Source organism: Cupriavidus sp. HE11 (assembly GCF_056097175.1).
This window is the reverse complement of sequence record NZ_CP184464.1, coordinates 3,638,004-3,695,548: the sequence shown is the minus strand read 5'-3', so window position 1 is coordinate 3,695,548 and position 57,545 is coordinate 3,638,004. Positions and strand designations below refer to the sequence as shown.

The following is a 57,545-nucleotide window of genomic DNA, read 5'->3' as shown; positions in this document are numbered from 1 at the left end:
GCGCAGCCGTGATCCGCGAGGTAACCGAGCACCTGCGATCGCAAGGGATGATCGAAAGCCGCCAGGGCCTGGGCAGCACCGTTCGATCCCGCGTCAGCGACAGCGGATTCCGGCTGGCCGGCAGTGCCGACGCCACCGACCTGGCCGCGATTTTCGAACTGCGGATCGACCTGGAAAGCGCGGCGGCCGCCATGGCGGCCCGGCATCGCACCGAAGCCGACGTGACACGCATGTCCGCCCTGCTCGATGCCATAGCCGCCCGGATCGACGATCCCGACCACGGCGTGGAGCCCGACATCCAGTTCCACATCGCCATTGCCACGGCCACGCACAACCCGTATTACCTGCAGTTGCTTCAGTACATGAACCTGCAATTGCACCAGGCCGTGCGCACTGCACGGGTCAATTCCAGCCGCCAGCCTGGGCTGCCCGCGCGCGTGCATGCCGAACACGTGGCGATCTTCGATGCCATCCGTGCGCGCAATGCCGAACTGGCCCGCCTGCGTGCCACCGAACACCTGCGCAACGCCGCTGGCCGCCTGGGCCTGCCGCTGCGCCAGTCGTAAATCCGCCAAATCCTCTGAATTCCTCCATTTCCGAAGCCGATCATGTCCGATACCGCATTCGCCCAACGCCTGACCGAAGCCCTTGGCCCCGAGGTGGTTGCCACCGCGCCCGATGACGTGGCGCCCTGGCTGTCCGACTGGCGCGGGCTGTACAAGGGCCACGCGCAGGCCGTAGTGCGGCCGCGCACCACCGCCCAGGTGGCGCAGGCGCTGGCGCTGTGCCAGCAATCCGGCGTGCCCGTGGTGCCGCGCGGCGGCAATACCGGCCTGTGCGGCGGTGCCGCGCCGGGCAACAGCCCGGCCAACGTGGTGATCAGCCTCGACCGCATGGACAAGATCCGCTCGATCGACACCATCGCCAACACGATGGTGGCCGAAGCGGGTTGCATCCTGGGCAACCTGCGCCGGGCCGCCGAGGAAAACGACCGCCTGTTCCCGCTGTCGCTGGCGGCCGAGGATTCGTGCCAGATCGGGGGCAACCTGGCCACCAACGCCGGCGGCGTGAACGTGGTGCGCTACGGCATGACGCGCGAACTGGTGCTGGGCGTGGAAGCGGTGCTGCCCAACGGCGAGGTCTTTCATGGCCTGCGCACGCTGCGCAAGGACAACACCGGCTACGACCTCAAGCAACTGCTGATCGGATCGGAAGGTACGCTTGGCATCATCACGGCCGCCGCGCTGCGCCTGTCGCCGCGCGCCGACTCGCGCGCGGTGGTGCTGGCCGCCGTGGAATCGTCCGCGCAGGCGCTGGAGCTGTATTCGCTGCTGTTCGCCCGTTGCGGCGCCCGGCTGCAGGCCTACGAGTTCTTTACCGGCGCCTGCCTGGACCTGGTGCTGACCCATGCCGAAAACGTCCAGGCACCATTCGCCGAGCGCCATCCGGCCTATGTCCTGCTGGAAATTGCCGATACGGCGTCCGAGGATGTGCTGAACGCATTGCTGGAATCGGTCATCGGCGAAGCGCTGGAACGGGGCCTGTGTCTCGACGCCGCCGTATCGGCATCGCTGGCGCAACTGCAGGGCCTGTGGCGCCTGCGCGAAGAAATCTCCGAGGCGCAGCGTGCCGACGGCCTGCACCTGAAGCACGACGTGTCGCTGCCGATCGAGAGCATCCCGGCGTTCATGGCGTCGATGGAGGCTCGTCTGGTCTCCCGCCACCCGGGCATCCGGCCGTTCATCTTCGGCCATTTCGGCGACGGCAACCTGCACTACAACCTGTCGCGCCCGCTTGGCGCCGACCCGAAATGGGCGCTCGGCGACGGCAAGGCCGTCAGCGACGAGGTGATGGAGGAAGTGGCGCGCTACAACGGCAGCATCAGCGCCGAGCACGGCATCGGCCAGCTCAAGCGCGACGCGTTCCTGGCCCTGAAAGATCCGCTGGAACTGCGGCTGATGCGCGCCATCAAGCAGGTGTTCGACCCCAGCGGCATCATGAACCCGGGCAAGCTGCTGTAACGGCTTTCGGTGGACGTTCTTTCAGGCGCTTTGCTGCCTTGCACAGTCGCTATACTGGGAGCCTTTTTCTGCATACCGCAACGAAACGGTTCCCAAATTGGCTGATCAAGACCTGAGCAAGCTGAAAATCGACCGCAGTGCCATGGCGCCCGCGCCACGCCGGCGCCGCCGCTGGGTGCGTTACGCGATCATCGCGGCGATCCTGCTGGTGGTCATCGGCGTGGGGGCCCGGCTGGCAGGCCCGCAGCCCGTGGAAACCACCACGATCACGGCGGCCTACCCGTCCCAGAACTACACGCTGCTGAACGCCACCGGCTACGTGGTGCCGCAGCGCAAGGCCGCGGTGGCCTCGAAGGCCCAGGGCCGGCTGGAATGGCTGGGCGTGCTGGAAGGCTCGCGCGTGAAGAAAGACGAGATCATCGCCCGCGTGGAAAGCCGCGACGTGGAGGCTTCGGCCGCCCAGGCCCGCGCGCAGGTGCAGGTGGCAGAGGCCAACCTGCAGTTGCAGCAGGCCGAACTGCGCGATGCCGAGGTCAACCTGAAGCGCTCGGAGATGCTGCTGGAACCGAAGGCCATCTCCAGGCAGCAGTACGACGCCGACCTGGCGCGCTACAACAAGGCGCGTGCCTCGATCAACAATTCGCAGGCGTCGATCACGTCGGCCAAGGCCAACGCCCGGGCGGCCGAGGTGGCGGTCGAGCAGACCGTGATCCGCGCCCCGTTCGACGGCGTGGTACTGATCAAGCACGCCAACGTCGGCGACAACATCACGCCGTTTTCGGCAGCCGCCGACACCAAGGGCGCCATCGTGACGATTGCCGACATGGATACGCTCGAAGTGGAAGCGGACGTCGCCGAATCGAATATCGCCAGGATCACGGTGGAACAACCGTGCGAGATCCTGCTCGATGCGCTGCCGAACCTGCGCATGGCCGGGCGCGTGTCGCGCATCGTGCCCACCGTGGACCGGTCCAAGGCCACGGTGCTGGTCAAGATCCGCTTTGTCGACCGCGACCAGCGCGTGCTGCCCGACATGAGCGCCAAGATCGCCTTCCTGTCCAAGCCGGTGCCGCCCGAGGACAACAAGCCGCTGACGGCCGTGCAGCCGTCGGCGGTGGTGGACCGCGACGGCAAGCCCGTGGTGTTCGTGGTGGCCGATGGCAAGGTCAGGCAGGTACCTGTCACCCGGGGCGCGAAAGTTGGCGAACTGCTGGCCGTGCAGGGCGTGAAGCCGGGCGAGACCGTGGTGCTGGCCCCGGCCGACAAGCTGTCGGACGGCGCTCGCGTCACTGTCACAAAGAAGTAAGACATGGCCGCCCCGCTCGACCCTTCCATGCCTTCCGCCTCGGCCGCGCCGCCGGCCCCGCTGGTCTCGATCCGCCACCTGGCCAAGTCGTACCAGCGGGGCGCGCAGATCGTGCCGGTGCTGTCCGATATCTCGCTCGACATCGCGGCGGGCGACTTTATCGCGCTGATGGGGCCGTCCGGTTCCGGCAAGAGCACGCTGCTGAACCTGATTGCCGGCATCGACCGGCCCGACAGCGGCGAACTGCTGGTGGGCGGGGTCGATATCTCGGAACTGCCCGAGGCCTCGCTGGCTGACTGGCGCGCCGCGCACGTTGGCTTTATCTTCCAGTTCTACAACCTCATGCCGGTGCTGACCGCCTACGAGAACGTGGAACTGCCATTGATGCTGACGCGGCTGAGCCGCGCCGAGCGGCGCGAGCGCGTGGAGATGGTGCTGGGCATGGTTGGCCTGGCCGATCGCATGGACCACTATCCCACCGAGCTGTCCGGCGGGCAGCAGCAGCGCGTGGCGATTGCCCGCGCGTTGATTACCGATCCGACGCTGATCGTGGCCGACGAACCGACCGGCGACCTGGATCGTAGTTCGGCCACGGACATCCTGGCGATGCTGCAACGGCTCAATACCGACCTGGGCAAGACCATCATCATGGTCACGCACGACGCCCATGCCGCCGAAGCCGCCAAGTCGCTGGTTCATCTGGAAAAAGGCGAACTGCTCCAGGGCGAGCAGCGCGGCCGGGAAGCGTAGCCCATGTTCCTGCCCAAGCTGATCGCCCGCAACGCCATGCGCCACAAGCTGCGCACCGCGCTGACGGTGCTTGGCCTGGTGATTGCGGTGCTGGCCTACGGCCTGTTGCAGACCGTGGTCGATGCCTGGTACGCGGGCGCGTCGGCGGCTTCCAACGCACGGCTGGTCACCCGCAACGCCATCTCGCTGACCTTTGCGCTGCCGCTGAACTACGAATACCGGATCAAGGGCGTCGATGGCGTGACGCAGGTGGCACGCTCGAACTGGTTCGGCGGCGTCTACCGCGACCCCAAGAACTTCTTCGCCCAGTTTGCCGTCTCGGACAATTACCTCGACCTGTATCCCGAGTTCATCGTCCCGCCCGAGCAGCGGGCCGACTACCAGCGCGACCGCCGCGGTGCGCTGGTGGGCCGGCAACTGGCCGATCTGTACGGCTTCAAGGTCGGCGACGTCATCCCGATCAAGGGCACGATCTACGCCGGCACCTGGGATTTCGTGGTGCGGGGCATCATGGACGGCCGCGACGAAAGCACGATCACGCGCCAGATGGTGTTCCACTGGGACTACCTGAACGAAACGGTGCGCAAGAAGAATCCCAGGCAGGCCGACCAGGTGGGCGTGTTCATTCTGGGGGTGGATAACCCGGACAATGCCGCCGCGATCTCGCGCGCGGTGGACAACGTGTTCAAGAATTCCCTGGCCGAAACCCTGACCGAGACCGAACAGGCCTTCCAGCTTGGCTTTGTGGCGATGTCGAACCAGATCATCGCGGCGATCCGCGTGGTGTCGTATGTGGTGATCGTCATCGTGATGGCCGTGATGGCCAACGCCATGGCAATGAGCGCGCGCGAGCGCATCACCGAATACGCCACGCTGAAGGCGCTGGGCTTCGGCCCGGGCTTCCTGTCATTGCTCGTTTTTGGCGAATCGATGATCATCAGCGCATTTGGCGGCGCGCTGGGCATGTTACTGACACCGCCGGCGGCCCGCTTCTTCAAGCAGGCCGTGGGCGGGGTGTTCCCGGTATTCACCGTGTCGCACGAGACCATGGCGATGCAGGCCGGCTGCGCGCTGGTGGTTGGCGTGGCCGCCGCCATCGTGCCGGCGGTCCAGGCCGCCAGGGTGCGGATCGTCGAAGGCCTGCGGGCCATTGGCTGACGGGAACGCACGCAGATGGTCATTCCGCTCCACTACATCGCCCGCAACGTCTGGGCCCGGCGCCTGACCACGGCGCTGACGGCCGGCGGCCTGGCGCTGGTGGTCTTCGTGTTCGCGACGATGCTGATGCTCGATGCCGGCCTGAAGCAGACGCTGGTGACCACGGGCGAGCGCGACAACGTGGTGGTGATCCGCAAGGGTGCCGAGACCGAGATCCAGAGCGCCATCTCGCGCGACCAGGCGGCCGCTCTGGAGATGTATCCGTCCATCGCCATGACGCCCGAAGGCCGCCCGATGGCCTCGCGCGAAGCGGTGGTGCTGATCTCGCTGACCAAGACTGGCTACACCACGCCGTCGAACGTGGTGATCCGGGGCGTATCGCCGCTGGGCGTGTCGCTGCGGCCGCAGGTGCGGCTGACCGAGGGGCGCGTGTTCAAGCCGGGATCATCGGAAATCATCGTCGGCAGCAGCATTGCCAAGGGGTACGGCAACGTGCGCATTGGCGATCATCTGCGCTTTGCGCAGCGCGACTGGACCGTGGTGGGCCATTTCGATGCCGGCGGCAGCGGTTTCGATTCCGAGATCTGGGGCGACGTGGACCAGCTCATGCAGTCGTTCCGCCGCACCAGCTATTCGTCGATGGTGCTGCGGCTGGCGAATACCGACGTCTTCGACAAATTCCGTACCGATATCGACGTCGACCCGCGCCTGGCGAACGAGGCCAAGCGCGAGCAGCAGTTCTACAGCGACCAGTCCAAGGCGCTGTCGGCCTTTATCAATATCCTGGGGCTCACGCTGACGACCATCTTCTCGGTGGCGGCCATGATTGGCGCCATGATCACGATGTACGCGTCGGTCGCCAACCGCGTGGGCGAGATCGGCACGCTGCGCGCGCTGGGCTTCCAGCGCACCAACGTGCTGATGGCCTTCCTGATCGAAGCCGTGCTGCTGGGGCTGGTGGGCGGCATTGCCGGCCTGCTCTGCGCGTCGCTGATGCAGTTCGCATCGTTCTCCACCACGAACTTCCAGACCTTTGCCGACCTGTCGTTCCGCTTCCTGCTGACGCCGGCCATTATCGTCAAGACGCTGCTGTTCTCGATGGCGATGGGCCTGATCGGCGGATTCCTGCCGGCGCTGCGCGCGTCACGGCTCAATATCGTGGATGCGCTGCGGGCACGCTAGCCCGCCTGCAGGGCCGCCCTACCCCATCACTTCTTCGCACACGTCCAGCCACGCACGGGCCGCGTGCGACAGGTAGCGTCCCGGCGACCAGATGTGGGCCAGGGCCCAGTCCATGGTCGGTTCGGTCAGGCGGGCCACGGCGAGCTTGTCGCGGGTTTCCAGGCGCTTGAGCAGCGGTTCGGGCAGGAACGTCGTGCCCAGTCCGGCGGCGGCCATCGACGCCAGGAAATCCCAGTGGCCGCTTTGCGCCACCACGTGCGGCTCGATGCGCGCTTCCAGAAAGGCCTGCCGCAGCTTGCGCGTCAGCGAGAACTCGTCGGTCAGCATGACCAGCGGTTCGTCGCGCAGCGCCTCCAGCGTCACCGTGCGGCCGCTGGCCCAGGCAGCGCGATGCGGCCCGACCGCCCAGATTGGATATTTTGCGAACTGCCGCGTTTCCAGCGCCAGGCCGGTATCGCCGGGCAGCACCGTGGCGCCCACTTCAAGTTCGCCATTCGCCACCTGTTGCTCGACCACCTGCCCGCCGTGCTCGGACAACGTCAGTTGCAGGTTGGGATAGCGCTTGCGAAAGGCGCTGACGGCAGGCGAGAAGAACAGGTTGACCATTGGCGGGATGCCCACGGTCAGCTGGCCGCGCCCCAGCGATGACAGATCCGCCACTTCCAGCGTCAGCCGGTGCACCACGCCCAGCGCCTCCTGGCCCCGGTCGTACACCACCCTGCCCACGTCGGTCAGCCGCACCGACTTGCCTTCGCGGATCAGCAGCGGCTGGCCGATCTCGTCTTCCAGCTGCTTGACCATCTTGCTGATGGTCGATTGCGTGACGTAGAGCGACGATGCCGCCTGAGTGAAGCTTTTCAGGCGCGCGGTCTCCACGAAGTAGCGCAACGCCCGGATGTCTATCGGCATGACTGGCCTCTCATGAATATTTCGACTGACGACGCGAATTTTAAATCATGTATGGAATCTTTGCCGGGCGACTACACTGCCCGTCCTACGCCCCCAATTGCCGGACCCCCGGCGCATCACAATCATGGCTAGCTGGCCGCATGCCCGACAGTGGCTGTTTTCGCTGAAGGCATTCGCTGCCGCGATGCTGGCGCTCTATATCGCACTGTCGTTCGGCCTGCCGCGCCCGTACTGGGCCATGGCCACGGTCTATTTCGTCTCGAACCCGCTCACGGGCGCCACGCGCTCGAAGGCCGCCTATCGCGTGGCCGGCACCATACTTGGCGCGATGGCGGCCGTGATTACCGTGCCGCAACTGGTGAACATGCCGATCGTGCTGATGGGCGCCATCGCGCTGTGGATCATGGCGCTGGTCTACCTGTCGATGCTGCAGCGCACGCCACGCAGCTATGTGTTCCTGCTGGCGGCCTATACCTTGCCGATCGTCGCGCTGCCGGCCGTCATGCAGCCGGCCGACATCTTCGATATCGCCGTGGCCCGCATCGAGGAAATCGTGATCGGCATTGTCTGCGCGAGCCTGGTCGGTGCCATCGTGTTTCCGGCCAAGGTGGCGCCTGCGCTGCGCGAACGGGCGCGCATCTGGCTGGACGATGCGGCAGCCTGGGCCAGCGATATCGTCGCCGCCAACCCCCGCGCGGCCGTCAGCAGGCATCGCCTGGCGGCCGACATGCTGGCCCTGGACCAGCTGATCGTGCACCTGTCGTTCGATATCGAGAGCCAGCAGGCCGTGGACCACGCACGCGCACTGCGCGGCCGCATGTCGCGACTGATGCCGGTACTGTCCGGCCTGGAAAGCGTGCTGCAGGCGCTGCGCGATACCCGGGCGCCCCGACTGCCGCGTCCGGCGCTGGAGCAGGCGGCCGCCTTGCTGGGCACCCGGCACGCCATCCTGATGCGTGCGTGCGCCGACTTGCGGCAGCGCATTGTCGACCGCCCGGACGCGCCGCAGGGCAAGCCGTCGATGAGCGAGCCCCCCGGCAGCGCAACCGGGCACGAGCACGAACCCGAAGGAGACACCCTGCATCACGACCACGCCATGCTGGTGTTTGGCGCGGTATCGGCTGGCCTGGCCGTGTTCTGCACAGGCCTGTTGTGGATCTTCTCGGGCTGGGAGGACGGTGGCGGCCCGGTGGCCGTATCGGCCATCGCCTGCTGCTTCTTCGCCACCATCGACGAGCCGCGCCCCGTGGCGCGATCATTCGTCCGCTGGGCCGCGATCTGCCTGCTGATCTCGTCGTTCTACCTGTTCATGGTGGTGCCGCACGCGCAGACGTTCGAAACACTGGCCGGCATGCTGTCGGTGCCCTACCTGGGCATCGGCCTGCTGATCCAGCGGCCCGGCTTCAACCTGATCGCCATGCTGCTATCGGTCAATACCGCGTCATTTGCCAATGTGCAGACGGTCTACGACGCCAATTTCGTCGGCCTGTTCAACACGAACCTGGCAAATGCCGCCGCGATGTTGTTCGCGCCGCTCTGGGCCATGCTCGCGCGACCGTTTGGCGCACACGTGGCCGCGCAGCGGCTGATCCGCGCCAGCTGGCAGGATCTGGCGCGAGCCGCCACCTGGCGTGCCGCCGATGCCCATACCCGTGTCGGCGCTGGCATGCTGGATCGCCTGGGGCAACTGATGCCACGGCTCGGCGCCGGCGGTGGCCGCCTGGCGTCGGACGGCTTCACCGAGCTGCAGATTGGCTATTGCACGCTGACCCTGCAACGCGCGCTGCCATCGCTGCCCGTGTCAGCCCGCAAGCCAGTGCGTAGGGTGCTGGGTATCGTGGCCCGCCATTTCCGCGCGCGCATCAAGGCCGGACACACCGTTGAGGCACCGGATGCCTTGCATGCGTGGATCGAGACGTCGCTGGCACAACTTGCCGCGCTGCAGGATCGGGCCCTGGCAGCCGACGTTCAATGCGCGCTCGTGGTGCTTGGCCTCACGTTGCAGACACATGAAAAAACCGACTGATAGATGATTTTTTAAATCATCACAGGAATGCATGAGGCAGCCTACACTTCGTCTCGTGCCGCACCACTCCGATGCGACATCGCCCACAAGGCGTCCCGGACGGCGCGTCCTCCCCCCCCACCCCCGCCAGACGCGCCGTCCACCCAATCTGTTGAAGACCAGAAATGCACAACTACACGATCAAATCCCTGCTTGCCACCACGATGCTCTGCGCCTGCACGCTGGCCGCCGCGCAATCCGGCCACGGCATGCAAGACCGCGGCGTCGATGCCGACCGCTATGGCTACAGCATGCACAACGGCCCCCGCGACGTCTTTACCGAAGGCGCCAACGTGCTGGAAAAGCGCGATGTCTACAGCCAGGGTGCCTATGGCACGCGCAAGCCCGATCCGTACACCGACGGGGCCCGCACCATCGCCGGCCTTGACCGCACCGGTGTCTCGGCACCGCCGGCCCACAGCGCCTGATCTGCCTGCTCCTGCTTCTTTTCTGCTTTGTTCTCAGTGAGATGAGACTTGTACCGCGTCCCTCGGGACGCGGTTTTTTTATGCTCAGCGGAACCTGAACAGGCCTTCCCAGAACGATTCGAAGGCGGGTTTTTCCGCGCGAGCGGTGCCGGCATCCGACTGGGCGGTGTTCTCCGGGGTCTCGGGGGTCTTGGGCATGTCGGCCATCTTGCGCGACTCATGCAAAGCCCAGACACTGTCGGCGATGCGGCCGGCAAGCTCCGGCTCGCAGTCCCGGCCCAGCAGCACGCCAAACAGCACGTCGCGGCCGTGCCCGTCGTCGGCAAAGCGCATGGCGATGGCAACCATCTTCTCGTAGTGCTCCTGCGCGACACGCCGGGCCGCTTCCTGGACCTCTCGCTCCTGCGCCTCTTCGGCCTCCATCTCGGCGGCGTGCTCCGATTCCCAGCGACGCATTTCCCGCTCGAAAACGTCGTCGTACACCTGGCGCTGCTCGGCGTCGGACAGGATCGAATAGGCGTCCCGAATCTGCTGGAAAGCCGCGTGGGCATCGGCTTCACGACCCCGATTGCGATCCGGATGCCACTTCATGGCGGCGCGGCGGTAGGCGAGCTTGATCTCGTCCAGGGTGGCATCGGACTGGACGCCAAGCGTCGCGTAAAGCGTAGTCATGGGATAGGTGCGATAGGGGTGCGGCGGAAGAACGCGCTCATGCTAGCACGGCGTTCCAGCGCGGTTTCCGGCCCGATTTCTCCTGCCACGGCTGGTCCACTTTCGGCCCGGCGCGAAGCGCGTGGACGCCCATCCGTATGGCGGCGGCATCATGTTTTCGATACGGACCGCCCCATTCTGGTGCTAAGCTTCGTGCCTGCTCCAGACATCCAGCCACAAGCATCAATGTCCGGACATTGACGGCATCTGCCCGCTCCCGTGCTTCCGCCCGGGTTGCCCACCCGCATTGCATGCCACGGCGCCCATCCGACGCGCCAATCCAGGACGGCCCGGCCGCCAGCCTCTGCGGCAGGCGCAGGCGCCACAACAGTACCCAAGACAATACCGAGACATCGTGACTTTCCACTCCCTCGATTCCTTCCTGGCCGGCGTTGCCCGGCGTGACCCCGACCAGCCCGAATTCTTCCAGGCTGTGAAGGAGGTCATGATGACCTTGTGGCCGTTCGTCGAGCGCAACACGCGCTACCGCGAACAGGCGCTGCTGGAACGGCTGGTGGAACCCGAGCGCGTGATCCAGTTCCGTGTAGCCTGGACCGACGACCGCGGCCAGGTGCAGGTCAATCGCGCCTTCCGTGTGCAGCACAGTTCGGCCATCGGCCCGTACAAGGGTGGCATGCGCTTTCACCCGACCGTGAACCTGTCGGTGCTGAAGTTCCTGGGTTTCGAGCAGACCTTCAAGAACGCGCTGACTACGCTGCCGATGGGCGGCGGCAAGGGCGGATCGGATTTCGATCCCAAGGGCAAGTCGGACGCCGAAGTGATGCGCTTCTGCCAGGCGCTGATCGCCGAACTGCATCGTCACCTGGGGCCCGATACCGACGTGCCGGCCGGTGACATCGGCGTGGGCGCACGCGAGGTGGGCTTCATGGCCGGCATGATGAAGAAGCTGACAAACCAGTCGGCCTGCGTGTTTACGGGCAAGGGGCTGGCGTTTGGCGGCAGCCTGATGCGCCCCGAGGCCACCGGCTACGGCACGGTGTACTTCGCGCAGGAGATGCTGCACCGACGCGGCCGCGAATTCAATGGCCTGCGCGTGCTGCTATCGGGCTCGGGCAACGTGGCGCAGTACGCGGCCGAAAAGGCCATCGAACTGGGCGCCAAGGTGCTGACCGTGTCGGACTCCGGCGGCGTGCTGCACTTCCCGCAGGGCATGGACAGCGAGCAGCTGGCCGCGCTGATGACGTTCAAGAACGAGACGCGCGGACGCCTGGCCGACTTTGCCGCGCAGCACGACCTGCGTTTCGAGGCCGGCAAGACGCCCTGGCACGTACCCGCCGACGTGGCGCTGCCGTGCGCCACCCAGAACGAACTGGACGGCCACGACGCCGAGCGCCTGCTGTCGAACGGTGTGTTCTGCGTGGCCGAGGGTGCCAACATGCCGTCGACGCTAGATGCCGTGGATCGCTTCGTGGCCGCGCGCATCCTGTACGCGCCGGGCAAGGCCAGCAATGCCGGCGGCGTGGCCACTTCGGGCCTGGAGATGTCGCAGAACGCGATGCGCCTGGCCTGGCACCACGCCGAGATCGACGAGAAGCTGCACGCCATCATGAAAGACATCCATGGCAACTGCATCCACTACGGCCAGAAGGACGACGGCTATATCAACTATGTGGAAGGCGCCAATATCGCGGGCTTCGTCAAGGTGGCCGACGCCATGCTGGCGCAAGGCGTGATCTGACCGGCACAGGCGATAGCGCCTGGGGCGGTTCCAAAGAAAAAGCGACGAGGGAAACCCCGTCGCTTTTTTCTTGGCGCCTGGTTTTGGCGCCTGGTTCTGCCGATTTCCCTACCGAACCTTGGCCCAGCCGACCACCTGCCAACGGAACATCGCCGATTCGCCAACTTCTGCGCCATACGTCATTTGCATCTTGCCGTCCGGCGCGTAGATATCGAGCCGGGGCATGGTCGGCAGGTCGAGCCACAACGAATCGTCGTGGAATGACCAGTTGCCACACCAGGCGCAGGCATCGCCCGGCTTCTCGCCTGGCTGATGGAAGTTGAAGCGGCCATCGGCGCTGATTTCCAGGTAGTCGAACGCGCGGTAGAAGGTCAGCAGGGTCCGCTGCCTGGCGGTTGCCTCGGCGGTCTGGGCGGGGGTGGCCGGCGCCGGCAGGTCTGACGGCGCGCGAACGGCTGCGCCATAGAGCTTCCACTTGCCGACGAAGTCCGCGGCAGCGGGCAAATACTCGGCAGCGGTGCTTGCGGCCGGCGCGGACTGCTTTACGGAAGCAGCCGGGCCGGCTGCGTGGGCAGCGGCCGTGGCGGCAAGCGCCAGCAGCGCGGCAACCGTGGTCACCGTGGTGACGGTCCTGAAGGCTGGGAACGTCGGGAGGGTCGTGGCGGATTTGGCGAAGTGGATCGCCTTGAAACGGAACATCGGCAAAAACATCCTGAGTGAAAGCGGGAACAGCCTAGCAGCCATGGCATCGATCGAAGGCCGGAATAGGCGCGATAAATGTAGCATATTAGCCATTTTAAGGCATATACATCACATATAAAGCGCCTTAAAATACATATTCGGCCGTTGGCAAACCCGATCCGGGCGTGCCCGGGAGCCAGGTCGTACCGGTGGCCGAATCCGTAGCTTCACCCCCTCATGGGGTGACAAAACACCGAAGGAAAGCAGCAAATGAAAGCGATTACCCTCCGCGTCCTGACGGCTGCCGCATTGGCCGCAGCAGGCACCGCCCACGCGGCAGCCCCGGCGCAATCGCCGGAAGCCGTCACGGACCTGTTCCTGCGTACGCTGATTCAGGCCGATCCGGCAGCCATGAAGTCGCTCAACGACTACACGCGCCCGGTGCGCGTCGCCAACAAGGCCCCAGGCGACTTCATCAACATTCCGGAGAAGCTCGAGGCAGACAAGGATTACGCCAAGGATCTGGCGCCTGTCTTCCTGGAACAGCTGAAGATGTCCGATGCGGACAAGGCCGCGCTGGAGCCTACCGTCGTCAAGTTCATGCAGAGCCTGCACGATGCCCAGAAGCGCACGGTCTGCACGACGGGCAAGGCCGAGACGGTCACCGAAGGCGTGCCGAAGAAGTCGGTGGCGGTCAACGTGCCGTTCGAGTGCAAGGTGGTGAATCCCCCCGAGAAGCTGAAGGCCTTCCTGCAGCGCGCATCGGGTAGCAACTGGAAGACCGTGGCGCAGTACCGCGAAGCCATCGACAAGCTGCGCGTGGGCTATGAAAACGCCCCGCTGACCCAGGACTGGCGCGGTGCCCTGCCGCTGATTTCTGACAAGAAGCCAGTGGTGTGGCAGAACATCTTCCCGAACGAGAGCGTCGATATCACCGAAGCGCTGTTCTGATTGGCGCGCCGCGCCAGGTTCCGGCCAACCGGACCCTGGCGCGACGTCTGGAAGAAAGCCGATGTGCCCGATTGCACGTCGGCTTTTTTCATTCGGACAGCCCGCTGTCTTCCGTGGCGCATGGCATCACGGGTGCGTGGAGACATCGGCGTACAGCTGACGCATGAAAGCGCGGAATACCGGATTCATCACGTCGTCGTGGTTCCGGATGACATCGCCGTCGACCTGGACGTTCCAGACCATGGTATTGGCGAGCATCGCCCCGCCTGCACTCCCCCCGGCAACCGGTGCCAGATAGCTGCCGCCGCAGAACGTGCGTGCCCAGCCCGGCTTCAGCAGGTGGTCCGGCCCAAGGTTCTGCCGGAAGAACGCCGCGGTGTTTTCCGCTTCGAGCCTCTTGTTCAGACGCACGGCCTGGCCAAGCGCATCGCCGTGCAGCAGTTTCAGTTCGGCCTCCGATTTCCAGCCCAGGCACTGCGCGCTGTCCGCCGGGGCTGGCATCCCGGACTGACCCGCGCCACCGGGCTCCGGTGCCACGCCGGGCGCTTGCGCGTGCAGCCGGTGGGTCAGGTAGTGGTCCATATGGCCGGGCGTCTTTTTCATGGCGGTGCCCTGCTCCGGCGTGGTCTCGTGTTCGAACAGCGTGTTGACGGAACGCCCGATCGGAAACGCGATACCCGTGGCCCAATCCTTGGTCGATGTGACCGACACCAGCAATGGCGGCTGGAACGTTGGCGGCGCGTAGCGGCTAGATACGTGATAAAGCGCCTCGTAGCGCGATGCCTCGAAGGCGGGATTGATCAGCAGGATCATGTCGGCCGGCCGCTCCGGCATGGCCGGCCTGACGCCCGGACGGGCCAGGTCGCGCTGGGCGGTGAGCGACTCGATCAGCGATCCGGACATGGCCGCATACAGGATCAGGCCGCCAAAGCTATGACCGATCATCAGCGTGCGGATGCGCGGGCGCTGCGGGCCTTGCTCGGACAACGCGCCGGTCTGTGCGACGACAGGTGCCCGGACCGCCGCCGCGGCAGGCGCCGGCGCCGCGTCCGGGGCCATCCCCGGGCCCGGCGGCTGGTTGTAGTACGTCCGCAGCGAACGCAATCGCGCGAACAGCTCGCGCGACGACCCGATCGACACACGCCGCGCCGCCTCCTTGCGCGCCCAGAATGTCAGGCTCAGCACCGGGTCCGGGATCGCCCAGGACTTGCCCCGCCACGCCACGTAGACGCCCACCACAGTTCTCGGCGTGCCACCGGGGCCGGCCCGGTCGCGTTCCTCGGCGCCGGCAGCTTCCAGCAAGGCACGGAATTCCTGCACGTTGACGTCGTCGGCGCGCGCGTTATGTTTCCAGCCATGGACGAACACGACGATGCTCAGGTCCTTTCCCCCATCCAGCAGGAACCGCAGCCGCTTCATCAGATGCTCGATCTGGTCCGACGGGGTGAACGACAGCGCATCGGCAACCGCCGGCGCCGCTGCCGCGTCGGGAAACAGCCAGCCCTGGTCGTCGAATTCGACGAAGTGCAATTCGTAGAGGCCTTTCACCGCTTCCGGCGTGACCTGCTCGCACGTCTGCGGCATCGGCGGGGTGTCCGTCGTGCCGATGCCGGGGCGCTCGCAGCTTTTGTCCGAATCGATGTCCACCAGATGGGTGCGATAGGCGCTGTTGGGCGCGCAGGCGCAGAGCGCCAGCAGAACCAGGCCCCAGACAATCCGGCCCCGCCGGAAGGCGCTACCCATTCTGGTCATTCGCGCCCGGTGCCGTCTTGAAGTAATCGGCAAACGGCCATGCCGCCTTCAGGTCGGCTTCAGCGCCCATATAGCAGTCGCGATCGGAGGCGGACATCCCGGAAAACGCGTGCGGCGCAGGCCCGAGCTTGCCGTCGGTGTATTGCCAGAGCGTGAAGTGCGGCCAGGTATCCGTGGGGATGCCCAACGGCTGGTTCCGGTACCGTGCATACCAGAGCGGGCAATTCTTGAGGATGGGGTCGGCGCCATGCGCCTGCACGGCGTCGCGCAGCATGTTGCCGCCGTAGATCATCGGCCAGCGGCCGGTCTTGTCCTTGATGCGGACCACGAAGTCATGGGCCTGATCCAGCGTCATGTCCGGCCCGCTCGAACTGGGTTCGAAATCGAGACAGAACAGCGTCGCACTGTTGTCCACGGCCGGATCGCCGAACTGCGTCGCCGCCAGGAAATTCTCGGCCTGATCGGCTGCCGTGCGGGCGCTGGAGAAATGGTAGGCGCCCCACAGCAGCCCGGCGGCCAGTGCGTCCTGGCGCCGCTTGCGGTATGCCGGGTCCTGGAAGGTCGCGCCTTCGCTGGCCTTGTGGATGACCGCCCTGACTCCCGCGTTCCTGGCCTTGGCGGCGTCGAAGGGGTTGTCATGGTTGATGTCGATGATCACATCGATCGATCCTGGCAGGGTTTCTGGCATCGCACGCTCCCGATTCAGTGCCAATCAAGCCACGGCGCAACCCTCGGCAAGCCGTACATGGCTGCGCACACCCGGGCCGGGCGAGGCCCGCTGCCGGACGTTTGGCGACCTGCCATCGCTTACCCGTTGGAAGCATAGGCAACGGGTCGGGTAAACCATCTCAACCAGGTGGATGACCTCGTGCTGCCATTTTTTGAAGGCTGACTTGCATGCGATTTTTCTCAGGCAGCCGGCCCGCCATGCCGGATCCACCACGCCGGAGCGCCTTCCCATGGCGCGGGCGCCAATTGAGAACGTTATGGACAATGATTTTCATTGCCCGCCAATGGCTTGCCCGGCCACGGAATAATTTGCGGGAGGTTAATGTCCTCTTAACGACGGGGTGACAAAGTGGCCCAGACAAGGCGAGAGCCGGATGGGCGCCGGTCGCACGAGGTTGCGCGATGGGCGGCAGCATTCCCGAGGCTTTACGTCAGGATCTGATGGGATCATCTCGCACGCGAGGGGCAAGCCATGAGTGCCGTCTGGACAGCTACCGTGGGCCAACTGCTGGTCGAAGCCACCACGGTGTATGCCATCGTCGCCGCCAGCCTCAGCCGGCGTCACCCCGATCCGCGCGCCCTGCCCCGGCACTTCGCGCCGGTCTCGGTGCTCAAGCCGCTGTGCGGCGCCGAGCCGCACCTGTACGAAAACCTGACCGGGCTGTGCCGTCAGCAACATCCATGCTTTCAGCTGGTCTTCGGGGTCTGTGCCGCCGATGACCCGGCCATCGACGTCGTACGCCGGCTGCAGGCCGAGTTTCCCGATGGCGATATCGCGCTGGTCATCGATTCCCGCATCCATGGCCGGAATCCGAAAGTCAGCAACCTGATCAACCTTTTCCGTGCCGCCCGCCACGATCACCTGGTGATCGCCGACAGCGATATCGCGGTGCCGCCCGACTATCTGCAGCGCCTGGCCGGCCCGTTGAGCGATCCCCATGTCGGCGTGGTCACGTGCCTGTATCGCGGCCGCTCGGTCGACAACCTGTGGTCGCGGCTGGGCGCCGCGTTCATCGACGACTGGTTTGCGCCATCGGTGCGCGTGGCTCACGCGGGCGGTTCGAGGCGGTTCGGCTTTGGCGCGACGATTGCCCTGCGGCGCGACACGCTCAACGCCATCGGCGGCTTCCACGCGCTGGCCAACCGCCTGGCCGACGATTTCTGGCTTGGCGAACTCACCCGCCAGTCGGGCTGGCAGACCGTGCTGTCCGAAGTGGTGGTGCAAACCGATGTGATCGAGACCAGCCTGCCCGCGCTGTGGCGCCACGAACTGCGATGGCTGCGCACGATCCGGTCGCTAAGCGCCCCCGGCTTCTACTTCATGTTCCTGACGTTCACCTGGCCGATGCTGCTGCTGGGCTGCCTGCTGGCCCCGCTGCCGGTGGTCTTTGTCATTGCGATGGCCGGCGCGCTGGCGCGTTGCGCCGTGGCGGGCAGCGTCGGCAAGGCCCTGATGGCGCCACTGCGCGACGCACTGCTGCTGGTCGAATGGGCCGCCGCGCTGGGCAACGGGCACGTGCATTGGCGCGGCCACGTGATGGCCACCGCCGACAGTCCCCATCTGCCCGGCGCGGCAGACGCAACCGAGAGCCACCCCGGCATCGCCTCCGCGAGAGGGCCGCACGCCATGGGCGGCAGCCTGGTTGCCTTGCCACATCCCCATCCACAGGATAAATCCCGATGAAAACGCTGTTCCTGCAGGCGCCCTCGTACGACGGGTTCGATGGCGGCGCCGGATCGCGGTACCAGGCCAAGCGCGAGATCAAGTCGTTCTGGTATCCCACGTGGCTGGCACAACCGGCGGCCCTTGTGCCCGACAGCCGCGTGCTCGACGCGCCGGCCGATGGGCTGGGCGTGGAGCAGACCCTGAACATCGCAGTGGGCTATGAGCTGGTCATCATCCATACCAGCACGCCGTCGTTTCCCACCGACGCCCGGTTCGCCGAGCAGCTCAAGGCGCGGCGTCCCGGCCTGCTGATCGGCATGGTGGGCGCAAAGGCCGCCGTGGACCCCGGCGGCACGCTGTCCGCCACCACGGCCATCGATTTCGTGTGCCGCGAGGAATTCGACTACACCTGCCAGGACGTGGCGGCGGGCAAGCCGCTGCGAGACATCGCCGGCCTCAGCTATCGCCTGCCGGACGGATCGATCGAGCACAACCCACCGCGGCCGATGATCGAAAATATGGACGAACTGCCATTCGTGGCCCCGATCTACAAGCGCGACCTGAAGATCCGCAACTACTTCATCGGCTATCTGCTGCATCCCTATGTGTCGATCTACACCGGGCGCGGCTGCCGCTCGCGCTGTACGTTCTGCCTGTGGCCGCAGACCGTGGGCGGGCATCGCTACCGCACAAGATCGGCGCAGAGCGTGATCGAGGAGGTCAGGTGGATCAAGGAGAACATGCCCGAAGTGCGCGAGATCATGTTCGACGACGACACCTTCACCGACTTCAAGCCGCGCGTGGAAGAGATTGCCCGGGGCCTGGGCCAGATCGGGCTGCCCTGGTCGTGCAATGCCAAGGCCAACGTGCCTTACAGCACGCTCAAGATCATGAAGGACAACGGCCTGCGGCTGCTGCTGGTTGGCTACGAATCCGGTGACGATCAGATTCTTCTGAATATCAAGAAAGGACTACGTACCGACATCGCGCGGCGCTTCACCGACGACTGCCGCAAGCTCGGCATCCAGATCCACGGCACGTTTATCCTGGGGCTGCCCGGCGAGACGCGCGAAACCATCGAGAAGACCATCGCCTACGCCAAGGAAATCAATCCCCATACGATCCAGGTGTCGCTGGCCGCGCCCTATCCGGGCACCACGCTGTACCGGCAGGCCGTGGACAACGGCTGGCTCGAAGACAACAAGGTGATCCACCTGGTGAACGACCAGGGCGTGCAGCTGGCCGCCCTGAGCTACCCGCACCTGAGCCGCGAGGAGATCTATCACGGTGTGGAAACGTTCTATCGGCGCTTCTACTTCCGGCCGCGCAAGATCTGGGAAATCGTCAGGGAGATGATGGGCAGCTGGAGCATGACGCGGCGGCGCCTGCGCGAAGGCGTGGAGTTTTTCCGATTCCTGCATTCGCACGAGGCCTGAGACCATGACCCGCCGCCGGATGCTGATTGTTACCGCCGACGACTTTGGCCTGCACGAAGACGTCAACGAGGCCGTGGAACGCGCGCATTGCGAAGGCATTCTCAATGCCGCCAGCCTGATGGTCGGGGCGCCCGCCACGGCCGATGCCGTGCAACGTGCGCAGCGGCTGCCGGAGTTGCGTGTTGGCCTGCACCTGGTGCTGGCCGATGGCTGGTCGACGCTGCCCTGGGAGTCGATCCCCGACCTGGTCGATATCGATGGCCGCTTCGGCGATGCCATGGTGCGCGATGGGGTGCGCTTCGCGCTGTATCCCGCGCTGCGCGAGCAACTGGCTGCCGAGATCCGCGCCCAGTTCGAAGCCTTCGCGCTTACCGGCCTGCCGCTGGACCACGTCAACGCGCACAAGCACTTTCATTTGCATCCGACCGTGCTGGGGCTGATCCTGCGCATTGGTCGCGACTATGGACTGCGCGCCATGCGGCTGCCGCGCGAGGCCGGTGGGCCGCTGTTCCTGCGCCCGTGGCTGGCATTGCTGCACCGGCGGCTGGACCGCGCCGGCATCGCTCACAACGATTTCGTGCTCGGGCTGTCATCGAGCGGGGCAATGGACGAAACCGCCCTGCTTGCCGCGCTCGATCGACTGCCGCATGGCGTCGTGGAGATCTATTGCCATCCGGCCGTCACCTCGGGCGCGCGCATCGGCGCATCGATGTCCGGCTATCGGCATGCCGACGAGCTGGCGGCGCTGCTGTCGCCCCGTGTGCGTGCGGCGGCCGAACGCGTGGCCCCTCGTCGCGGCGGCTTCGCCGACCTGCTTGCCGCATGACGCTGAAACGCCTTGCACTACCCGGCGCGCTGGCCGGATTGCTGATCCTCACCGCCGTGGTGGCCCGGGCGGGGCTTGCCGAAGTTGGCGAGATTCTGTTGCATGCCGGCTGGCCCTTGCTGTGGCTGGTGCCGATCCACCTGGCCGCGTTATGGTTCGACGCGCGCGGATGGCGCACGCTGCTGGCGCCGGCGGACCCCACTGCCCGGGCCGGGACCCATTTCCTGCTGTGGGTTGCCACCGTGCGCGAGGCCGTCACGCGCCTGCTGCCAAGCGCCGGCATCGGCGGCGAGATCGTCGGCATTCGCCTGGCGTGGCGGCGCGTGCCAGATGGCAGCGCCGTCACGGCCAGCGTGGTGATCGAAGTCATGGTGACGATGTTCGCGCACTACCTGTTCGCGCTGGCCGGCGTGCTGCTGCTGGTCTCGACAACACCGCTTACCGACCACGGCGTACTGATTGCCATCGGGCTGCTGCTGTCGCTGCCGGTGCCCGCGCTGTTTGCCTACGCGCTGCGGCACGGCGCATGGTTTACGCGACTCGAAGCGGCCGCGCGCCGCATCCTGGGCCACGAGCACCGGCTGGCATCGCAGATCGATGGCAAGCGCCTGGACGCCCAGATTCGCGCGCTATGCCGGCGCGGACGGGCGCTGTGCAGCACACTGGCATGGCAGCTGGCCGGGCTGGCCGTCGGCACGCTGGAAGTCTGGTGGGGACTGTCGCTGCTGGGCCATCCCGTGAGTTTCGGTGCGGCGCTGGCGATCGAGGCCTTGACCCTGGCCGCCCGCCAGATCGCATTCTTTATCCCCGCCGGCCTTGGCGTGCAGGAAGCCGTGCTCGTGGTACTTGGCACCGGCCTGGGTATCGCGCCGCAAACCTCGCTGGCACTGGCGCTGCTGAAGCGTGCCCGGGAACTGGCGTTCGGCGTGCCGGCCCTGCTGTCTTGGCAGTGGGCCGAATGGCGCAGCATGCGCAAGGCCTAGCGTTACCGCCTGCCGGCCCTGCGCATCCGGCGATCCGGCGATCCGGCGATCTGGCGATTTGCCGATTCGCCGGTTAGCCGATCACCATCCGGCCCGCCGTTTCATCGTGCCTGCCGCACCCATTCGCCAATGGCATCGAGCAGCAACCCCGAGCCATGCTCGCGCGACCCCGCATCGTCATAGCCGTCCAGGAAGGCGCCATGCTCGGTCAGCGTCAGTTGCGTGCCCTGCCCCACGGCCTTCAGCTCGAAGATCGCCAGCGACACCGAAATCTTGCGTTCGCCCATATGCATCTCGTAGCTGTAGACCAGCCGCTCGTTCGGAATCACGTCGAAATACACGGCGTCGAACGTCGACACCAGGCCGTTATCCCATTTGCCCTGCAGATGCTCGCGGCCGCCGGGGCGCACGTCCATGGCGCGCGACACGGTCTGGTAGCCCTGGCCGCCGTGGAACCATTCGGCCTTGGCCGCCGGGTCGCTCAGCGCACGGAACACGAGGGCCGGCGGCGCATCGTAAGTCCGCGAAATCGAGAACGTGCCATGCGCCACCGAGCGCGGCGGCGTTGCGGCGACGATACGGGCCACTTCCCGTTCCAGGCGGTCCAGTGTCTGCTTCCAGCCTTCCTCGGCGCCACGGGTGAAGTCGCCGGCCGACGGATCGAGCAGGGTGTATTCCTGCGTCACGCGCATCTCGGTGCCGCCGCAGACGGTTTCGAAACCGACCGTTGTCAGCGCGTTGAACAGCGGCTTGCCGTCGACGGTAACCACCGTCATGTCGATCACCAGCCGCGAGTGCGGCATGACCTCGACAAAGTGACCACGGATCCAGTGCTCGAACGTGCCGTCCTGCGAGCGCATGCACAGGTCGAACTTGCCGCCCGGGCGGAATTCCACCTCGCACGCGGGCACGGTAAAGCCCTGCGGGCAGAACCAGTGCTTCAGGTGATCGGCGGTGCTCCATGCCTTGAAAACCAGATCGCGCGGGGCATTGAATGCACGCGATGCGGTCAGGCGGTGCTGGGCGTGCTGCTGGGCTGACGACTGGGTGGACGGCGACGTCTCAGTCTTCGTTGCGGTCGCGGGTGCCATCGGATGCTGCCTCCTTTTTCATGGTTTCCAGGTATTCGCCCAGGCGGTCGAAATGGCCTTCCCATTCGGCCCGGCGGGCGCTGATCCACTGCTCTGCCTCGCCCAGCGCATTGGGCGCCATGCGGCAGGTGCGTACCCGTCCGACCTTTTCGGTGCTGACCAACCCCGCCTGTTCCAGTACCGACAGGTGCTGCATGACCGCCGGCAACGACATGGCCAGCGGCCTCGCCAGATCAGAGACCGACAGCGGTCCACGGGCCAGTTGCACAAGCATCGTGCGCCGTGTGGTGTCGGCCAGCGCCTGGAACGTGGCGTCGAGAGGATCGGAATAGTTAAGCATGCCCTTTAGTATAGAGGCACGCGAAAGTTAAGCAAGGACTTTAGTGATTTTCCAGGATGGAAAGCCCTATGCTCGCCCCTCGCCGGGCCGGATATTCAATCTTCTTGGCGATCGATCTCAAAAATTACCGACGATGCCAGACGCTCAACGGGTCGTCGAACGCCGGCGTGCCGGCATCATCGGCCTGGTCAGATAGTGGCTCTGCAGCCATCCGCATCGCCACCGCCTGGGTATGGAGCTTGTCGAGACAGCGCGAAAACACCTCGGCCTCGCCGGGGTCCAGGCAACCGGCCAGTTCACGGTTGAAGTCGCGCGCCCGGGCAAACGCGGCGGCATAGACGGCCTCGCCCGCCTGCGTCAGCGTGAAGGCAGCGGCGCGCCGGTCTGCCGCCTGCGCGGTCTTGCACACCAGGCCCTTTTCCATCAACGCATGGACGGCGCGGCTTGCCAGCACCTTGTCCAGCCCGGCGCTGGCGGCCAGTTCGGTCAGCCGGGTGCCGGGTTGCTCGCCCAGGAACGCCAGCATGCGCCATTCGCGCCGGCTGACCCCGGCCGCCGCGCGCAGGTGCAGCCCGCTGGCCGACATCGCCACGCGGCTCAGGTGATAGAGCCGGTAGTTGATGAAATCGACCAGGCGCGCGGGGGCCTGCAGTGTCCCCGAACCATGCTCCGGATTGGCTTGCGGCATGAATAGTTGATTTTGTTAACTAATGGGTCGGATGCTAGCGTGCCGGACACACTGATAACAATCGAAACCTGCTTCGAGGAGACTTCGCGTGATCCGCCCCATCCGCTCCACCCGTCCCGTCCGCCCCACCGGCCCCGGCCGTTTCACGCGCCGCACGACGCTCGGCACCCTGGCCTGGCTGGCCGCCGCCATCGTCTGCGGGCCCGCCCTGGCCCAGAGCGACAAGCCGCTGCGCATTCTGGTGGGCTATCCGGCGGGCGGTACCGCCGACCTGGCAGCCCGGCTGGTGGGCGACAAGATCCGGGAAGACCTCAAGCAGACGGTGATCGTCGAGAACAAGCCCGGCGCCGGCGGACGGCTGGTGATGGACTACGCGCGGGCGCAACCGGCGGACGGCAATACCGTCGTGCTGGCGAATTCCGCCGTGATGACCATCGCTCCGCTGGTCTATCGCAAGCTCAACTACGACATCGCGCGCGATTTCGTTCCCGTGGCGCCGATCGCCAATTTCCAGCTGGCGCTTGCCACCGGCAACGCCACGCCGGCCCGCAACCTGAAGGAGTACATCGCCTGGCTCAAGGCCGACCCGACGCACGCGGCTTATGCATCGCCCGCCCTTGGCAGCATTCCGCATTTCTTCGGGCTGATGATCGGCAAGCAGGTAGGCGTGTCGATGCTGCATGTGCCGTTCAATGGATCGGCGCCGCTGATGACCGCACTGGTGGGCGGCCAGGTGCCGGCTTCGGTCGATACCCTGGCCGACCTGACGGAAATGCATCGCGCCGGCAAGATCCACGTGCTGGCAACCTCCGGCACCCGCCGATCCGCCGCGCTGCCGGATGTGCCCACCTTCACCGAGCTTGGCTACAAGGATATCGAAGGCGTGGGTCGCTACGGCGTGATTGCGCCGGCCGGCACGCCGCGCGCCGCCATCGACCGGCTGAATGCCGCCATCACCCGCGCCCTGGCATCGCCCGAACCGCAGGAGAAATTCCTCAAGCTCGGGCTGGAGCCGCAAAGTGGCAGTGCCGATGCATTCGGCAAGACGCTGACCAGCGATGCGAACCGCTGGAGCCCCGTGGTCAAGGCTTCCGGCTTTGTCGGCGATTAAGGAATCAACGATGTCCATCCGCAATGTGCTGTTCATCATGTGCGACCAGTTGCGTCGCGACCACCTGGGCTGCTACGGCCATCCCACGCTGCGCACACGCAATATCGACGCGCTGGCGGCTCGCGGCGTGCGCTTCGACAACGCCTTTGTGACGTCGGGCGTCTGCGGCCCCAGCCGCATGAGCTTCTACACGGGCCGCTACGTCAGCAGCCACGGCGCCACCTGGAACCGCGTGCCGCTGTCCGTCGGCGAAATCACGCTGGGCGAATACCTGAAGGACAGCGGCCGTGCGCTGGCCCTGGCCGGCAAGACCCACGTGATGCCCGACAACGCCAACCTTAAGCGGCTGCATCTGGACGGCGGCACGGAACTGGAAACGCTGTTGCGCAGCGGCCACTTTATCGAGGTAGACCGCCACGACGGCCACCACGCCGAGCCGCACAGCGCGTATGCCGACTGGTTGCGTGCCCAGGGCTACGACAGCCGTGACCCGTGGACCGACTATGTGATCAGCGCCCAGGCGCCCGACGGCGAGATCGTCTCGGGCTGGCAGATGCGCAATGCGGGCCTGCCGGCGCGCGTGGCCGAGCCACATTCGGAAACGGCCTATACCGTGGACCGCGCGATGGACTACATCGCCGCCCGCGGCGACGATCCATGGGTGCTGCATCTGTCGCTGGTCAAGCCGCACTGGCCCTATCTGGCGCCGGCGCCGTACCACAGCGCCTATTCGCTCGACGACTGCCTGCCGCTGCAGCGCAACGACGCCGAACTCGACGATCCCCATCCGGTGGTCGATGCGTACCGTACGCAGGAGGAATGTGCCAATTTCATGCGCAAGGAGGTCTCCGACACCGTGCGTCCCGCCTACCAGGGCCTGATCCAGCAGATCGACGACCGGCTCGGCCAGCTCTGGGAACTGCTGGAGCGCACCGGCCGCTGGCACGACACGCTGGTGGTCTTCACGGCCGACCATGGCGACTTCCTGGGCGACCACTGGCTGGGCGAGAAGGAACAGTTCTACGACACCGTGCAGAACATTCCGCTGATCGTCTATGACCCGTCCGCCGAGGCCGATGCCACGCGCGGCGTGGCCGACGCCCGCATGGTTTCCGCCGTCGATGTGGTGCCGACCGTACTCGACGGCCTGGGCCTGCCGGCGTTCGACCATCGTGTGGAGGGCCGGTCGCTGCTGGACCTGACCCGCAGGCGCGGTGGCGATTCGGCGTCGTGGCGGGACTTCGTGGTGTCGGAGCTCGACTATGGCTATCGCGGCGCCCGCGTGGCGCTGGGCCGGCAGCCGGGCGAATGCCGCGCCTGGATGGTGCGCGATGCGCGCTGGAAGTACGTGCATTGGCAGGGATTCCGGCCGCAATTGTTCGATCTGGCGAACGATCCGTCCGAATTTGTCGACCTTGGCGCCGATCCGGGCCACGAGGCCGTGCGCAGCCACATGCGCGGCCAGTTGCTGGACTGGTTCTGCACGCTCAAGCCGCGCGTCACGGTCAGCAATGCCGAAGTGGCTGCCAAGACCAACGTCTACAAGCAGGCCGGGGTGTTCTTCGGCGTCTGGTGACAAGTCTGGACGCGGGCCCGGCGGCGCTTTGGCGGCGGACTGGACGGTCCGGCAGCGCGCTTTCCGGGCACTCCCGGGCCGCCCGCAGGACACCTGCAAGCGCCCTTGCTGCACGGGTGCGGGAAAGGGCGTATTCTGGCGAGCTTGTCATTCGGGCGTCGTAGGCGTAGTGTTCCGCATCGCCTGGCGCGCCGAAGTGCCGGAGCCGCCCCTCCAGATAGTTTTGACGGATGAACCAGAAATCCCCTAAATACCCGGATGAACCGCCCTTGCCGTCCACCTGGGATGCCCGCCTTGCCCGCCATTTGGTGCGGCCCCTCAAGAACACCCGTGTCACCCCGAACCACCTGACCACGCTGCGGCTGCTGATTGGCGTCGCCGGCATCGCCTGCATTGCGCAAGGCGGCTATGCGTGGAGCAACTGGGGTGCGCTGCTGGTGGTGCTGTCGAATTTTTTCGACCATACCGACGGTGAGTTGGCGAGAATTAGCGGAAAATCAAGCAAGATCGGCCATTTTTACGACCTGGCAAGCGACGCACTGATTACCGTGCTGCTGTTTGTCAGCTTTGGCATGGCCGTGGCAAACACCACGGCCCCTGGCGGCCTGCCCGAGACGTTCGGTCCGGTGCTGCGTGGCACGATTGCCGGCCTTGCCGTGGCACTGATCTTCTTCCTGCGCATGCGTATAGAATCGCGGGTTGGCAAAAGTGGCACCAAGCAGGCGTCGGCTGGCGGATTCGAGACCGAAGACGTGCTGTACCTGCTGCCTCTGGTGACGCTGACTGACGGCATCGGTCCCTTCCTGACCGCGGCCTCGATCGGCGCCCCGCTGTTTGCCGTGTTGGTCATCATCGATTACTGGCGAGTCATGCGGCGCCCCCAGCCAGTCGCAACTTCCACCGATCACTGAGGCAGCCCATGCCAGAGCAAGTTACCGGCGACATCGCCATCGCGCCGCAGATGGCGCGCGAAGCCGAACCCGTGGCCGCGCGTCCGGCCGCCCGCCGCCCGGACGCCGCCGTGGCCGGCGTGGTGTCGCAACTGGACACCCCCGCCCTGCGCCAGGATTTCGACCGCCAGGGCGCGTTCCTGTACCTGGACAAGTTCCTGGGCCCGGACGAAACCGCCCAACTGGTGGCGCTGGCGCGCTCGCTGCAACGCGGCCTGAACCGCAACTACCTGCCCGGCCACAAGCAGGGCGGCAGCGTCAGCCGCCATACGATCGACGAAAAGGCGCCGTTCATCGCCGAGCTGTACCGCTCGAAGGCGCTGATCGGCTGGCTCGAAGACGTGACGGGCGACAAGCTCCAGGTCTGCCCGGAAACCGACCCCCACGCCTACGCGCTCTATTACTACACGCGCCAGGGCGACCATATCGGCTGGCACTACGACACGTCCTATTACGATGGCCGCCGCTACACGCTGCTGATCGGCGTGCTCGACGAATCGACGTGCCGGCTCGACTACGAACTGCATACGCGCAACCCCGACATTGCGGACGAACCGGGTTCGGTGCAGATTCCGCCGGGCGGCATCGTGCTGTTCGACGGCGACAAGCTGCGCCACCGCATCACGCCGGCCGGTCCGAACGAGATCCGCGTGTCGCTGACCTTTGAATATGTGACCGATCCGGGCATGCGCCCGTGGCTGCGCTTCATTTCGAACATGAAGGATGCCGTGGCGTACTTCGGGTTCCGCCAGGTGTTCCGGCGCCTGCTGGGCGGGAAGTAAGCGAGGGTAGTCAGCGGCGTGAATCGTGCAGCTTTCATTCTTCTGTCGGTAGGCGCGGCGCTGTTCGTCGGGCTGCTGGCCTGGCAGGGCTTTGGCGCGGTGACCACCACGCTGATGTCGGCCGGCTGGGGTCTGGCCGTGGTGGCCGCGTTCCATCTGATACCGCTGGCGCTCGATGCCGGCGCCATCGCCGTGTTGCTGGACCGCAAGACCCGCCACGGATCGTTCTGCAGCGCCCTCAAGGCGCGCTGGACCGGCGAATCGGTCAACAGCCTGCTGCCGGCCGGCCAGATCGGCGGCCCGGTGCTGATGGTGCGCTACCTGTCTCATCGCGGCGCGCGCATGCGTGACGCGGCGGCTGCCATCACGGTCAGCACCACCACCCAGGCGCTGTCGCAGATGCTGTTCGCATTGCTGGGCATTGCCGTGTTCGGCGCCAACGGCGACATGTCCGAGTACCGCACCCCGATCATCGCCGTGACCGTGGTGCTGGGTGCCTGCGTGCTGGTGTTCTGCGTGCTGCAGCGGCGCGGCATGTTCGGCCGCATGATGCGCATCGGCCAGAAGCTGTTCGGCAAGCGCGATGCCACCGATGACACCGAACCCGGGGCCGAAAAACCGGGCCGCTGGGCCGGGCTGGCACTGCGTGCCGACGCCGTGGACAGTGCGATCCGGGAACTCTACCGCGACCGGAAAAAGGTCGCTGCCAGCTTTGGCCTTAACCTGCTTGGCTGGATCGCCGGCACCGGCGAGGTCTGGCTGATCCTGTATTTTCTGGGGCACCCGGTGAACTGGCACGAGGCACTGCTGCTCGAAAGCGTGGGCCAGGCGATCCGGGGGGCCGCATTTGCCATTCCGGGGTCGCTTGGTGCGCAGGAAGGCGGTTACCTGCTGCTGGCGCCGCTGGTGGGCCTGCCGCCGGATGCCGCGCTGGCGCTGTCGCTGGCCAAGCGCGTGCGCGAACTGGTGCTTGGCATCCCCGGACTGGTGTATCTGCATTTCAGCGAACGGAAGTTCCAGCGCCGTCGCGCCGCGCATGCCCTGTCGGCCGACCGGGGCTAGCGCGGCCCTTTCATTTTTCATGAGAACAACGTGATGCGAGCAATCATTCTTGCCGCGGGCCTGGGCCTGCGACTTCAGCAACAGCCGGGAAAGCAGTTCCCGAAATGCCTGTTGCGCTTTGACGGGCTCACGCTGCTCGAACGTCACCTGCGCCTGCTCGACGCCGCCGGCGTGACCGAGGTGGTGCTGGCGCTCGGCTTCGAGCCGGACCAGGTCAAGGAAGAGCTGGCCCGTCTCGGCCGCGACCTTGAAATCGTCATCAACCCGCGCTACGACCTGGGCAGCGTGCTGACCGTGCATACGGTGGCCGACGCCATGACGCGCGGCGGCGACGTGCTGCTGATGGACGCCGACGTCCTCTACGACGAGCGCATCATGACCAAGCTGGTGGCCGGCGACACCGTCAACCGCCTGCTGATCGACCGCGACTTCGAGGCCGGCGACGAGCCCGTGAAGCTGTGCCTGAAGGACGGCGTGCCCGTGGAACTGCGCAAGCAGCTGATGGCCGACCTGCAGTACGACACCATCGGCGAATCGGTGGGCTTCTTCCGCTTCAAGGAAGACTGCGCCCGCCGCCTGGCCGAAATCGTCAAGGGATACGTCGACTCGGGCCGCGCCAACATGCCGCACGAAGAAGCCGTGCGCGACCTGCTGCTGGAACAGTCCCACGTATTCGACACCGCCGACGTGACCGGCGCCCCCTGGATCGAAATCGATTTCCCCGGCGACGTCTCGCGCGCAGCCGTTGAAGTCCTGCCCCAACTTCTGCCCGTAGGAATCGCCCAATGAACGCCATCGACCCGAACCTGCTCGCCACCTCCGGTACTGCTGTGCCCCTGTCGCGCGCCGCGCGGCTGCGCCAGATGCTGCTCTCGAACGAGCTCGAATTCATCATGGAAGCCCACAACGGCCTGTCCGCGCGCATCGTGCGCGAGGCCGGCTTCAAGGGTATCTGGGCGTCGGGCCTGGCCATTTCGGCCCAGTTCGGCGTGCGCGACAACAACGAGGCCAGCTGGACCCAGGTCGTGGACAACCTCGAGTTCATGGCCGACGCCAGTGACCTGCCGATCCTGCTGGACGGCGACACCGGCTACGGCAACTTCAACAACGTGCGCCGTCTGGTGCGCAAGCTCGAGCAACGCGGTATTGCCGGCGTCTGCATCGAAGACAAGATCTTTCCGAAGACCAACAGCTTCATCGGCGGCGAACAGCAGCCGCTGGCCGACATCGACGAGTTCTGCGGCAAGATCAAGGCCGGCAAGGATTCGCAGGCCGACGACAACTTCTCGATCGTGGCCCGCGTGGAAGCCCTGATCGCGGGCTGGGGCATGGAAGAGGCGCTGCGCCGCGCCGAGGCCTACCGCCAGGCCGGCGCCGACGCCATCCTGATCCACAGCAAGCTGTCGAAGGCCGACGAGATCGTGACGTTCGCCCGCGAATGGGGCAACCGCGCTCCGCTGGTGATCGTGCCGACCAAGTACTACAGCACGCCGACCGACGTGTTCCGCAAGGCCGGCATCAGCCTGATCATCTGGGCCAACCACCTGATCCGCGTGGCCGCTTCCGGCATGCAGGCCGTGGCAAAGGACATCTACGAGAACCAGACGCTGGTCAACGTGGAAGACCGCATCGCCACCGTCAACGAGATCTTCCGCCTGCAGGATGCCGACGAATACTCGGCCGCCGAGAAGATCTACCTGACCGGTGGCCAGGCCCCGGGTTCGGCCGTGGTGCTAGCCGCGGGCCGTGGCAAGGGCCTGGAAGCGCTGACCGAGGACAAGCCCAAGGTCATGCTGCCGGTAGCCGGCAAGCCGCTGCTGCGCTGGCTGGTGGACGGCTTCAAGAACCAGGGCATCAACGACATCACGGTGGTTGGCGGCTACAAGGCCGAGGCCATCGATGCCGCCGGCATCAACCTGGTACGCAACGACCGCTATGCCGAAACCGGCGAACTGGCGTCGCTGGCGGCCGCCGCCGACACGCTGCAGAACGACACCGTGATCGCCTATGGCGACCTGCTGTTCCGCAGCTACATCCTGCGCGACCTGGTGGATACCGATGCGCCGTTTAGCGTGGTGATCGACTCGTCGGAATCGGCGCCGTCGAACCAGAGCGTGCGTGACTTTGCCTGGTGCTCCGCATCGGATGACCGCGACCTGTTCGGCCAGAAGGTCCTGCTGAAGAAGATTTCGGACGACGTACCGGCCGGCGATGCCCCGCATGGCCGCTGGATCGGCCTGATGAACGTCCGTGGCGAAGGCCGCGCGCGCCTGCAGAAGCTGCTGGGCGAGCTGCGCCAGCGCCCGGACTTCGACAAGCTCGACCTGCCGGATCTGCTCAACGCGCTGGTTGCCGCTGGCGAACAGGTCGAAGTCAAGTACGTGCACGGCCACTGGCGTGGCGTGAACGACCTGGACGACTTCCGCCGCGCCGGCGATTTCGCGCACGGCCAGGCGCCGTTCTCGGTCGGCGGCAGCGACGGCGAGGCCGCGCAATGATCGAGGCGGTCCAGTTCGTGGAAGCCGCGCGCGAGCGCGGTTTCGAGTGGTATGCGGGCGTGCCCTGCTCGTACCTGACGCCGTTCATCAACTACGTGGTGCAGGATCCGTCGCTGCACTATGTGTCGGCCGCCAACGAAGGCGATGCCGTGGCGTTTATCGCCGGGGTGACGCAGGGTGCGCGCAACGGCGTGCGCGGCATCACCATGATGCAGAACTCGGGCCTGGGCAACGCAGTGAGCCCGCTGACGTCGCTGACCTGGACGTTCCGCCTGCCGCAGTTGCTGATCGTCACGTGGCGCGGCCAGCCCGGCGGTGCATCGGACGAACCGCAGCACGCGCTGATGGGCCCGGTCACGCCGCAGATGCTCGACACGATGGACATCCCGTGGGAACTGTTCCCGACCGAGCCGGAGGCCGTGGGTCCCGCGCTGGATCGGGCCATCGCCCACATGGATGCCACGGGCCGCCCGTACGCACTGATCATGCAGAAGGGCAGCGTCGCGCCCTACCCGCTCAAGTCGCAGAAGGGCCCGGTGGCGCGCGACAAGGCGCTGCCCGAGGTGTCCCACGCCGGCACCACGACGCTGCCGAGCCGCACCGAAGCACTGCAGCGCGTCATTGCCCATACGCCGGTCGATTCGACCGTGGTACTGGCATCGACCGGCTTCTGCGGCCGCGAGCTGTACGCGCTGGACGACCGGCCGAACCAGCTCTACATGGTGGGTTCGATGGGCTGCCTGACGCCGTTCGCGCTGGGCCTGGCGCTGGCACGTCCGGACCTGAAGGTGGTGGCCGTGGATGGCGACGGTGCCGCGCTGATGCGCATGGGCGTATTCGCCACGCTGGGCGCCTATGGCCCGGCCAACCTGACGCACGTGCTGCTGGACAACAACGCGCATGACTCCACCGGCGGCCAGGCCACGGTGTCTCACAACGTGTCGTTTGCCGGCGTGGCGGCGGCATGTGGCTACGCGTCGGCCATCGAGGGCGACAATCTCGCCATGCTCGACGACGTGCTGGCGCGCGCGGCCACGACCACGGCGGGCCCGAATTTCGTGTGCCTGCAGACGCGCCCCGGCTCGCCCGATGACCTGCCGCGCCCGTCGGTGACGCCTGTGCAGGTATCCACGCGTCTGGGCCGCCAGATCGGTGCCGACCAGGGCAACGCCAATCACGCCTGATCCAACCCGCTTGAGAGCTTGAGAGAACGCATGCTGCTTCTGAATCCCGGCCCCGTAACGCTGTCCGAACGCGTCCGCAAAAGCCTGCTGCAAACCGACCTGTGCCACCGCGAAAGCGAGTTTTTCGACCTTCAGGACGAAGCGCGCCAGCGGCTGCTGGACATCTACGGGCTTGACCCGGCCATCTGGTCGGCCGTGCTGATGACCGGCTCGGGCACTGCCGCGCTGGAAAGCATGATCGCCGGGCTGGTGCCGGTGCAAGGCAAGCTGCTGATCGTACAGAACGGCGTTTATGGCGAGCGCGTGGCACAGATCGCCACCCAGTACCAGATCCCGCACACCGTGGTGAAGCACGAGTGGATGGAAGCCCCGGACCTGGCCCGCATCGACGCGGCGCTGGCGGCGGACAAGGCCATCACCCACCTGGCCGTGATCCATCACGAGACCACCACGGGCCGCCTGAACGACCTGCCGGCCATCGACGCGCTGTGCCAGGCGCGCGGCGTGCGCCTGCTGGCCGATACGGTCAGCAGCTTCGGCGCCGAGGCCATCGACTTCAGCGGCAATATCGACGCCGTGGCGGCCACGGCCAACAAGTGCCTGCATGGCGTGCCCGGTGCGGCCTTCGTGATCGTGCGCCGCGCGGCGCTGACCCATGCGGTCAGCCGCACCTACTACCTCGACATCGCGCGCTACGCAAAGCAGCAGGACCAGCGCAACACGCCGTTCACGCCGTCCGTCCACGCGTTCTACGCGTTGGTGGAAGCCCTGCGCGAGCACAGCGACGAAGGCGGCTGGCAGGCGCGCCACCAGCGCTATGCCGCGCTGGCCGAGGAAGTCCGCAGCGGCCTGGCCGCCCTGGGCATCGAGGCACTGTGGCCGGCGGCCCAGTCGTCGGTGGTGCTACGCGCATACAAGCTGCCGCAGGGCGTCACGTACGAACAACTGCACGACGGGCTGAAGGCACGCGGCTTCGTGATCTATGCCGGCCAGGGCGGCCTGTCGTCGCAACTGTTCCGCATCTCGACCATGGGCGCGCTGACGGCCGCCGACATGCACCGCCTGATCGCGGGCTTCCGCGAACTGCTGCATCGTTGATTGGGAGTGCCGGGGCTGGTTCGCTGGTCAGCTTCGGCATATGCCACTCAACTCTCGGGGTCGTACCCAAACTCGCGCAGTTCCTGCGCGCAGCGGCACGCCTTGGCGATCTTTGCAGCCCACACGATGGCGGCTTCGCGCGATGGAAGCTCCAGGACACAGAAGCCGCCATCGAACTCCTTCGTCTGGGGATAGGTTTCGTTTGTGACGCTGCCGTCCGAGGCGACCATGACTGGCGCTACGCCCCCGTTGATCCCACCACCGAACACGTACACGCCGGCAGCCTTCGCCTCGCGTATGGCCTCGCGCGCGGCTTCGCCCACGGCGGCAAAGTCCTCCTCGGGGACGTCCATCGCCGGTCCGGGAAACGAGATGAGGTATTTCGTCATCGTTGACTCCTTCGGTTTTTCACAACGCGCAGGACTCTGGCCGCATCCCCCTAATTCACCTGATTATTGGAAATCAGAATCGCCGGATTTCCCGAAGCAAACTGCTTCGTAGAGTCACCAACCGCCATGCGGTTCGAATCAACCAGGTAGGACGTAATGCCTGCGATGCCGTTCGCCAGAGTAAAGTCGTACCCGGCCTGAATCGAATTGCCCCGGACATAGACTCCACTGATTAGCGTGCCAGGGAAGTTCCTGGAGTAGAAGCCACTTCCCTTTGGGTCGGTCGGAAACATTGTATTGAGTCCGGTTCGCACGCTGTTATTGATAATGTCGATGCCAATCAGACTCAGGAAATACGAGTCGTATTGCTTCGAAATCACCGAGATTGCGGTATTTGTCATGACATTGCCAAGTATGGCGCTGTCGAACACATTTCCGAAGAAGCCGTTGCCGGTCTGCACGGTAGTCGCGTTGGTAATCGTGTTGTGGCTGATCACGAACCGAAAGACGGAACTCGTTACCGAGATAATAGATGTCCTGTCGGGAATGACGTCCCATGGGCGATCGACCGTGATGGCGCGTCCGCTGATAGCCCGGACCATCCGGTATTGACCAACTCCCCGCCCCTGGCTGATCGATACCGCGAGCGTCTGGAAATTGGTGAGGCCGACTGAGCTGAAATCCATGTCATTTGCGGTGGTCACGGATTCAGCGGAAGCTCCAGACGTCATGCCCAGATACGCCTGGCCACCCCCGTCAGTTGTAATTCCCTGACCATACGGGTCACCGATGTCCGTGATCTGGTTGTATCCCGCATAGAGATTCTGACAGATCATCGAATAACTGAACTTCCAGAAGGGACGGCTGAATGCGACGCCGGCCCCCATTCCTCTTCCCGCTCCTTTGACCCTGTTTTTCTCGAAAATAACGTTCTGAGCAGCGGAAAAGCCGAGGTCGGAACCTTTGGCCTGAACATAATCGTTGTCGGAAACCAGGGCACCATCGCCGTACAGAATATCAACAGATCTGCCTGGGCCAGTGATCCTGGACGAGAGGACCCGAATATCGGGGCCCGAGAGCGCGACTATCGTACCTTTGCCGTTCGTCATATCCGCGCTGACGGTAATATTTACCTGATTGAATAACAGATGTCCTGAGCGGGACGGGGCGCCGGATAGGTCGCTCTTGACAAGGTTGGCGGACATCGGTGCCTTGAGCGAAAGGTTTTCAAGGCCAAACCAGTTGCTGCCCTGGATCCAGGTAGACGGCGGCGAGGAAGACTGCCCGGTGATGGTTGTGGCTGATGGCGAGTGACCGATGATGTATTGGTGAGGATGCACGGTCACGGTCCTGGTAATCACGAAATTACCCGCCGACAGCGCGAGATAACGTGGATTCGCCGCGGTTGCCGATGCCTTGTTTGCGTCGAGACATTTCTGCATGGCCGCTGCGTTATCGGTCGCCCCATCGCCGGCAAGCCCGCTGCAGTTCATCGCGCTCAGATTTATGCCTGGATTTGCGTAGATTTTGATCTTGCTGGCAGGCCCCGATGCAGCATCCTGCGTGCTATTGCCGAGCCAGACGTAGTAGTCGCCTGCAGTAACAGAAGCGGGAATTGACACCGCAATGGCATTCTCGTCGCTGCTGATGACCGAAAGCTTGTAATAGCTGCCACCGGCATCTTGCAAGATCACCGATGGTCGGCCGGGAAAATTCTTGCCGAAGAGTCTCAGGATGCCTCCGGCATCGGCGCCACAAATACGGAGCTGGTGCTTCGGTGCTTCGACGGGATCGCCCTCGGAAGGCACCCCGACAGCCCAGTCGAGTTGCGGCACATTGATGAGAATCTCCACCGCTTCGGCCGACCGATCTTCGATGCGAACGGCATAAACAGCATGCGGAAAAGTTGACGGGATCGTAAAGCGGATTCCTGTGGAAGCCAGGTTTTTCGCCGGCACCGTGATCTTGCTGGCGCGCAGGGCGCGACGCCAGTCCGTCATTCCCGCAGTAACCGCGAGCAGCCGAATTGTCTTGGGATTGCTGGTAAAGGCCCCGTTCATCAGCACCGGCAGTCCGGGCCCTGCTTCGCGCGAGGTCCAGTACACCGCGTTTCCGGCATAAGTCGGAAAATTATCGATCTGGGACATCTTGCTGGTGTCGACATAGACTGCCTTGCCGCTTCCCCAGCTCAAATTCAAGCCGGTCGGCTTTACCGGGCCAGCATTCAGCTCATATGGGTTGGCGCAGCCGTGGAGTTCGCCAAGATTCTTCGGCAAGGGCGCGTTCCCCGCGATGCCTGCGTCCGCGACCGGCTGCGCCACCCGGTTTCCGGTGGCGTTCTCGGCGGCTTGAACGTCGCGCTGGGTGCCGCCGGCGTAAGCGATGATCGTGTACAGCAGGCTCAGAAAAATGCGACGAAGCATGTCACGTGTCTTGATCGGGCCTATTGATGGCATTTGTCGTCCCCTTCTCTCCTGAATGCCGATGCCGGGAGATGGCAGAACGCAACCATCTTCCAGCCCTCCCCTGAATCAGCGAACAACCAGAAAAAGTCCGCCCCTGACCAGAAGCGGGCTCGACATGACACCCAATTCACGGTGTTGCCACACGTTGCTGCACCGGCTAGCCATCAACAACATGGCAAACGGGCTTGGCCCGGGTGACGATCCCCCCTACAACTGCTCCTCCACCGGCAATATCCGCAGCACCCCCTGCTTGAACTTGTCCCACCCGTTCATATCGGGCTCGCTGGTATAAGTCCGCACCACCCCGCCCTCGCGGGTCACCCACTGCAGTGATTCGCCGTCGTCGCCGAGCACCACCTGGTATGCCGCGTCCAGCAGCGCATCGTCCACGCCCTGCGCCAGCATGTCGCACAGCTCCTTGCTGTCGACGATGATGCCCATTTCCGTGTTGAGCCGCGCCGAGCGCGGGTCCAGGTTCAGCGATCCGATAAACAGTTCGTGGCGGTCGACCATATAGGTCTTGGCATGCAGGCTGGCGCGGCTGCTGCCGCCTGGTCCCCGGTGGCGCTTCTGCTTCGCCATCTCGGCGTAGGCGGTCGGCTTCAGTTCGTAGAGGATCACGCCAGCCTTGAGCAGCGCCTTGCGCTTTGGCGCGTAGCCGGCGTGGACTGCGGACACGTCGGTGGCGCCGTAGGAATTGGTCAGGATGCGCACCTGCACGCCCCGCTTCTGCATGTCGGTCAGCCAGGTCACGGCCGAGTCGGGCGGCACGAAGTACGGCGAGATCAGCGTCAGGTCGTGCTGTGCCCCTTCCAGAAACTTCACCAGTTTCGGAATCGCGTGGGTCGAGTCGTCCTCGGGGGGCAGCAGCACCTTGGCCGCACGGTCGGCAATCACGGTCGCGTTGCCCCAGTACTCGGGCAGCTTGTTGTCGCGCAAGAGTTGCACGATGCCCGTTTCCAGCAGCGACTTGCCGTAGGGCGTGGCGCGCATGTTCACGGCGTGCTCGTCCAGATAGGTGCGGAGCTTCTGCTGCTGCGTAACCGCCTCGTCGCCGCTCAGCGGCTTCGCCATGACCGATAGCGGATACACGGCCTCGCTGTTCCAGAAATCGTCGAACACCGCCGATACCTCGGGCACGACCGGCCCGGCGGCCAGCAGGTCCAGGTCCGTGAAATCGGTGTCTGCCGCGCCGTAGTACTGGTCGCCAATATTGCGGCCGCCAACAATGGTCAACTGGTTGTCGGCCGTGAGCGACTTGTTGTGCATGCGGCGGTTGATGCGCCGGAAGTCGGTCACGTACTCGAACAGCCGCACGTTGCGGCTGGCAAACGGATTGAACACCCTGACTTCCACGTTCGGATGGGCGTCCACGGCAGACAACGCGTGGTCCTGCCGCGCCAGGTGGATATCGTCGAGCAGCACGCGCACCCGCACGCCCCGGTCGGCCGCAGCCATGATCTCGGCCAGCAGCGTCAGGCCCGTCTCGTCGGCATCGAAGATGTAGTACTGGACGTCCAGGCTGCGTTGCGCGGTGCGTACCAGGGCGATCCGCATTGCCAGCGCGTCGGTGCCCGACAGCAGCGGATAGAAGGACGACAACCCCGGATGCGCGGCCAGCTTGGGCGCCATGCCGCGCGCCAGCGCGGTGTCGCCGGTGTCCTGCAGAGCCATCTCGGGCGCCAGCGGCGGCCTTTGCGGCAACCCGGCGCAGGCGCTCACCAGCAGCGCCAGCATCACCATCAACGGCCGCCCCACCTGCCTTAGCGCAGTTTGCGTGACATGCATCATGCCCCTCCCGGGATTGTTCCAGCGTGAACAATGGACATGTACAAAAACGACGATAGCGATCTTACCTTGCGCTGCTATGCTTTCGATACTTTCATTTTGAAAGCTATATAGCCCAGCCGCATAAGCTTATGACTACCCTCTTCGATCCGCTCCAGATTGGTGACCTGCACCTGCCCAACCGTATCGTGATGGCCCCGCTGACGCGTCTGCGTGCGGCCGATCCGGTACATGTTCCCAATGCCCTGATGGCCGAGTACTACGCGCAGCGTGCCAGCGCCGGCCTGCTGATTTCCGAAGGGGTACCGGTGTCGCCCGATGGCGTGGGCTACCAGAATGTGCCGGGCCTGTGGTCCGACGAACAGGTGTCCGGCTGGAAACAGGTGACGGACGCCGTACACCGCGCCGGTGGCCGTATCGTGGCACAGCTATGGCACGTGGGTCGCATTTCGGACCCGAGCCTGCTCGATGGCCGTTCGCCGGTGGCGCCGAGCGCCATCGCGGCCGGCGGCAATGTCAGCCTGCTGCGTCCGCAGCGCCCCTTCGTGGTGCCGCGCGCGCTGACCGTGGAGGAAATCGCCGGGGTCGTGGCCGATTTCGGCCGTGCCGCGGCCAATGCCAAGGCCGCCGGCTTCGACGGCGTGACGATTCACGCCGCCAACGGCTATCTGCTGGACCAGTTCCTGCAGGACGGCAGCAACACGCGCACCGATGCCTATGGCGGATCGGTCGAAAACCGCGCGCGCATCCTGCTGGAGGTGGCCGACGCCGTTACCGCCGTCTGGAACCCCAATCGCGTGGGCGTCCACCTGGCGCCGCGCTCGCCCAGCCATTCGATGAGCGAAAGCCAGCCGGCGCAGACCTTCGGCTACGTGGCCCAGGCGCTGGGCCAGCGCGGGCTGGGATTCCTGTTCGTACGGGAAACGCCGGGCGAAGGCGCGTTGCTGCCGCAACTCAAACAGGCGTTTGGCGGCGCCATCATCGCCAATGACGGGTTCGACCAGGATGCCGCCCAGGCCGCGCTGGACAGCGGCAACGCCGACGCGGTGGCATTTGGCCGCGCCTACATTGCCAATCCGGATCTGGTGGATCGCCTGAAGCAGCGTGCCGCGCTGAACGCAGTGGATCCCGCCACGCTGTATGGCAGCCCGGGCGCGCCGGCCCAGGGCTATACCGACTATCCGACGCTGGCCCAGGCCATCCAGGCCTGAAGCCGCCAGGCGCCCTGGGGTACCAGGGTGCCTGGGGTACCTGGGTACCGCGCTTCAGCCCTGCCCGGCCGGCACGGGCTGGATCGGAATCACGGTGCGGCCGCCGCACTGGCGCAGCAGGTCGCGCAGTTCCTTGATGACCGGGAACACCTCGTGGTTCCAGTCCTCGCCCTGGCGATCATGGGCGGCCTGCTCCATCTCCACGATCTCGCGGTCTTCCTTGAAAATCCGCTCGGTGAACCACACCAGCAGCGGCCAGGCCGCGTCCAGCAGCAGCGGAAAGCCGGGCCGGCGGATCGACAGCATGCCGAACGTGCGGTTGGTGCGCTGCGCGGCGTCCAGCGGCACGTAGACAATCCACAGGTCCATCACCAGCGTGCCGGAGCCCGAGCGGATCTGCAGCGTCTGGTACGGATAGCCCGTGCGCACCGTCATCACGTCCTTGTTGCTCTGGCCGCCATCCTTGCCGAACACCAGCGCCTCGCCCACGGGTTGCTTGCCGCGCTCGCGTTCGAACACGTAGTCCACCTCGACGAAATCCTCGCCACGGCGCCGGCCCAGCGAGCGCGCCCGCATCATGCCCATCTGCTTGCGGTGCAGGAACTGATGGTTCATGTCCATCAGGTTCTCGTGCATGAACGAGTAATGGCAATTGACCGCGCGGCCCAGGCGGCGCGTCTTGTACTTGGGGTCCGATACCGACGCAAACTCGGGCAGCGCCTTCTGGTCGGCCAGCCCCGGATCGCCGGGAAACACGAAGATCAGCCCGGCCCGTTCCTGGCACGGATACGCGCGCACGCCGTTGGGCAGGCGCTCCTTGCCCAGGTACGGCACGTCGATGCAACGGCCGGTGCAGTCGTAGGTCCACCCGTGGTAGCAGCAGCGGATCGACTCGCCATCCACCACGCCGGCATGCAGCGGCACCTGGCGATGCGCGCAGCGGTCTTCCAGCGCGAATACCTTGCCGGTAGCCGTGCGCACCAGCACGATCGGGTCGCCGGCGAACGTCACGCCATGGGCGCGACCGGCCTTGACCTCGCGCGACCAGGCCAGCGGATACCAGAAATCGGGATGGATGGGCACACGGCGCAGGTCGCGCGGCGGAGCTTCGGGCATCGTCGGGGGGACAGGCGAGGCGGACCCGGCTGCAGCCGGGTCGGTGGCGAGATCGGAGGTACGGCGGTCAAGCGCAGACTCTGCATACATGCGGGACGTCTCCTTGGGTCCAGACACTCGATCTCCGGCGCCTGAATGGCGCGGCGGGGAACATCGGGCAGGAATCTTTCGAGTCTAACCCAATGCCGGCCGCCGGTCTGTCAGCTTTTATCCGACTGTCGACCCGTACGGCCCGGCCGGCGCGCCCGCCTCGCTCCCGCACTTCGTACGCCAGCGTGGCGCCCCCTCCGAAAGGGTGAGAAGCATCCTGACCGCGCGCCAGACGGCTGATTTGCAACACATTTGCGGCGGCCTCCGGCAAATGGCCGGTCTCGGGTTATCCTTTCAGACTACTAAACCAGAGACATGCCAGCCCCTCCGATCATGTCCCGTTCCGCCCGCCCGCCGCTGCCGCACCGCGACATCGACGACGACGCCTCCTATCGCACCCTGGTCGAGTCGATCTACGACTACGCCATCTTCCGGCTCGACGCCACCGGACACGTCATGAGCTGGAATGCTGGCGCCGCCCGTATCAAGGGCTACAGCCGCGACGAAATCCTGGGTCAGCATTTTTCGCGGTTCTATACCGAGGAAGCCAAGGCGCGCCACTGGTCCGACACGGAGCTGGAGGTCGCTGCCCGGCTGGGCCGTTTCGAGGACGAAGGCTGGCGCGTGCGCAAGGACGGCACGCAGTTCTGGGCCAACGTGATCATCACCGCCCTGTACGACGAGCACGGCAAGCTGACCGGTTTCGGCAAGGTCACGCGCGACATGACCGCGCAGCGCAACACGGCCGAAGCACTGCGCCAGAGCGAGGAAACCTTCCGGCTGCTGGTCGACAGCGTCAAGGACTACGCAATCTTCATGCTCGACCCCGCCGGGCATGTCATGAGCTGGAACGCCGGCGCGTCGTATATCAAGGGCTACCGCCGCGACGAAATCATCGGCCAGCATTTCTCGGTGTTTTATCCGCCAGATGACGTGGCCGCCGGCAAGCCCGGCCGCGAGCTGGTCATCGCCCGCGAGCAGGGTCGTGTGGAGGACGAAGGCTGGCGTGTGCGCAAGGACGGTTCGCTGTTCTGGGCCAACGTGACCATCACCGCCGTCTACGACGAGAAACGGGCCCTGCGCGGCTTTGCCAAGGTCACGCGCGACATGAGCGAGCGCAAGCGGCTTGAGGAACTGGAGCAATCGGAACGGCGCATGAACGAATTCCTGGCGACCCTTTCCCACGAACTGCGCAATCCGCTGGCGCCGATCCGCAACGCACTGACCGTGATGCAGATGCGCCCCGATGACCCGCAAGCCATGCAGAAAAGCGTGAGCCTGGTCGAACGGCAGATGGCCCACCTGACACGGCTGGTGGACGATCTGCTCGACGTGGGCCGCATCGCGGCCGGCAAGATCGATCTGCGCCTGGAGCCGGTCGACACGCGCGACATCATCGCGCTCGGGATCGAGGCCGCCGATCCGGCATTGGCGGCCAAGTCGCAGACCGTGACGGTGACCACCGACGCCAGGCCGTTGCCGCTGCATGCCGACCGCACCAGGCTCAGCCAGGTCATGCAGAACCTGCTGCTCAATGCATCGAAATTTTCGTCGCCGGGCGCACGGATCGCCATCTCGGCCTCGGTCCGCAACCGGACGCTGGTGATCCAGGTTATCGATCACGGCCGCGGCATCGCGTCCGAATCGCTGGATTCGATCTTCAGCCTGTTCGTGCAGGAGGACCGGCCCGGCAGTACCGCGCAGGGCGGGCTGGGTATCGGCCTGTCGCTGTGCCGCTCGCTGGTGGAAATGCATGGCGGCTCGATTGCCGCCGCCAGCCAGGGCCCGGGGCTGGGCGCCACGTTTACCGTGCAGTTGCCGCTGTCGGCCGCGGCCGACACACCGGGCACCGGCTGCGGCAAGAGCCATGGCGGCGGCCACGAACGCCGTGTGCTGCTGGTGGACGACAACCGCGACGCGGCCGACAGCATGTCGATCCTGCTCGAAATGTCGGGCCACCATGTCACGATTGCCTACGACGGCATGGAGGCCATCCACGCCGCCGCGCGGGTGCGGCCCGACGTGGCCCTGATCGACCTGGCCATGCCCGGCATGGACGGCTTCGCGGTCATCCACGCGTTGCGCGGCATGCCGGCGCTGTCCGGCACCCGCTATGTGGCGCTGACCGGATTCGGCCAGGCGTCCGATCGCGAGCAGACCGCCGCCGCTGGATTCGACGTGCATCTGGTCAAGCCTGTGGAACTCGAGGTGCTGCTGAAGGTGATTGCCGGCGACTGATTCATGACCTGGCGGTACCGGACAGGCTTGCCCTCTCCCCCAGCCCCTCTCCCGCACGCGGGAGAGGGGAGCCAACCGACGGAGGCTGTTTTGCCGGTGGTTGGCACCCCTCTCTCCCACCGCAAACATTCGGGCATTGCGTGCCGCTGATGTTCTCCCCGCTCCCGCAGCAAACATCCGGGCATTGCGTGCTGCCGGGGTTCTCCCCTCTCCCGCTTCGCGGGAGAGGGGTCGGGGGAGAGGGCCAGGCGCATCCGGCGCGAGACGTCATCGGCGCGGCAGCGTCCACACCCGGCCATCGCCCACCGGATAGATCCGCTCGCCCTCGCCCGCCCGCACCGTGGCGTGCCCGGTGAACGCGCCAAACGCCGGCAGGATCATGCCCCGCCCGCCCACCACGAAGCACGGCAGCCGCAGTACGTCGGCGCCCGTGCCGCGCAGCACACAGGCGGGATGCAGATGGCCGGCCAGCGTGTAGCCCTCGGCGCGTGCGCCCGGTTCATGGCACAGCGCGAATGGCGGCGCCACCAGCGGTTCGGTCACCACGCCAAAGCGCAGTTCGGGTGGCGGATCGCCGGCGTGGGTGTCATGGTTGCCCCGCACCAGCGTGCAGCGCACGCGCGACGGCATGGCGCGGCGCCAGTCGTGCAGGGCCAGCAGCACCGCAGCCGTGCGCGCGGCCCGCGCGTGCAGGAAATCGCCAAGAAACACCAGTTCCCGGGCCGGATAGCGCCGCGCCAGGTCCAGCAGCCGCGCCAGATTGTCGGCCGTGGTGCCGTGGGGTACGGGCTGGCCCAGCGCCCGGAACGCCGCCGCCTTGCCGATATGGACGTCCGCCACCATCAGCGTGGCGGCAGCCGGCCACCAGACTGCATGCTCGGGCAACAGCCAGAGCGTCTCGCCGGCCAGCGTCACGGCCTGGCCCCCCACTTCGTCCGCTGTCATGGCAGCCGGTGTCATAGCAGCGGTAGCGGCTTCGACGCCTTGCGCGGCCGCCGGGGCTTGCGCGGACCTGCCGGCCCCGCATGGTCGGCCATGCCGAAGCGTGCCAGTTCGGCCACGCGCGCAGCGTCCATGGCGGGCGGGGTGTCGTGCATCGGCCCCCGGTAGGTGCCACCCGTGCCGCCCCTGTCGCTGTCGGGCTGGGCCGCCGCCTGTTCCAGCTCCGCCAGCATCCGCGCGATGCGGTCGGCCAGCTTCTCGGTGCTGAGCTTCTCGCGCAGGAACTCCACGATCAGCGGAAAGGCCAGCGGCGACGGGCGTTGCAGCGTGCGCAGGTCGAGCCGCCGCGTTGCCATGCGCTGCAGCGTCACGGCCAGCCGGTGCGCGTCCAGCTCCTGCATCAGCACCTCGCGCTCGGCCTGCCCCAGCAGCAGGTTGCCGGGGTCGTGCTTGCGGAAGACCTCGTAGAACAGGCTCGACGATGCCTGCAGCTGCCGCGCGCTGTGATGCGCGCCCGGGTAGCCCTGGAAGATCAGGCCGGCCACGCGCGCAATCTCCCGGAAACGCCGCAGCGACAGTTCGCCGGCGTTGAGGCTGCCCAGCACATCGGCGGCCAGGTCGCGCTGGCGCTCCTCGGCCAGCACCTGCGGCAGCCACCGGGCCCAGTCCACCGGCGCGGATGCCAGCAGTTCCAGCCCGTAGTCGTTGACCGCCACCGAGAACGTGGCCGGTACCTTCTGGCCCAGCCGCCACGCCAGCAGGCTGCCCAGCCCCAGATGCACCGAGCGGCCGGCGAACGGATACAGGAACAGGTGCCAGCCTTCGCGCGAATGCAGGCTTTCCGCCAGCAGCGTGCCGGGCGACGGTAGCGCCGACCAGCGTGCCTGCAATGCCACGATCGGGGCGATCAGCGGCAGTTCCGGCGTGGTGACGGGGTCCAGCCGGCCCGCCTGCACGGCGTCGAGCGTTGCCACCACGGCCTCCGCCAGCTCGGTCGACAGCGGCATCTTGCCGCCGTTCCAGCGCGGCACGGACGGACGCTTGCCCGTGGCGCGCCGCACATAGGCCGTCATCTCCTGCACGCGCACCAGTTCCAGCAGCCGCCCGCCGAACAGGAAGCAGTCGCCCGGCGCCAGCCGCGCGATAAAGCCCTCCTCCACGGTGCCCAGCGACGCCCCGCCGCTGCCCGCGCGCGTCCAGAAACGAACCTGCATCGACGCATCGCTGACGATGGTCCCCACGCTCATGCGATGCCGCCGGGCCAGCCGGGCGTCGGGCACGCGCCAGACGCCCGCGTCGTCGGGCATCGCGCGGCGGTAGTCCGGATAGGCCGACAGCGTAGGCCCGCCCTGCCGCACGAAATCCAGGCACCAGCGCCATTCGTCGTCGGTCAGGGCACGATAGGCCCACGCCTGGCGTACCTCGGCCAGCAGTTCGTCGGCCCGGAAGCCGCCACCCAGCGCCACGGTCACCAGATGCTGGGCCAGCACGTCGAGCGGCTTGTCGGGCGATTCGCGTGCCTCGATGCGACCCGCCTGGATTGCCATGCGCGCGGCCACCGATTCCACCAGCTCCAGGCTGTGCGTGGGCACCACGGTCACGCGCGACGCGCGGCCCGGCGCATGGCCCGAGCGCCCGGCCCGCTGCAGCAGCCGTGCCACGCCCTTGGGCGAGCCGATCTGCAGCACGCGCTCAACGGGCAGGAAATCCACGCCCAGGTCCAGGCTCGACGTGCAGACCACGGCACGCAGCGCACCATTCTTGAGGTTCATCTCCACCCATTCGCGCACGGCACGGTCCAGCGAGCCGTGATGCAGCGCGATCTGCCCCGCCCAGTCCGGCCGGGCATCGAGCATGGCCTGGTACCAGATTTCGGCCTGCGAGCGCGTGTTCAGGAACACCAGCGACGTGCTGCTGGCCTCCAGTTCGCGCAGCACATGCGGCAGCATCGACAAACCCAGATGACCCGCCCACGGAAAGCGCCCGGCGGCGTCTGGCAGCAGCGTATCGACGATCAGCGTCTTGGGCGTATGGCCGTGAACCAGCACGCGGCGTTTTTCGGGAATGCCGGCCAGCAGCACATCGCGCGCATGATCCAGGTTGCCCAGCGTGGCCGACAGCCCCCAGACACTCAGGTCCAGCTGCCACTTGTGCAGCCGCGCCAGCGCCAGCTGCACCTGCACGCCACGCTTGCTGCCAATCAGTTCGTGCCATTCGTCGACCACGACCAGCCGTACGCGCCCGAGCGCGTCGCGGGCATCGGCACGAGTCAGCAGCAGCGACAGGCTTTCCGGCGTGGTGACCAGCGCGGTCGGCAGGCGGCGCGCCTGCGCCGCGCGTTCGGTGCTGCCGGTGTCGCCGGTGCGCAGCGCCACGGTCCAGTCCAGCCCGAGTTCGGCCAGCGGCGCCTGCAGCGCACGCGTGGTGTCGGCGGCCAGTGCCCGCATCGGCGTCAGCCACAGCACGGTCAGCGGCGGCGGTAGCGCACCGGCCCGCGCGGGCGGCACCGCGTAGGCCAGCAACGCGCCCAGCCATGCCGCATAGGTCTTGCCGGTGCCCGTGGTGGCATGCAGCAGCCCGCTCTTGCCCGCGCCGATGGCCCGCCACACGGCGCGCTGGAAATCGAACGGCTGCCAGTGCCGCGCCGCAAACAGCGCGGGCAGCGATTCCGCCACGGGCGGGGCCTGGACGAACGGCGCATCTTCGGCGCTCATGCGGCGTCCCGGGCCGGCGCTGCCGGCAGCATGGCTTCGAGCGTATCGAGCGTGTCGGCGTCTGCCACCGGCTTGTCGGTGCGCCAGCGCAGCATGCGCGGAAAGCGCACCGCAATGCCGCTCTTGTGGCGCCCGCTGCGCGCGATGCCCTCGAAACCCAGTTCGAATACCTGCGTCGGCGTAACGCTGCGCACCGGGCCGAACTGCTCCACCGTGGTCCGCCTCACGATGGCGTCGACAGCGCGCATTTCGGCATCGGTCAGCCCCGAATAGGCCTTGGCGAACGGCACCAGCGCGCGGTCGGGCGTGCCAGGCGGCGCGTTCCAGACCGCGAACGTGAAATCGGTATAGAGGCTGGCGCGGCGTCCGTGGCCGCGCTGCGCGTAGACCAGCACCGCATCCACGGTGTACGGGTCGATCTTCCACTTCCACCAGATGCCCACGTCGCGCGTGCGCCCCGCGCCATAGGCCGCGTCCACCGCCTTCAGCATGAAGCCTTCCACGCCCAGTGCGCGCGATGTGTCGCGCAGCCGGGCAAAGTGCGGCCAGTCGTCGGCCTCGACCAGCGGGCTCAGTTCCAGCGCCGGATGAATATGGCCGGCAATCACACGGGCCAGCTGCGCCCGACGTTCGGCCTGCGGCCGGGCGCGCCAGTCCTGGCCCTGCCATTCGAGCAGGTCATACGCCATCAGGATCGCCGGTGCTTCGCGCAGCAGCCTGGCACCCACGGTCTTGCGGCCGATGCGTGGCTGCAGCAGCGCGAACGGCTGCACCCGGCCATCAATCCAGACGATGATCTCCCCGTCGAGCACGGTGCCGTCCGGCAACCGCTGCGCGGCCTCGGCAAGCTCGGGAAAGCGGTCGGTAATCAGTTCCTCGCCGCGCGACCAGAGCCAGGTCTGGTCTTCGCGCCGCACCAGCTGGGCGCGGATGCCGTCCCACTTCCATTCCACCTGCCAGCCCGCCGGGCCACCCAGCACGGCATCGAACTCATCGACCGGGGCCTGCAGCGGGTGGGCAAGAAAGAATGGATAGGGCTGGCCGCCGCGCGACTGCATGGCACCGTCTTCGCTCTCGGGCGCGATCAGGGCCAGGAAACGCTCCGGTGTGGGCGCGGCCTTGATGTCCGTATAGCCGACCAGGCGCTCGGCCACGCGCTTGGGATCGATGCCGGCCACCTCACCTAGCGCCCGCGTGACCAGCAGCTTCGACACCCCCACGCGGAAGCTGCCCGTGATGAGCTTGAACAGCACCAGCCGGCCGCGCGCGTCGAGCGGCCGCCACAGGGCGTCCAGCGCGTCCATCAGCACCTCTGGCGGCTGGCCGCGCGCCAGGTCCCGCAGCGGCAGCACGCGCTGTTCCACCCACTCGGCCAGCCCGGCGGTATCTACGTGATCGGCATCGGGCAGCAGCAAGGCGATGGTTTCGGCCAGATCGCCCACGGCCTGGTAGCTTTCCTCGAACAGCCATTCGGGCAGACTGGCCGCACGCTGCGCCAACGCACGCAGCGCGGCCACCGGAACGATCTGGCGAGGCTTGCCGCCCGCCAGGAAGTAGGCAGCCCACGCGGCGTCGGCCGGGGCGGCGCTGCCGAAGTAGCGGGCCAGCGCGGCGAGCTTGGCCTTGCTTGACGTGGTGCCGTCGAGTTCGCTGTAGAGATCCGCAAACGCCTTCACGCGGCACCCTCCCCCGCGGCGGCATCCGTTGCAGGCACCTCGAAAGCTGCCTCGGCGGCGGCGCCGGTGGCATCGTCGTCGTCGCCAAATTCGGTGCGAAAGCCCTGCGCGTCGAGCCCCTGCTCGCACAGGTAGCGCACCATCACCGGCACGTTGCCATGGGTAACGATCACGCGCGGGGCACCGGTGGCGGCGATGGCCGACAGCAGGCCGGGCCAGTCCGCGTGGTCCGACAGCGCAAAGCCCCGATCCACGCCGCGCCGCCGGCGCGTGCCGCGCAACTGCATCCAGCCGCTGGCAAACGCGTCGGACGCATCGCCAAAACGCCGTAGCCACGTGGAGCGCTGCGCCGATGGCGGCGCCAGCACCAGCGCCCGGCGCAGTGCCGGGCTGCGTGCGGGCAGGTCTGCCGTGGTCATGGTCGGCGGCAGGGCCACGCCAGCCGCGGCATAGGCGTGGTTCAGCGTGACGATCGCGCCGTGGGCGACGATCGGGCCCGGCATCGCCAGCGCCGCGCCAGCATGGCGCATCAGGCCGTTCAGGATGCGCTGGGCCTTGCCGAACGCATAGCAGTACAGCACGCTGGCCCGCCCTGCCGCCGCATTGTCCTGCCACCACGTGAAGATTTCAGCCATCAGCGTGGCCTCGCGCGGCCAGCGGTAAATCGGCAGGCCGAACGTGCTTTCGGTGATGAATGTGTCGCAGCGCACCGGCTCGAACGGCACGCAGGTGCCTTCCGGCTCGACCTTGTAGTCGCCCGAGGCCACCCAGACCTGGCCGCCATGCTCCAGCCGCACCTGGGCTGAGCCCAGCACGTGGCCGGCCGGATGCAGGCTCAGCGTCACACCGTGGTGCGTGATGCGCTGCCCGTACGGCAGGGTATCGAGCGATATCCCTGGCAGGCGCGCCAGCAGCACGCCCCGGCCGGGCTGTGCACACAGGTAGTGACCGTTGCCGGGCCGCGCGTGGTCGGCATGGGCGTGCGTGATGACGGCCCGCGCCACGGGCCGCCAGGGGTCGATATAGAAGTCGCCGGGCGGGCAGTACAGCCCTTGCGGCGTTGCCACGATCAGGTCCGATCCCATATGCGTCCTGATATCCATCCCGATTCAGCCGGGGGCGCCCTCCTGGCGCGAACCGCCGCCGCGTTGGGCGCGGTCGGCCTTGGCCTGGCCGCGAATATTGAGCAGGGCCAGTGCAAACTGCAGCACCACCAGCGCCCAGGCGCCGGTATGCCAGCCCCACCCCACCCACATCGCGTTGCTGGCGAGGAAGCACCAGAACCCCACCTTGCGGCGGCGCGCCGACTCGCTGCCCACCAGCCAGGTTGCCAGCACGGTCACTGCCATGGCGGGCCATTGCAGCGCATCAAGCCAGTCCACGGTCACCCTCCGTCGTCCGATGCTCCAGACTAGGCCGGGGCGCGGGCCGCCGTCAGCCGGGGCGGTCCCGTTCCGGTGTCGGCGCATTCTCACAGTGCCTGCCGATGTTACGCATCAGGCGTTCATACCGGCATGCTTTCCATATGCCGATTTTGGTTGTGCCGTCAATCAGCCGGACGCCGATAGTGTGAGCTATCAATCTCTCCTAGAATGGGTTGGATCATCTTCATGCCGACGCAGTCCTGCGCCTGGCCACCCCAACCCATCATAGCGACGCCCATGCGCACCGAAAACCAGCGACTTGCCGACCTCCTGCGCGCCGAGCACGAATTCATCCTGCGCGGCTGGACGACGGAATACCACAACTATGCCGAGGGCCGCGGCCTGACGCAGAACGTGGCGGCCGAACAGACTGCCATCCTGCAGGGCCTGGAAGCCGCCCTGCGCGCCGATGGCGACGCCGGCAACTTCAACACCGGTCCGTGGGGGCCGCTGCGCGACACGCTGGCGCACCTGTCGCGCAACCGCGCCGCGCAGGGCGAGACGGCCGACGTGACCAGCGGCTTCGTGCTGGCGCTGAAACGGCCGATCTTTGATGCACTGCAGCGCCAGACCGGCGGCGTGGAAGGCCAGATCGACGTGATCTGGACCACCTCTGCCATCGTCGACCGCATGGCACAGTGGACCATTTCCACTTACCAGAAGACGCGCGAGGAAATCATCGTGCGCCAGCAGCATGAACTGATGGAGCTGTCCACGCCGGTCATCAAGCTGTGGGACGGCGTGCTGGCGGTGCCGGTGATCGGCACGCTGGACAGCAGCCGCGCCCAGATGGTCATGGAATCGCTGCTCGAACGGCTGGTGGAAACCGGCTCCGAACTCGCCATCATCGACATCACCGGCGTGCCCACCGTGGATACGCTGGTGGCGCAGCACCTGATGAAGACCGTGACGGCCATCCGCCTGATGGGGGCGGACAGCATCATCAGCGGCATCCGCCCGCAGATCGCGCAGACCATCGTGCATCTGGGCATCGACCTGCAAGGCATCGTTACCAAGTCGACGCTGGCCGACGCACTTGCCGCCGCCATGCGCATGACGGGGCACACCGTGTCCCGCAGCACGAACTGACCGCGCGAGCCAGCCATGGAACGGATTCCAATCCTGCGGATGGGCAGGCACCTGCTTGTCACCATCCAGATCGACATGCAGGACCAGACCGCCCTGCAGCTACAGGAAGACCTGGCAACGATGGTCGAGAAAACCGGCGCGCACGGCGTGCTGATCGACGTCTCGGCGCTGGAAATGGTCGATTCCTTTATCGGCCGCATGCTGGTCAGCATCTCCGACATCAGCCGCATCCTGGGTGCCACCACCGTGGTGGTGGGCATCCGCCCGGCCGTGGCGATCACGCTGGTGGAACTGGGGCTGTCGCTGGGCGGGGTGAAGACCGCGCTCAACGTCGAACGCGGCATGGCGATGCTCGACGCCGCCCGGGTGGCCTGACGTGGCAACCGAACTGGCCCGGACGGGCAGCGCGTCCATCGGCGACGAGCGCGACATCGTGCAGGCACGCGCCGTGGTGCGCACACTGACGGCCCAGCTGAAGTTCTCGCTGGTGGAGCAGACTAAGATGATTACAGCGGCCAGCGAACTGGCACGCAATACGATGGTGTACGGCGGCGGCGGCGAAATGCGCTGGGAAATCCTGGCCGAGGGCGCCCGGCGCGGCCTGCGCCTGCATTTCGAGGACCACGGGCCCGGCATTCCCGATGTCGAGCAGGCGCTGGTCGATGGCTGGACCACCGGCAACGGCCTGGGCATGGGCCTGTCAGGCACGCGCCGCCTGGTGAACGAATTCGAGATCCGCACGCAAGTTGGCGAGGGAACCTGTGTCAGCATCACTCGGTGGAAGTAGGAACCACGGCCCGCATCATGCGGTACCGATGGGCGACCCCAGCCGCGTGGGCGAAGCCCGGCGCCATGCCGCCGAGATGTCCGCGCGCCTGGGGTTCGACGCCGTCCAGTGCGGCCGCCTGGCGGTGGCCGTCAACGAACTGGGCAACAACCTTGTGCGCCACGCACAGGGCGGCCGGCTGTTGCTGGCCGCGCGCGAGGTGGGCGGCAGCGTCGCCATCGAACTGATGTCGATCGACGACGGCCCCGGCATGGCGAACCTGCAGGCCTGCATGCAGGATGGCTATTCCACGGCCGGCAGCGCCGGCCAGGGCCTGGGCGCCGTAAGCCGGCTGGCCGATGATTTCGACATCCACACGCAGGCCGGCATCGGCAGCCTGATCCTGGCCCGCTTCTACCGCGAGCGCGATACCCAGGGCAAGGCGCGACGTCCCAACGGCGGCTTCGCCGTGGGTGCGATCTGCCTGGCCGCACCGGGCGAGCAGGTCAGCGGCGACGGCTGGGGCGTGGCCGTATGCGATCATCGCGCCGACGTGGTGGTGGTGGACGGCCTGGGGCATGGCCCCGAAGCCGCCGAGGCTGCCACCGCAGCGCTGACCGTATTCGACCCGAACTGCGGCGGCAGCCCCGGCCCTTATGTGGAGCGCGCCCACGTCGCGCTGCGCGGCACGCGCGGCGCCGCCATTGGCGCCTACCGCATCGACGGCGACACCCAGCGCATCCGCTTTGCCGGTGCGGGCAACATCATGGGCCGCGTGATTTCCGGCATCGGCGACCGCACGCTGGTCAGCCAGAACGGCACGGCCGGCATCCAGATGCGCACGGTGCAGGAGCAGGAACTCGACTGGCCCTTGCATGCGCTGGTGATCCTGCATTCGGACGGCATCCAGTCGCGCTGGCAGTTCGACGACGCCACCGTGCTGCAGCGCGACCCGGCCATCGTGGCCGCCTTCGTACTTTGGAAATTCAGCCGTGGACGCGACGACGCCACCGTGGTGGTGATACGCCGCGCGGAGATTTGAAATGAGTGCCCCGGACACGATCCCGGACAACGCCGCCATGCCAGACCAGCCCGAACGGCCCCGACAGCCCGCCCCCTCCGCGCCATCCGACAACGTGGCGACGCTGCGCGTCGCGCTGGATGCCCGCACGCAGGAGGTGGAGGCGCTGCGCGCCGAAATCGAGGAAACCAACCGCGGCGTGCTGGCGCTTTATTCCGAACTGGACATCCAGGCCGAGCAACTGCGCCAGGCCACCGAACTCAAGAGCCGCTTCCTGGCCTATATGAGCCACGAGTTCCGCACGCCGATCGTGGCCATCCAGAGCATCACCCGGCTGCTGATCGACCGCGTGGACGGCCCGCTCACGCCCGAGCAGGAAAAGCAGGTCGGGTTCGTGCGCGACACGGCCGCCGAATTCGCCGAGATGGTGGGCGACCTGCTGGACCTGGCGCGACTGGAAGCGGGCCGGGTCGATGTGTCGCCGGCCTGGTTCGACATGGTGGCGCTGTTCGACGCGCTGCGCGGCATGTTCAAGCCCGTGCTGACCAACCCCGACGTGTCGCTGATCTTCGAGGCGCCGCACGACGTGCCGAAGCTGTTCAGCGACGACCGCAAGCTGTCGCAGATCCTGCGCAACTACATCTCGAACGCACTGAAGTTCACGCCCAGCGGCGAGGTGCGCGTATCGGCCATCTGCGACACCCCCGACACCATCACGTTTTCCGTACGCGACACCGGCATCGGCATCCCGCCCGACTCGCATGGCGAGGTGTTCCAGGACTTCGTGCAGATCGATTCGCCGCTGCAGCGGCGCTACCGGGGCTCGGGCCTGGGTCTGGCGCTGTCGAAGCGGCTGGCAGAACTGCTGGGCGGCCATGTGGGCTTCGAGAGCGAAGTCGGCGTCGGCTCGCGCTTCTACGTGACGCTGCCCACGACCTACGCCGCCGCAGCGGCCGCACGTGATGCCGGGCGACAGGCCGGACCGGCAACAACTTCCGGAGACGACCATGCCGGATGAAAACCGCAATACCCCCCTGCCCGGCGCCTCGGACCCGCTGGTGCTGGTGGTGGACGACAACCCGGTCACGCGCTACGCCACGGTACGCGTGCTGACCGCGGCGGGCTACCGGACGCTTGAAGCCGAAAGCGGCCAGGAGGCCCTGCAACTGGCCGATACCAGCGTGTCGGCCGTGGTACTCGACGTCAACCTGCCCGACATCGACGGATTCCAGGTCTGCCGCACCCTGCGCGGCCGTCCCGAGACCGCAACCGTGCCCGTGGTGCATCTGTCGGCGACCTACGTGGCCGACTATGACAAGGTGCGCGGCCTGGATGCCGGTGCCAGCGCCTACCTGGTCCACCCGGCCGAGCCCGGCGTGCTGGTAGCCACCATCGCATCGCTGCTGCGCACCAGCGCGGCCGAGCGCTCGATGCGCGAAAGCGAGGCACGCTTCCGCGCGATCTACCACCAGGCCATTGGCGGCATCTGCACGCTGGACCTGGCCGGGCGCTTCGTCGATGTAAATCCGGCCATGCTGACGCTGCTCAAGCGCACCGAGGCCGAACTGGTGGGCCAGCCCGTGGCCGCCTTCGCCCCGCCGTCGTACCGCGACCAGGTTGTCGAAGCCACCGGGCATGCGCAGGTGGACGGCTGGCAAGGCACGTTTCCGCTGGAGGATGCGCATGGCGAGACCATGCATCTGGAGTGGAGCATTTCGGCGGTGCTGGAAACGGGCGTCAAGGTGGCCGTGGTGTCGAACATCACCGACCACATCAACCTGGAGCGCCAGCGCGAGCAGCTGATCGAGCGCGAGCAGGCCGCGCGTGCCGCCGTGGAGCGGCTGAACCGGATGAAGGACGACTTCATCGCGATCCTGTCGCATGAACTGCGCAACCCGCTCAACGTGATCTCGGTGTGGGCCCACGTGCTGTCGCGCCATGTCGATTCCGAGGAAGGCCGGCGCGGGCTGGCCGCCGTGGAGCGCAACGTGGCGATCCAGCGCCGGCTGGTGGCCGATCTGGTCGACGTATCGATGCTCAACGTCGGCAAGATGAAGCTCGAACGCGAGCGCGCCAATGTGGCCGAGGTGGTACGCGGCGCGCTGGACACGATGCAGGCGCAGGCGGCCGAGCGGCAGATCAAGCTGGAGCTGCACCTGGCCCCGGCCACGGCGGAATCGGCCTGGCTCGATGCCGCCCGCTTCCAGCAGATCCTGTGGAACCTGGTGTCCAACGCGATCAAGTTCTCGCCCGAGGACGGCACGGTGCAGATCGACGTGTCGTCCGACACCGACTACCTGCGCGTGCGCGTGATCGACAACGGACGGGGCATCCCGGCCGAATTCGTGCCGCTGCTGTTCGACCGCTTTACCCAGAGCGAGGACACGAACCGCCGCAAGCACGGCGGCCTGGGGCTGGGGCTGGCCATCGTCAAGCATCTGTCCGAAATGCACAGCGGCTCGGTGCAGGCGTTCAGCGCCGGGGCCGGCCTGGGGGCCACGTTCGAGGTAGTTATCCCGCTGGCCGATCCGGCCGCGCCGGAGATCCCGGTGACGGGCGAAGACGCCCCAGCGCTGCAGCAGTCGGTGCCGCTGACCGCGCTGGACGTGCTGGTGGTGGAGGACGACGCCGACGCGGCGGCCGCACTGTCCGCGATCCTGGCCGATTACGGCGCACACGTGCGCACGGCGTGCGATTGCGAGGAGGCGCTGGACGAAGTGGCGCGTGTCGCGCCGGATCTGGTCATCAGCGATATCGGCCTGCCCGGCCGCGACGGCAACGACCTGATCCGCGAGATCCGCATACGCGAAACCGTGGAAGCGCTACGGCGCGTGCCCGCCGTGGCCCTGACCGCGTTCACGCGCCAGCAGGACCGCCGCGCCGCCCTGGAGTCGGGCTTCGATGCGGTCTGCGGCAAGCCGCTGCGGCTGCAGGAACTGATGGACGCGATCGAGACGGCGATGACCCCGACGCAGTAGGCCTCGGGGATGCGGCAGGCCTCAGGTATCGAATACCCGGCGCGAGCCGCCCTTGCCGCGCTTCAGGCCGGCACGTGCCGCGGCCGTGCCGGGCGCCGTTCACCCGAACCGAGCAGGGTCGGCCGGCTCTTCATCTGGTCCAGCTGCCGCGCCAACGCTTCGGTGGCGCCCTCAAGGTTCTCCAGCACGACCTGGTCTTCGTGCGGGTCCAGCCCGCATTCCCTGAGTTGCGCGACAACTGCCTGCTGCTTGGCAACCCTGGTTTGCAGATACCTGACGTACTGCTCCAGCATTGCCGTGTCGCGTAAGGCATTGCGTACCATCGCGATCTCCTGATCTGTTTTCGGCTCACATCATGGTGTGAGCGATCCCCTCTGACGCGCCAGAGATTACCGCAATTGAGCCGGGCATGTATGTCCAGAAAGACACCTATACGGACATAATCGGTCGCACGTTAGATCGTGCCAGATTGTCGTGGTGCCCGGACATATCCCGGTAGCGGGCATGCCTGACGGCCGCGCCTTTCCTGGGCGCGGCATTTTCTGGCGCGGATGGTGCGGCCTACCTGGAAGGCGGGCTCGCCAGGTCTTCCTCGACAAACCGCAGCAGCGCCTCGGTAAGGGCTTCGCGCGGATAGGCGTTACGTGTCACGAACATGGCGCCGATGGTCGGGCGCGACCGCGCGATCGGTACGGCCAGCGCCCAGTGATCGGCATTGACATAGCCAACCAGGGCGCTGCCCGGCACGATCTGGTCGTAGAAAATCATCTGGCTGTCGTTGCGGGCGTCGATGCGTGCCAGCTTGTCGTAGCTGGATTCAAGAATGGACGAGATGCGATCTGGCTCCGGGAATGTCACCAGCGAGTAATAGCGCAGCCCGGTGGGCAGCGGGTGGTCGGCCAGCCATGCACGCCTTACCGCCGGCCGCAGGCTTTCCACGCCCCGGCCATCGCCGGCCTCGCACTTCGAGCCCGGGAAATGCTGCAGCAGGTTGGCCTGGTATTGCTCGGCATCGTTGGCCAGTGGCGACCCGCCAACGGCGCCGGCTGCGCTGACCACGGCCACCACGCGGCTGCGGATTTCCGGATAGCTGACCACCGCCTCAAGGATATCCGGCGCGCCCTTGGAATAGCCGATCAGCACGACATACGGCCCGTCCGGCCCTTCAGGCAGCGCCATGACGGCATCGCGCACCTGGCGTGCGTTGTGGGCGGTGCCTGACAGCGCATCGACCCTGAGCAGCGCGGCATCGTAGCCGAACTGCCGCACATGGGTAGCGACCGTGCCTGGAGGATCGAGCCACGGCTCGAAACATTCGTAGCCGATGCCCGGCACGATCATCGCCATCAGATGCCGCCGCGACGGACCAAGATCCACCGGCTTGCCTGTGCCGGCCGGCTCCGCGCCGACGCGCGTCAGCGCGGTTTCGCACGGCTGGTGGTCAGGCAGTGTCTGCTGGCGGGTACTCAGGATCGCGCAGTAGATCTCGCGAAAGCGCCCGCGTGCGTCGCGCACGCCGGCACTGGCGGCCGGCGCCAGGATCAGCGGGGGCGTTTCGGTGGAATACGGCACCAGCGGCTTCGATGCGCAGGCGGCCAGCATCAGGCAGGCACAGGCCAGCGCCCGGACACGGGCGCAACGAGCCCCCAGCTCCCGCCCTCCCGGCCACCCCCGCCGTACGGGTAACCCGACGCCGGGCAGCCTAGCGCGTCCGCGCAGTGTCTTCGGCAGCATGCTGATCCTTCCCGACGTCATCGGTCGTCGCGGGCTTGCCAAGGGGCACCCAGTCCAGGATTTCCAGATCCGAAATGCTCAGGGGCCGGGTCACGAAGAACATCACCGCGCGAAGTCCGTCGGTAAAGTACTTCGCCCCGTTCAGGCTGCTGCGTTCGTGCTGCCGGCTGACCGGCCCGCCTCCGGTGACGAAGCCGAGCTTTTCCAGGCCTTCCGAGTAGATGCTGTCCTGGACGACCATGTTCCGGGCCTCGTCCACGTCCTCGTGCAG

51 protein-coding genes (2 of these 51 cut by a window edge) are annotated in these 57,545 nt (G+C 66.5%); 31 read left to right on the top strand and 20 right to left on the bottom strand.

The window, feature by feature from the left end; translation table 11 throughout:
• The 6 genes from ACOABP_RS17275 to ACOABP_RS17250 all read left to right on the top strand — a co-directional run.
• Positions 1-566 carry the 3' portion of a FadR/GntR family transcriptional regulator gene (locus ACOABP_RS17275; protein ID WP_474226379.1) on the top strand. Its footprint begins 130 nt before the window's first position, so only the last 566 of its 696 coding nucleotides appear in the window; the start codon falls outside the window, past its left edge; the stop codon is at positions 564-566.
• 42 nt (positions 567-608) lie between these two features.
• A complete protein-coding gene (locus ACOABP_RS17270) occupies positions 609-2,021 on the top strand; it encodes an FAD-binding oxidoreductase (protein WP_474226378.1) in 1,413 nt (470 codons plus the stop codon).
• A gap of 97 nt (positions 2,022-2,118) precedes the next feature.
• Positions 2,119-3,327, top strand: coding sequence for an efflux RND transporter periplasmic adaptor subunit (locus ACOABP_RS17265; RefSeq protein ID WP_474226377.1), 1,209 nt, complete (start codon positions 2,119-2,121; stop codon positions 3,325-3,327).
• A gap of 3 nt (positions 3,328-3,330) precedes the next feature.
• Positions 3,331-4,077 (top strand): ABC transporter ATP-binding protein, encoded by a 747-nt coding sequence (locus tag ACOABP_RS17260; RefSeq protein ID WP_474226376.1) that lies wholly within the window; start codon positions 3,331-3,333, stop codon positions 4,075-4,077.
• Between the two features lie 3 nt (positions 4,078-4,080).
• Positions 4,081-5,235 (top strand): ABC transporter permease, encoded by a 1,155-nt coding sequence (locus ACOABP_RS17255; RefSeq protein WP_474226374.1) that lies wholly within the window; start codon positions 4,081-4,083, stop codon positions 5,233-5,235.
• Between the two features lie 15 nt (positions 5,236-5,250).
• Complete coding sequence (locus ACOABP_RS17250; protein ID WP_474226372.1) at positions 5,251-6,417, top strand: ABC transporter permease; 1,167 nt, start codon at positions 5,251-5,253, stop codon at positions 6,415-6,417.
• An 18-nt stretch (positions 6,418-6,435) separates the two neighbouring features.
• Here ACOABP_RS17250 and ACOABP_RS17245 read toward each other — a convergent pair whose 3' ends face one another.
• Positions 6,436-7,326, bottom strand: coding sequence for a LysR substrate-binding domain-containing protein (locus ACOABP_RS17245; RefSeq protein WP_474226370.1), 891 nt, complete (start codon positions 7,324-7,326; stop codon positions 6,436-6,438).
• Between the two features lie 124 nt (positions 7,327-7,450).
• Here ACOABP_RS17245 and ACOABP_RS17240 point away from each other — a divergent pair, with 124 nt between their 5' ends.
• Together ACOABP_RS17240 and ACOABP_RS17235 are read left to right on the top strand one after the other, a co-directional pair.
• Complete coding sequence (locus tag ACOABP_RS17240; RefSeq protein WP_474226369.1) at positions 7,451-9,352, top strand: FUSC family protein; 1,902 nt, start codon at positions 7,451-7,453, stop codon at positions 9,350-9,352.
• Positions 9,353-9,516: 164 nt separating this feature from the next.
• Complete coding sequence (locus tag ACOABP_RS17235; protein ID WP_474226368.1) at positions 9,517-9,819, top strand: hypothetical protein; 303 nt, start codon at positions 9,517-9,519, stop codon at positions 9,817-9,819.
• A gap of 84 nt (positions 9,820-9,903) precedes the next feature.
• Here the strand turns inward: ACOABP_RS17235 and ACOABP_RS17230 are convergent, their stop codons facing one another.
• On the bottom strand, positions 9,904-10,491 hold the full coding sequence (locus ACOABP_RS17230; protein ID WP_474226367.1) for a J domain-containing protein: 588 nt from the start codon (positions 10,489-10,491) through the stop codon (positions 9,904-9,906).
• 394 nt (positions 10,492-10,885) lie between these two features.
• Between ACOABP_RS17230 and gdhA the strand changes: the two genes are divergently transcribed.
• Positions 10,886-12,229: an NADP-specific glutamate dehydrogenase gene (gdhA, locus tag ACOABP_RS17225; RefSeq protein WP_066737878.1), complete on the top strand. Its 1,344-nt coding sequence runs from the start codon at positions 10,886-10,888 to the stop codon at positions 12,227-12,229.
• 108 nt (positions 12,230-12,337) lie between these two features.
• On the opposite strand, the gene ACOABP_RS17220 is transcribed toward gdhA, so the two are convergent.
• Complete coding sequence (locus ACOABP_RS17220) at positions 12,338-12,928, bottom strand: hypothetical protein (protein ID WP_474226365.1); 591 nt, start codon at positions 12,926-12,928, stop codon at positions 12,338-12,340.
• A gap of 252 nt (positions 12,929-13,180) precedes the next feature.
• Between ACOABP_RS17220 and ACOABP_RS17215 the strand changes: the two genes are divergently transcribed.
• Positions 13,181-13,861: a hypothetical protein gene (locus ACOABP_RS17215; protein WP_474226364.1), complete on the top strand. Its 681-nt coding sequence runs from the start codon at positions 13,181-13,183 to the stop codon at positions 13,859-13,861.
• Positions 13,862-13,987: 126 nt separating this feature from the next.
• On the opposite strand, the gene ACOABP_RS17210 is transcribed toward ACOABP_RS17215, so the two are convergent.
• A complete protein-coding gene (locus tag ACOABP_RS17210) occupies positions 13,988-15,604 on the bottom strand; it encodes a hypothetical protein (protein ID WP_474226363.1) in 1,617 nt (538 codons plus the stop codon).
• Positions 15,597-16,301: a glycoside hydrolase family 25 protein gene (locus ACOABP_RS17205; RefSeq protein WP_474226362.1), complete on the bottom strand. Its 705-nt coding sequence runs from the start codon at positions 16,299-16,301 to the stop codon at positions 15,597-15,599. The genes ACOABP_RS17210 and ACOABP_RS17205 overlap by 8 nt, the downstream gene beginning before the upstream one ends.
• 513 nt (positions 16,302-16,814) lie before the next feature.
• Between ACOABP_RS17205 and hpnI the strand changes: the two genes are divergently transcribed.
• Genes hpnI through ACOABP_RS17185 form a run of 4 tightly spaced genes read left to right on the top strand, consistent with a single transcriptional unit; the run spans position 16,815 to position 21,253 of the window.
• The gene (hpnI, locus tag ACOABP_RS17200; protein ID WP_474226361.1) at positions 16,815-18,026 is read left to right on the top strand and encodes a bacteriohopanetetrol glucosamine biosynthesis glycosyltransferase HpnI; all 1,212 of its coding nucleotides are present in this window, start codon (positions 16,815-16,817) and stop codon (positions 18,024-18,026) included.
• A complete protein-coding gene (gene hpnJ, locus ACOABP_RS17195) occupies positions 18,023-19,444 on the top strand; it encodes a hopanoid biosynthesis associated radical SAM protein HpnJ (protein WP_474226360.1) in 1,422 nt (473 codons plus the stop codon). The genes hpnI and hpnJ overlap by 4 nt, the downstream gene beginning before the upstream one ends.
• Before the next feature lie 4 nt (positions 19,445-19,448).
• Positions 19,449-20,270 (top strand): hopanoid biosynthesis-associated protein HpnK, encoded by an 822-nt coding sequence (hpnK, locus tag ACOABP_RS17190; RefSeq protein WP_474226359.1) that lies wholly within the window; start codon positions 19,449-19,451, stop codon positions 20,268-20,270.
• 2 nt (positions 20,271-20,272) lie between these two features.
• Positions 20,273-21,253 carry a lysylphosphatidylglycerol synthase domain-containing protein gene (locus tag ACOABP_RS17185; protein ID WP_474227870.1) on the top strand — a complete coding sequence of 327 codons (981 nt, stop codon included), beginning with the start codon at positions 20,273-20,275 and terminating at the stop codon, positions 21,251-21,253.
• A gap of 101 nt (positions 21,254-21,354) precedes the next feature.
• Here the strand turns inward: ACOABP_RS17185 and ACOABP_RS17180 are convergent, their stop codons facing one another.
• From ACOABP_RS17180 to ACOABP_RS17170, 3 genes are all read right to left on the bottom strand, one after another.
• The gene (locus ACOABP_RS17180) at positions 21,355-22,344 is read right to left on the bottom strand and encodes an SRPBCC domain-containing protein (RefSeq protein ID WP_474226358.1); all 990 of its coding nucleotides are present in this window, start codon (positions 22,342-22,344) and stop codon (positions 21,355-21,357) included.
• Positions 22,316-22,684 (bottom strand): ArsR/SmtB family transcription factor, encoded by a 369-nt coding sequence (locus ACOABP_RS17175; protein ID WP_474226357.1) that lies wholly within the window; start codon positions 22,682-22,684, stop codon positions 22,316-22,318. The genes ACOABP_RS17180 and ACOABP_RS17175 overlap by 29 nt, the downstream gene beginning before the upstream one ends.
• Positions 22,685-22,808: 124 nt before the next feature.
• Positions 22,809-23,372, bottom strand: coding sequence for a MarR family winged helix-turn-helix transcriptional regulator (locus tag ACOABP_RS17170; RefSeq protein WP_474226356.1), 564 nt, complete (start codon positions 23,370-23,372; stop codon positions 22,809-22,811).
• Positions 23,373-23,541: 169 nt separating this feature from the next.
• Here ACOABP_RS17170 and ACOABP_RS17165 point away from each other — a divergent pair, with 169 nt between their 5' ends.
• From ACOABP_RS17165 to ACOABP_RS17125, 9 genes are all read left to right on the top strand, one after another.
• On the top strand, positions 23,542-24,483 hold the full coding sequence (locus ACOABP_RS17165; RefSeq protein WP_474227869.1) for a Bug family tripartite tricarboxylate transporter substrate binding protein: 942 nt from the start codon (positions 23,542-23,544) through the stop codon (positions 24,481-24,483).
• Between the two features lie 10 nt (positions 24,484-24,493).
• Positions 24,494-26,059 carry a sulfatase-like hydrolase/transferase gene (locus tag ACOABP_RS17160; RefSeq protein ID WP_474226355.1) on the top strand — a complete coding sequence of 522 codons (1,566 nt, stop codon included), beginning with the start codon at positions 24,494-24,496 and terminating at the stop codon, positions 26,057-26,059.
• Positions 26,060-26,289: 230 nt separating this feature from the next.
• Entirely contained in the window at positions 26,290-26,970 is a 681-nt protein-coding gene (locus ACOABP_RS17155) for a CDP-alcohol phosphatidyltransferase family protein (RefSeq protein ID WP_474226354.1), read from the top strand.
• A gap of 50 nt (positions 26,971-27,020) precedes the next feature.
• A complete protein-coding gene (locus ACOABP_RS17150; RefSeq protein WP_474227868.1) occupies positions 27,021-27,791 on the top strand; it encodes a HalD/BesD family halogenase in 771 nt (256 codons plus the stop codon).
• Between the two features lie 18 nt (positions 27,792-27,809).
• Complete coding sequence (locus ACOABP_RS17145) at positions 27,810-28,853, top strand: flippase-like domain-containing protein (RefSeq protein WP_474226353.1); 1,044 nt, start codon at positions 27,810-27,812, stop codon at positions 28,851-28,853.
• Between the two features lie 33 nt (positions 28,854-28,886).
• Entirely contained in the window at positions 28,887-29,642 is a 756-nt protein-coding gene (locus ACOABP_RS17140) for a phosphocholine cytidylyltransferase family protein (protein ID WP_474226352.1), read from the top strand.
• Positions 29,639-31,351: a phosphoenolpyruvate mutase gene (gene aepX / locus ACOABP_RS17135; protein WP_474226351.1), complete on the top strand. Its 1,713-nt coding sequence runs from the start codon at positions 29,639-29,641 to the stop codon at positions 31,349-31,351. Before ACOABP_RS17140 ends, aepX begins: the two co-directional genes overlap by 4 nt.
• Complete coding sequence (gene aepY / locus ACOABP_RS17130) at positions 31,348-32,535, top strand: phosphonopyruvate decarboxylase (RefSeq protein WP_474226350.1); 1,188 nt, start codon at positions 31,348-31,350, stop codon at positions 32,533-32,535. Before aepX ends, aepY begins: the two co-directional genes overlap by 4 nt.
• 30 nt (positions 32,536-32,565) lie before the next feature.
• Positions 32,566-33,633, top strand: a complete 1,068-nt coding sequence (locus tag ACOABP_RS17125; RefSeq protein WP_474226349.1) for a 2-aminoethylphosphonate aminotransferase — start codon at positions 32,566-32,568, stop codon at positions 33,631-33,633.
• A 47-nt stretch (positions 33,634-33,680) separates the two neighbouring features.
• Here ACOABP_RS17125 and ACOABP_RS17120 read toward each other — a convergent pair whose 3' ends face one another.
• The 3 genes from ACOABP_RS17120 to ACOABP_RS17110 all read right to left on the bottom strand — a co-directional run bounded on the left by ACOABP_RS17120 (position 33,681) and on the right by ACOABP_RS17110 (position 38,278).
• Positions 33,681-34,022, bottom strand: a complete 342-nt coding sequence (locus ACOABP_RS17120) for a YciI family protein (protein ID WP_474226348.1) — start codon at positions 34,020-34,022, stop codon at positions 33,681-33,683.
• A 50-nt stretch (positions 34,023-34,072) separates the two neighbouring features.
• Positions 34,073-36,445, bottom strand: a complete 2,373-nt coding sequence (locus tag ACOABP_RS17115) for a hypothetical protein (RefSeq protein ID WP_474226347.1) — start codon at positions 36,443-36,445, stop codon at positions 34,073-34,075.
• A gap of 249 nt (positions 36,446-36,694) precedes the next feature.
• Positions 36,695-38,278: a phospholipase D family protein gene (locus tag ACOABP_RS17110; protein WP_474226346.1), complete on the bottom strand. Its 1,584-nt coding sequence runs from the start codon at positions 38,276-38,278 to the stop codon at positions 36,695-36,697.
• 128 nt (positions 38,279-38,406) lie between these two features.
• Between ACOABP_RS17110 and ACOABP_RS17105 the strand changes: the two genes are divergently transcribed.
• Positions 38,407-39,486, top strand: a complete 1,080-nt coding sequence (locus ACOABP_RS17105) for an alkene reductase (RefSeq protein WP_474226345.1) — start codon at positions 38,407-38,409, stop codon at positions 39,484-39,486.
• A 54-nt stretch (positions 39,487-39,540) separates the two neighbouring features.
• Here ACOABP_RS17105 and ACOABP_RS17100 read toward each other — a convergent pair whose 3' ends face one another.
• Entirely contained in the window at positions 39,541-40,602 is a 1,062-nt protein-coding gene (locus ACOABP_RS17100) for a Rieske 2Fe-2S domain-containing protein (RefSeq protein WP_474227867.1), read from the bottom strand.
• A gap of 423 nt (positions 40,603-41,025) precedes the next feature.
• On the opposite strand from ACOABP_RS17100, the gene ACOABP_RS17095 reads away from it, so the two are divergent.
• Positions 41,026-42,930, top strand: coding sequence for a PAS domain-containing hybrid sensor histidine kinase/response regulator (locus tag ACOABP_RS17095; protein WP_474226344.1), 1,905 nt, complete (start codon positions 41,026-41,028; stop codon positions 42,928-42,930).
• A 267-nt stretch (positions 42,931-43,197) separates the two neighbouring features.
• Here ACOABP_RS17095 and pdeM read toward each other — a convergent pair whose 3' ends face one another.
• Genes pdeM through ACOABP_RS17070 form a run of 5 tightly spaced genes read right to left on the bottom strand, consistent with a single transcriptional unit; the run spans position 43,198 to position 49,644 of the window.
• Positions 43,198-43,890, bottom strand: a complete 693-nt coding sequence (pdeM, locus tag ACOABP_RS17090; RefSeq protein WP_474226343.1) for a ligase-associated DNA damage response endonuclease PdeM — start codon at positions 43,888-43,890, stop codon at positions 43,198-43,200.
• Entirely contained in the window at positions 43,887-46,586 is a 2,700-nt protein-coding gene (locus ACOABP_RS17085) for a ligase-associated DNA damage response DEXH box helicase (RefSeq protein ID WP_474226342.1), read from the bottom strand. The genes pdeM and ACOABP_RS17085 overlap by 4 nt, the downstream gene beginning before the upstream one ends.
• Positions 46,583-48,262 carry an ATP-dependent DNA ligase gene (locus ACOABP_RS17080; protein WP_474226341.1) on the bottom strand — a complete coding sequence of 560 codons (1,680 nt, stop codon included), beginning with the start codon at positions 48,260-48,262 and terminating at the stop codon, positions 46,583-46,585. The genes ACOABP_RS17085 and ACOABP_RS17080 overlap by 4 nt, the downstream gene beginning before the upstream one ends.
• The gene (locus ACOABP_RS17075) at positions 48,259-49,365 is read right to left on the bottom strand and encodes a ligase-associated DNA damage response exonuclease (protein ID WP_474226340.1); all 1,107 of its coding nucleotides are present in this window, start codon (positions 49,363-49,365) and stop codon (positions 48,259-48,261) included. Before ACOABP_RS17075 ends, ACOABP_RS17080 begins: the two co-directional genes overlap by 4 nt.
• Positions 49,366-49,371: 6 nt before the next feature.
• Positions 49,372-49,644: a hypothetical protein gene (locus tag ACOABP_RS17070; RefSeq protein ID WP_474226339.1), complete on the bottom strand. Its 273-nt coding sequence runs from the start codon at positions 49,642-49,644 to the stop codon at positions 49,372-49,374.
• Between the two features lie 279 nt (positions 49,645-49,923).
• On the opposite strand from ACOABP_RS17070, the gene ACOABP_RS17065 reads away from it, so the two are divergent.
• Genes ACOABP_RS17065 through ACOABP_RS17040 form a run of 6 tightly spaced genes read left to right on the top strand, consistent with a single transcriptional unit; the run spans position 49,924 to position 55,540 of the window.
• Positions 49,924-50,775, top strand: a complete 852-nt coding sequence (locus ACOABP_RS17065) for an STAS domain-containing protein (RefSeq protein WP_474226338.1) — start codon at positions 49,924-49,926, stop codon at positions 50,773-50,775.
• 15 nt (positions 50,776-50,790) lie between these two features.
• Positions 50,791-51,150 carry an STAS domain-containing protein gene (locus tag ACOABP_RS17060; protein ID WP_066737922.1) on the top strand — a complete coding sequence of 120 codons (360 nt, stop codon included), beginning with the start codon at positions 50,791-50,793 and terminating at the stop codon, positions 51,148-51,150.
• Between the two features lies 1 nt (position 51,151).
• The gene (locus ACOABP_RS17055) at positions 51,152-51,562 is read left to right on the top strand and encodes an anti-sigma regulatory factor (RefSeq protein WP_474226337.1); all 411 of its coding nucleotides are present in this window, start codon (positions 51,152-51,154) and stop codon (positions 51,560-51,562) included.
• Positions 51,563-51,590: 28 nt separating this feature from the next.
• Positions 51,591-52,583: an ATP-binding protein gene (locus tag ACOABP_RS17050; protein ID WP_474226336.1), complete on the top strand. Its 993-nt coding sequence runs from the start codon at positions 51,591-51,593 to the stop codon at positions 52,581-52,583.
• Between the two features lies 1 nt (position 52,584).
• Positions 52,585-53,580, top strand: coding sequence for a sensor histidine kinase (locus ACOABP_RS17045; RefSeq protein WP_474226335.1), 996 nt, complete (start codon positions 52,585-52,587; stop codon positions 53,578-53,580).
• A complete protein-coding gene (locus ACOABP_RS17040) occupies positions 53,570-55,540 on the top strand; it encodes a hybrid sensor histidine kinase/response regulator (RefSeq protein ID WP_474226334.1) in 1,971 nt (656 codons plus the stop codon). Before ACOABP_RS17045 ends, ACOABP_RS17040 begins: the two co-directional genes overlap by 11 nt.
• Before the next feature lie 62 nt (positions 55,541-55,602).
• Here the strand turns inward: ACOABP_RS17040 and ACOABP_RS17035 are convergent, their stop codons facing one another.
• The 3 genes from ACOABP_RS17035 to ACOABP_RS17025 form a co-directional block, all read right to left on the bottom strand.
• Complete coding sequence (locus ACOABP_RS17035) at positions 55,603-55,863, bottom strand: hypothetical protein (protein ID WP_474226333.1); 261 nt, start codon at positions 55,861-55,863, stop codon at positions 55,603-55,605.
• 238 nt (positions 55,864-56,101) lie between these two features.
• The gene (locus ACOABP_RS17030) at positions 56,102-57,142 is read right to left on the bottom strand and encodes a hypothetical protein (RefSeq protein WP_474226332.1); all 1,041 of its coding nucleotides are present in this window, start codon (positions 57,140-57,142) and stop codon (positions 56,102-56,104) included.
• 100 nt (positions 57,143-57,242) lie between these two features.
• On the bottom strand, positions 57,243-57,545 hold the end of the coding sequence (locus ACOABP_RS17025; protein ID WP_474226331.1) for an LssY C-terminal domain-containing protein. 981 nt of this gene lie beyond the right edge of the window; only the last 303 of its 1,284 coding nucleotides appear in the window; its start codon lies off the right edge, out of view; the stop codon is at positions 57,243-57,245.

Bases quoted from the DNA above. Each gene is read 5' to 3' on its own strand.
- ACOABP_RS17240 (WP_474226369.1), top strand. From the start codon at position 7,451: ATGGCTAGCTGGCCGCATGCCCGACAGTGGCTGTTTTCGCTGAAGGCA.
- ACOABP_RS17035 (WP_474226333.1), bottom strand. From the start codon at position 55,863: ATGGTACGCAATGCCTTACGCGACACGGCAATGCTGGAGCAGTACGTC.
- ACOABP_RS17205 (WP_474226362.1), bottom strand. From the start codon at position 16,301: ATGCCAGAAACCCTGCCAGGATCGATCGATGTGATCATCGACATCAAC.
- ACOABP_RS17085 (WP_474226342.1), bottom strand. From the start codon at position 46,586: ATGAGCGCCGAAGATGCGCCGTTCGTCCAGGCCCCGCCCGTGGCGGAA.
- ACOABP_RS17220 (WP_474226365.1), bottom strand. From the start codon at position 12,928: ATGTTCCGTTTCAAGGCGATCCACTTCGCCAAATCCGCCACGACCCTC.
- ACOABP_RS17030 (WP_474226332.1), bottom strand. From the start codon at position 57,142: ATGCTGGCCGCCTGCGCATCGAAGCCGCTGGTGCCGTATTCCACCGAA.
- hpnJ (WP_474226360.1), top strand. From the start codon at position 18,023: ATGAAAACGCTGTTCCTGCAGGCGCCCTCGTACGACGGGTTCGATGGC.
- ACOABP_RS17040 (WP_474226334.1), top strand. From the start codon at position 53,570: ATGCCGGATGAAAACCGCAATACCCCCCTGCCCGGCGCCTCGGACCCG.
- ACOABP_RS17250 (WP_474226372.1), top strand. From the start codon at position 5,251: ATGGTCATTCCGCTCCACTACATCGCCCGCAACGTCTGGGCCCGGCGC.
- ACOABP_RS17215 (WP_474226364.1), top strand. From the start codon at position 13,181: ATGAAAGCGATTACCCTCCGCGTCCTGACGGCTGCCGCATTGGCCGCA.
- aepX (WP_474226351.1), top strand. From the start codon at position 29,639: ATGAACGCCATCGACCCGAACCTGCTCGCCACCTCCGGTACTGCTGTG.
- ACOABP_RS17045 (WP_474226335.1), top strand. From the start codon at position 52,585: ATGAGTGCCCCGGACACGATCCCGGACAACGCCGCCATGCCAGACCAG.
- ACOABP_RS17160 (WP_474226355.1), top strand. From the start codon at position 24,494: ATGTCCATCCGCAATGTGCTGTTCATCATGTGCGACCAGTTGCGTCGC.
- ACOABP_RS17260 (WP_474226376.1), top strand. From the start codon at position 3,331: ATGGCCGCCCCGCTCGACCCTTCCATGCCTTCCGCCTCGGCCGCGCCG.
- ACOABP_RS17140 (WP_474226352.1), top strand. From the start codon at position 28,887: ATGCGAGCAATCATTCTTGCCGCGGGCCTGGGCCTGCGACTTCAGCAA.
- ACOABP_RS17060 (WP_066737922.1), top strand. From the start codon at position 50,791: ATGGAACGGATTCCAATCCTGCGGATGGGCAGGCACCTGCTTGTCACC.
- ACOABP_RS17155 (WP_474226354.1), top strand. From the start codon at position 26,290: ATGAACCAGAAATCCCCTAAATACCCGGATGAACCGCCCTTGCCGTCC.
- hpnK (WP_474226359.1), top strand. From the start codon at position 19,449: ATGACCCGCCGCCGGATGCTGATTGTTACCGCCGACGACTTTGGCCTG.
- ACOABP_RS17100 (WP_474227867.1), bottom strand. From the start codon at position 40,602: ATGCCCGAAGCTCCGCCGCGCGACCTGCGCCGTGTGCCCATCCATCCC.
- ACOABP_RS17210 (WP_474226363.1), bottom strand. From the start codon at position 15,604: ATGGGTAGCGCCTTCCGGCGGGGCCGGATTGTCTGGGGCCTGGTTCTG.
- pdeM (WP_474226343.1), bottom strand. From the start codon at position 43,890: ATGACACCGGCTGCCATGACAGCGGACGAAGTGGGGGGCCAGGCCGTG.
- ACOABP_RS17065 (WP_474226338.1), top strand. From the start codon at position 49,924: ATGCGCACCGAAAACCAGCGACTTGCCGACCTCCTGCGCGCCGAGCAC.
- ACOABP_RS17105 (WP_474226345.1), top strand. From the start codon at position 38,407: ATGACTACCCTCTTCGATCCGCTCCAGATTGGTGACCTGCACCTGCCC.
- ACOABP_RS17170 (WP_474226356.1), bottom strand. From the start codon at position 23,372: ATGCCGCAAGCCAATCCGGAGCATGGTTCGGGGACACTGCAGGCCCCC.
- ACOABP_RS17075 (WP_474226340.1), bottom strand. From the start codon at position 49,365: ATGGATATCAGGACGCATATGGGATCGGACCTGATCGTGGCAACGCCG.
- ACOABP_RS17150 (WP_474227868.1), top strand. From the start codon at position 27,021: ATGGCGCGCGAAGCCGAACCCGTGGCCGCGCGTCCGGCCGCCCGCCGC.
- hpnI (WP_474226361.1), top strand. From the start codon at position 16,815: ATGAGTGCCGTCTGGACAGCTACCGTGGGCCAACTGCTGGTCGAAGCC.
- ACOABP_RS17180 (WP_474226358.1), bottom strand. From the start codon at position 22,344: ATGGCACCCGCGACCGCAACGAAGACTGAGACGTCGCCGTCCACCCAG.
- ACOABP_RS17050 (WP_474226336.1), top strand. From the start codon at position 51,591: ATGGGCGACCCCAGCCGCGTGGGCGAAGCCCGGCGCCATGCCGCCGAG.
- ACOABP_RS17115 (WP_474226347.1), bottom strand. From the start codon at position 36,445: ATGCTTCGTCGCATTTTTCTGAGCCTGCTGTACACGATCATCGCTTAC.
- ACOABP_RS17110 (WP_474226346.1), bottom strand. From the start codon at position 38,278: ATGATGCATGTCACGCAAACTGCGCTAAGGCAGGTGGGGCGGCCGTTG.
- ACOABP_RS17175 (WP_474226357.1), bottom strand. From the start codon at position 22,684: ATGCTTAACTATTCCGATCCTCTCGACGCCACGTTCCAGGCGCTGGCC.
- ACOABP_RS17235 (WP_474226368.1), top strand. From the start codon at position 9,517: ATGCACAACTACACGATCAAATCCCTGCTTGCCACCACGATGCTCTGC.
- aepY (WP_474226350.1), top strand. From the start codon at position 31,348: ATGATCGAGGCGGTCCAGTTCGTGGAAGCCGCGCGCGAGCGCGGTTTC.
- ACOABP_RS17125 (WP_474226349.1), top strand. From the start codon at position 32,566: ATGCTGCTTCTGAATCCCGGCCCCGTAACGCTGTCCGAACGCGTCCGC.
- ACOABP_RS17230 (WP_474226367.1), bottom strand. From the start codon at position 10,491: ATGACTACGCTTTACGCGACGCTTGGCGTCCAGTCCGATGCCACCCTG.
- ACOABP_RS17270 (WP_474226378.1), top strand. From the start codon at position 609: ATGTCCGATACCGCATTCGCCCAACGCCTGACCGAAGCCCTTGGCCCC.
- ACOABP_RS17245 (WP_474226370.1), bottom strand. From the start codon at position 7,326: ATGCCGATAGACATCCGGGCGTTGCGCTACTTCGTGGAGACCGCGCGC.
- ACOABP_RS17095 (WP_474226344.1), top strand. From the start codon at position 41,026: ATGTCCCGTTCCGCCCGCCCGCCGCTGCCGCACCGCGACATCGACGAC.
- ACOABP_RS17120 (WP_474226348.1), bottom strand. From the start codon at position 34,022: ATGACGAAATACCTCATCTCGTTTCCCGGACCGGCGATGGACGTCCCC.
- ACOABP_RS17255 (WP_474226374.1), top strand. From the start codon at position 4,081: ATGTTCCTGCCCAAGCTGATCGCCCGCAACGCCATGCGCCACAAGCTG.